The sequence below is a fragment of the Stenotrophomonas sp. LARHCG68 genome, assembly GCF_052871705.1.
Map to the genome: position 1 here is coordinate 567,739 of NZ_JBIXJV010000001.1, position 55,695 is coordinate 623,433.

Here is a 55,695-nt window from a genome sequence, read left to right on the forward strand (position 1 = left end):
TCGCCCCCGTGTTGCTGGCCCTGCTGCCCCTGACCGCGTTGGCTGCGTTGCCCACGCCGGAGATCGAGCGGCCGGCGGCCGCGGCGCAGGCGGTGGGTGCGGTGCATACCGTGCGCCAGATTCCCGAAGCCTGTACCCGCATCGAAGGCCGCTTCACCGGCACCGCGGCGCAGCCCTATGACCTGCAGCTGGTGCGTACCAGCCCACAGTGCCAGGCCCGCGCGGTGTTCCTGGATGCGGGCAAGGTCACGCCGAGCGAGGCGGCCGGCTGGAAGCTCAACGAAGTGGTGCGCGTGCCCTCGGCGGCCTGCGGCACGCAGCAGGCGTTGATCGAGGTCTGGCGCAAGCCGGCCGGGCAGCGCGTGACGCTGGATGGCCAGGGCCAGAACCGGGTCTACCTGGAGGATGCCAAGGCCCAGGCCGCAGCGGGCCGTTTGGCGGCGCTGCCGGCGTACTCGGCCAGGTTGTCGATGGAAGGCGCCGCCTGCACGCGCTGAACGCGTTGAAGGGCGCCCATCGGTTTCAACCGGCGGGACGCCCGGGCCTCAGCGCTGGTCCACGGTGACCAGCAGGGGCGAGGCGAAGATGGCCGCCGGCGAAATCACCGGTTCGCCCCGTGGGATGTTCGCGCCATAGCGTTCGCGCAGCTTGGCCTGCACGGCCGGTGCCTGCAGGTCGAAGCTGTCCAGCCGCGCCAGCGGTGCCAGGCCGATGCCGGCGGCATCGCGGTACAGCTTCCACACCAGCTCCGAGCAGTAGATGCGCTGGTCGGACCACTCGAAAGTGAGGTCGTAAGGCTTGCCGAGATAGGGCGTGGCCGCGGCATGCAGGCGAGCCTTGGCGTTGGCGTCCAGAGGCGTGGCGGGCCGCTTGATCACATAGTGGCCGTGCCTGCCACGGTCCAGCCAGGCCTGCAGTGGCGTGTAGCGCACCGGCTGCACGGCTTCCAGCACGTATGGGGCACCGCCGCGCAACAGCACGATGCCCATGTGGCTGTACGGCGAATGCGTGGCGGCCTGCACCGCCACGCTTTGGCGCGAGGCCGAGGTATGGAACACGATGTCGCCGTCCTGCGGCGTGTAGGCCGATGCCGGCTGCGCCCACCACGCCGGCAGCACCAGCAACGCCCACAGGCCCAGGCGCGGATACATCGTGATCAGCCTTCCCAGCCCGGCAGCTTCTTCGCGACGGCCACGTTCTTCAGCGTCACGTACTTGGGCAGTCCATCGCGGCCGTAAGGCGGCGGTGCTTCGCCACGGATCAGCGGCTGCAGGTAGCGGCGTGCCTTCTCGGTGATGCCGAAGCCGTCCTTGCGGATGAAGCCGGCCGGCATCTTCTTCTCGTGGTTGGCCACCTTGGACAGCGGCGCGGCCTCGATCTTCCAGCGGTACGGCGCGTCGGCGGTGCGCACGATCACCGGCATCACCGAGTTCTGTCCCTTCAGCGCGAACTGCACCGCGGCCTTGCCGACCGCCTGTGCCTGCTCCCAGTCGGTCCTGGAGGCGATGTGGCGGGCCGAACGCTGCAGGTAGTCGGGCAGGGTCCAGTGCACCTTGTAGCCGAGCTCGGCCTTGACCCGCCCCGCCAGGTACGAGGCGACGCCGCCCAGCTGGGTGTGCCCGAACGAATCCTTGGCACCGCCGGCATCGGCGACGAACTGGCCATCGGCGGTGTGGATGCCTTCGCTGGCCACCACCACGCAGTAGCCCACCTTGGCCACCACCTGCTTCACCTTGGCCAGGAAGGTGGCTTCGTCGTAGGCGCGCTCGGGCAGCAGGATGATGTGCGGCGCGTCGTCGGTGCTCTCGCCGGCCAGCCCGGCGGCTGCGGCCAGCCAGCCGGCGTGGCGGCCCATGGCTTCGTAGATGAACACGCGGGTGGAGGTCTCGGCCATCGCCGCCACGTCCAGCGCCGCCTCGCGCACCGATACCGCGGTGTACTTGGCCGCCGAGCCGAAGCCCGGGCAGGTGTCGGTCACGGCCAGGTCGTTGTCGATGGTCTTGGGTACGCCCACGCAGGTGAGCGGGTAGCCGTACTCCTTGGCCAGCTGCGACACCTTCAGCGCGGTATCGGCCGAATCATTGCCGCCGTTGTAGAGGAACCAGCGCACGTCATGCGCCTTGAACACCTCCAGCAGGCGCTCGTACCTGGCGCGGTCGGCCTCCAGCGATTTGAGCTTGTAGCGGCACGATCCAAATGCACCGCCCGGCGTATGGGCGAGCGCGGCGATGCTGGCCGCCGACTCCTTCGAGGTGTCGATCAGCTCTTCGCGCAACGCGCCCAGGATGCCGTTGCGCGCTGCCAACACCTTGATTTTCCTTGCCCTTGCTTCGCTGATGACGGCAGAGGCGGTGGCGTTGATGACGGCGGTGACGCCGCCGGACTGGGCGTACAGCAGGGTGCCTTGGGACATGGTGGATACTCTCTGGACGGGGGACATTCCGGGACATTGGCCGGATGCGGTAAGCTGCACATATTGCGGTGCAGCGTGAATCGGCCCATGGAGTCTAACGCCGCTGTCCGTCCCGTTTCCTCAAACATATGGGAGTCAGGAATGCGATTGGTTCTGTTGGGACCGCCCGGTTCGGGCAAGGGCACGCAGGCGACGAGCCTGAAGGAACAACTGCAGGTTCCGCACATTTCCACCGGTGACCTGCTGCGCGCCGAAGTGGCCGCCGGCACGGAGCTGGGCAAGCAGGCCAAGGCCGTGATGGACGCCGGCAACCTGGTGTCCGACGACATCCTGCTGGGCATGCTGGAATCGCGCCTGTCCCAGGCCGACACCGCCAAGGGCTTCATCCTCGACGGCTACCCGCGCAACGTGGCCCAGGCCAATGCGCTGGGTGAACTGCTGGCCAGGCTGAACCAGCCGCTGGACGCGATCGTGCAGCTGGACGTGCCGACCGAGCTGCTGGTCGAGCGCATCGCTGGCCGCGCCAAGGAGCAGGGCCGCGCCGACGACAACCCGGAATCGGTGCGCCAGCGCCTGCAGGTCTACAACGATTCCACCGCGCCGGTGATCGACTTCTACGCTGCCAAGGGCACCCTGGCCCGCGTCGACGGCGTGGGTGCGCTGGACGAAGTGCTGGCCCGCATCCTGGCCGCGATCAAGCGCTGACCCAGGTGGCTGCGGCGCCTGCCGCCGCAGCCGCAGGGCCCCGCCGCCGCGGTGCGCCCATACAGAAACGCCCGGATCCGTGAGGATCCGGGCGTTTCCGTTTGCAGGGGCCAGCAGATGAGCTTGCTCAGAGCCCCGCAGCATGAGCTCCCTGGGGATGGCCTCTTGGGGAGTAGGACCTGAGGGATACTGCGGCTGGCGTCATGTATTGTGCGGATGAAGCCGATGTGACGGTATCGGGGATTCCCTTACATACGCTTCGGTATCTCCTACGCAGATACCCGTTCGCAAGCGCATCGGCGACAATCGGCGGATGAGCAAGATCCATATCCTCGGCATTGCCGGCACTTTCATGGGCGGCGTGGCCGCCTTGGCACGCGAACTCGGTCATCAGGTGGAAGGCAGCGACCAGGCGGTCTACCCGCCGATGTCCACCCAGCTGGAAACGCTGGGCATCACGCTGTCGCAGGGCTATCTGCCCGGCAATATCGCAGGGGATTGCGACGAGGTCGTGGTCGGCAATGCGCTCTCGCGCGGCAACCCGGCGGTCGAAGCGGTACTGGATGCGGGCCGGCGCTACACCTCCGGGGCGCAGTGGCTGGCCGAGAACGTGCTGCCTGGCCGCGACACGCTGGCGGTGGCCGGCACCCACGGCAAGACCACCACCACCACCATCCTGTCGTTCCTGCTGCAGGCCGCCGGGCGCGCGCCGGGCTTCCTGATTGGCGGCGTAGCGGAGGATTTCGGGGTGTCGGCGCGGTTGGGGCGCGAGCTTCCCCGGGCGGGGAGTGATGCCGTACCCCCATCCGGCGCTGCGCACCACCTTCCCCCGGAGGGGGAAGGGAGCAACGCGTCGGCGCTTTCGGATCGACCGCTGTTCGTGGTGGAGGCCGACGAGTACGACACCGCCTTCTTCGACAAGCGCAGCAAGTTCGTCCACTACCGTCCGCGGGTGGCGATCCTCAACAACCTGGAGTTCGACCACGCCGACATCTTCCCGGACGTGGCGGCGATCCAGCGCCAGTTCCACCACCTGGTGCGCACCGTGCCCGGCAATGGGCGGTTGATCGTCAACGGCGAGGATGCCCGCCTGGCCGAGGTGCTGGCGATGGGCTGCTGGACGCCGGTGGAGCGGTTCGGCTTCGATCCCGCGCTGGAATGGAGCGCGCGCCTGGTCAACCAGGATGGCAGCGCATTCACGGTACTGCACCGTGGCGTGGCGGTGGCGACGGTGGAATGGCCGCTGCTGGGCCGCCACAACGTGCTCAACGGGCTTGCCGCACTGGCCGCCGCGCATGCGGTGGGCGTGGACGTGGCCGCTGTCGCGCCGGCGTTGGCGCGCTTCCACAGCGTCAAGCGACGCATGGAAGTGATCGGACAGGCGCACGGGGTCACCATCTACGATGATTTCGCCCATCACCCCACCGCGATCCACACCACGCTGGAAGGCCTGCGCGCCAAGGTTGGCGCTGCGCGCATCGTGGTGGCGATGGAACCGCGCAGCAATTCGATGCGGCTGGGCGCGCACGCGGACGCCCTGGCGCCGTCGCTGGATATCGCCGATGCGGTGGTGTTCCTGGCGCGCCCCGAGCTGCCTTGGGATGCGGCCAAGGTGATCGCCGCAGTACGCGGTGAGGCGCAGGCGGTGGCCGATACCGATGCATTGCTGGCGCAGTTGGGGCGCGTGGCAGGCGACGGCGACCACGTGGTGTTCATGTCCAACGGTGGCTTCGACGGCGCGCCGCGCCGGTTCCTGGCGCAACTGCAGAACGGCTGATATCGCGCGGTTCAATGCAGGAGCGGCGTACGCCGCGAAGCCGGTACCGGTGGATGCGGCATGAGGTTGGCAATCCTGGGATTGCGGTTGGTGCCATTGTCTGGGTATCACCAGCTTCGCGGCCAAGGCCGCTCCTACGAGGGAGCGGCTTCTTTTGTAGAAGCGGTTTCAGCTGCGATGTCGGGGCGGCATCGGTCACGCACGTGCCCAGCAATTGCAGATTTCTGTGCAGCGTTGGCCATTGTCAGCTTCGCGGCGTACGCCGCTCCTGCAACCGCCGCGCGCCTTGAAAAACAGTGGTGGGGGCTTCAGCGGGTTGGTTTGCCGTTGTAGCCCATCGCTGCCGAAATCTGCGCGGCCGCTTCCAGCAGCGCCTGCACGTGCGCCGGGTCCGGCGTGCTGGGCAGGTAGTGGATGGAGCCGACGATGGCCAGCGTGCCGAACAATTCGCCATTGGCCTGCATCAGTGGTGCGGCCAGCGCATTGATGCCGATGTACAGCTCTTCCGGCGCATCGGCCCAGCCGCGCCTGCGCACCAGCTCGATCTCGGCGGCGAGCCGGTCGGGGTCGACGATGGTGTGCCGGGTGCTGGCCGGCAGCGCCTGCGCCAGATAGGCGCGGCGCAGCTTCTCCGCACCGTAGGCCAGGGCGATCTTGCCCTGCGCCACACTGTTGTGATGGAAGCGGGTACCGGGGCGCAGGCTGATTTCCACCGGCGCGGTGCCGCGCAGCAGGTCGATCACCACCACTTCGTTGTCGGAGAACGTGGAGATCACCACGGTCTGGCCGACCTGGTCACGCAGGTGTTCCAGGATCGGCTTGGCCAGGCTCATCACGTCGAAGCGGCTGGTGCAGGCACGACCCAGCAGGAACATCTGCCAGCCGACGCGGTACTGGTTGGTGTCCGGGTCCTGGTCGACGTAGCCATGCTCGCGCAGCACGCTCAGGTGCCGGTGCACGCGCGCCTTGGGCATGCCGAGCAGCTGCGCCAGGCGGGTGACGCCCAGCCCGTTCGGGGCCGAGGCCAGGGCCTCGATCACCTTCAGCGAAACAATGGCGGTAGGCAGGCCCTGCTCGGCGGTGTCGTCCTGGGCGTCCACGCCGGGGGCGGCATGGGGCAAATCCTTGTTGTCGGGCGCGGTGTTGCGGGGCATCGGCTACCTGTTCGGCGGTGGCGGGGTGGACGCGGCCTCGGGACGCCGCACCCATGTGCCGATTATGGCAGGTCGATGTATCGCTCTGCGAAAACCTTGTACCGCTGGGTCTTCTGCGCGGCGGCGTCCTCCGGGCGCACGTAGCGGATCGAACTGCGTCCCTTGAGCTGGCGCGGCAGCAGGAAACAGCGGATGAAGCGGGTTTCCTCGTCCTCGGTGGTCGGTGCCAGCACCGGTGCATGGCCCAGCTCGAACCAGGCGTGGCCGGCCGGGTGGTCGTGGCGCTGGCCCAGCGTCTCGATGCTGATCCTGCCGTAGTCGCAGATGCGGATGCCCGGGCCCTGGTGGACGTGGGTGAGGGCAACGCCGCCCTTCGGGAAATCAACGCGATCGCAACGCATCAGCCACTCAAAGCGCGCATCCAGCGTGATCGGCGCTTCCAGCTTGAGCTCGCTGCGGGTGGCCGGGGCCGAGGGCAGGGCGCCCGCTGGCTGGCGCGCATCGGCCAGATCCCAGCGCCACAGCACGGTGTCCTGCTCGCCGCTGAGCAGGGTCAGCGGCTCCTGGCCCACCCGCGCCTGGGCCGGGTCAAGGGACTGTGCGTCCTGTGGGGACTCAACCATCAGGCCACCTTCGCGCACATACAGCGCACGGGGGCCGGCGGGCAGATAGACCGGCGGGCAGCCGGCCGGCAGGTGGTCTTCGTGGAGGCGGAGGATCAGCTCGGACATCGGAATCTCGCGTTTGTTACGACGTCGGTATCGTATATCGAGATGAAAACGTTTGTCATGTTCCATTTTCGAGAAAAGTGAGTTACTTTGTGCTCGCAGTATCGTTCACCGATACTTTCGTATCAGCCAAGATTCCGGAGGGGAAGCCAATGGCGCAGCGTGGTTCAACGATCCAAGAGGTACCGGCCGCCAGCAGCGGCCGCTGGTGGCAGGGGGCCAGCAAGCAGCAGTGGGGCACGTTCCGTTCGGCCTACCTGGGCTGGATGCTGGATGTGATGGACCTGATGCTGTTCGCGATGGTGCTCAAGCACGTCAGTGCGGACCTGGGTTTCGACAAGTCGCAGGCCGGCATGGTGATGTCGGCCACGTTGCTGGCCACCGCGTTCGGCGGGCTGGTGTTCGGCTACCTGGCCGACCGCATGGGCCGCGCCAAGTCGATGATGCTGAGCATCATCTGCTACTCGATCGGCACCGCGCTGTGCGGCCTGTCCGACACGCTCGGCCAGCTGATGCTGTTCCGGATCATCGTCGGCCTGGGCGTCGGTGGTGAGTGGTCCGCAGGTTCGGCGCTGGTGAGCGAAAGCTGGCCGGCACAGCACCGCGGCAAGATCCTGGCCTGGATCCAGAGTGCGTTCGCCTCCGGCTACGCCGCCGCGGCGATCGTCGCCGCGCTGGTGGTGCCGACGCTGGGTTGGCGCTGGGTGTTCGTGGTCGGCCTGCTGCCGGCGCTGCTGGCGTTCTACGTGCGCCGCCACGTCAAGGAGCCGGAGATCTGGGTCAACCAGGCGCAGCGGTTGAGCTTCGGCCAGACCATGGGCCAGCTGTTCGGCGCGCATGCGCGCAGCACCCTGGTCGGCCTGGCCTTCGTCACCGCGGCGATGTGCGGCTACTGGGGCTTGTTCACCTGGATCCCGACCTACCTGGCCACGCCGGTCGCCGACGGCGGCCCGGGCCTGGACATGGTCAAGTCGACGATCTGGATCGTGATCATGCAGGTGGGTGCGGCATTCGGCTTCGTCACCTTCGGCTACATCGCCGACGCGATCGGCCGCAAGAAGGCCTTCATGCTGTTCTTCGTGTGCTCGGCGCTGACGGTGCCGGTGTTCGTGATGATCAAGTCGCCGATGGCGCTGATGGCGTTCGGCATCGTCGTGGCCTACTTTGGCACCGGCTTCTACAGCGGCTTCGCGCCGACCTTCGCCGAGATGTTCCCGACCACCGTGCGCGCCACCGCGCAGGGCTTCGTCTACAACGGCGGACGGGCCATCGCCGCCATCGCACCGGCGCTGATCGGGTTCCTGGCCAACAGCTACGGCGTGGCCAGCGGACTGATGGCCACTGCCGGGTTCTTCGGGCTGGCCGCGGTGATCGTGCTGCTGTTCCTGCCCGAGACCAAGGGCGCCGAGCTGACCTGATTGCAACCGCAGGAGTAACCCCATGCCGATCATCCAGGTGACCCTGGTACAGGGTCGTGACGAAGAGAAAGTGCAGCGTTTCATCCGCGCCGTGGCGCAGGTGGCGAATGCCGAGCTGGAGGCGCCGATGAGTGCGATCCGGGTGATGGTCAACGAAGTGCCGCCGCAGCGTTTCGCGGTCGGCGACGTGCTCAAGAGCGATGCGAAGGAAGTGAAGGCATGAGTGCTGTGTCCCTGGGTGCCGACGCCATCGCGCGGCACGGTGCCGAACTGCACGCCGCGCTGCGCAGCGGCGTGGCGGTGGAGCCGCTGAGCGAGCGCATCGCCGGGTTGTCGTTGGGCGATGCCTATGCCATCTCCAACGACCTGCTGGCGCGCCGCCTTGCCGATGGCGAGCGCGTGGTCGGCAAGAAGATCGGCGCCACCTCGGTGGCGGTGCAGCGCATGCTGAAGGTGGACCAGCCGGACTTCGGCTTCCTCACCGATCGCATGCAGGTCGCCAACGGTGGCGTGTTGTCCACCGCCGGCATGATCGCGCCACGTGCCGAGGGCGAGATTGCCTTCCACCTCAAGCGTGACCTGGTCGGGCCGGGCATCACCCACCACGACGTGCTCGCCGCCACCGAGTCCTTGTCGGTGTGCTTCGAGATCGTCGATTCGCGCATCCGCGACTGGCGCATCGGCATCACCGACACCGTGGCCGACAACGCCTCGGCCGCGGCCTACGTGCTCGGCGAACTGAGGGTTCCACCGAAGAACCTGGACCTGGGCACGCTGGGTATGGTGGTGGAGAAGAACGGCGAGCTGGTGGCCACCGGCGCCGGTGCCGCCGCACTGGGCTCGCCGGTCAACTGCGTGGCGTGGCTGGCCAACACGCTCGGCCGTCTCGGCACGCCGCTGAAGGCGGGCGAGGTGATTCTGTCCGGCGCGCTGGTGCCGCTGATCCCGGTGAGCGCCGGTGACCACATGCGCGTGCGCGTCGGCGCGCTGGGCTGCGCCGAGATCCGCTTTGCATGACGCCTGCTTCCTCCCCCACCTTGAACGACAGGAGTTCTGCATGACCCTGAAAGCGGCCATCATCGGTCCCGGCAACATCGGCACCGACCTGATGATCAAGATCCTGCGCCACGGCAAGCAATTGCAGATGGCGGCACTGGTCGGCATCGACCCGGCGTCCGACGGCCTGGCGCGTGCGGCGCGCATGGGCGTGGCGACCATTTCCAGCGGCGTGGCCGGGTTGATCGAATCGGACCTGTTCGCCGACATCGACATCGTGTTCGATGCGACCTCGGCCTCGGCGCACGTGGCCAACGACGCGCAGCTGCGCGCGGCCAAGCCGGGCATCCGCGTGGTTGACCTGACGCCCGCGGCGATCGGGCCGTACTGCGTGCCGACCGTGAACCTGGAGGACAACATCGAGGCGGCCAACGTCAACATGGTCACCTGCGGTGGCCAGGCCACCATCCCGATGGTGGCGGCGGTGGCGTCGGTGGCCAAGGTCGCCTACGCCGAGATCGTGGCCAGCATCTCCAGCAAGAGTGCCGGCCCGGGCACGCGTGCCAACATCGACGAATTCACCGAGACCACCTCGCGCGCGATCGAGAGCGTGGGCGGCGCGCAGGTCGGCAAGGCCATCATCGTGCTCAACCCGGCCGAGCCGCCGCTGCTGATGCGCGACACCGTGTACGTGCTCAGCGAGGTGGTCGACACCGCCCTCATCGAAGCGGCCGTCACCGGGATGGCCGCGCGCGTGGCCGCCTACGTGCCGGGCTACCGGCTCAAGCAGCAGGTGCAGTTCGAGGTCATCGAGGAGCCGGTCAACGTGCCGGGCGTGGGCCCGAGCACCGGCCTGAAGACCTCGATCTTCCTGGAAGTGGAAGGTGCCGCGCACTACCTGCCGGCCTATGCCGGCAACCTGGACATCATGACGTCGGCCGCGCTGGCCACCGGGGAGCGCATGGCCGCCTCGGTGCTGGCCGCGCGTGCAGCGGCGTGAGGACATGAACATGACCGCCAACAAGCTCTACATCTCCGACGTCACCCTGCGTGACGGCTCGCACGCCGTGCGCCATCGCTACAGCCTGGAACAGGTGCGCGCGATCGCCACCGCGCTGGACCAGGCCCGGGTCGATTCGATCGAGGTCGCCCATGGCGACGGCCTGCAGGGGGCCTCGTTCAACTACGGCTTCGGCGCGCACAGCGACATCGAGTGGATCGAGGCCGCCGCCGAATCGGTCTCGCACGCGAAGATCGCCACGCTGCTGCTGCCGGGCATCGGCACCGTGCATGACCTGAAGAACGCCCATGCCGCCGGCGCGCGCATCGTGCGCGTTGCCACGCACTGCACCGAGGCTGACATCTCGCGCCAGCACATCGAAGCGGCCAATGCGCTTGGCATGGATGCGGTCGGCTTCCTGATGATGAGTCACATGACCACGCCGCAGGCGCTGGCCATCGAAGCGAAGAAGATGGAGAGCTACGGCGCGTCCTGCGTGTACGTGGTCGATTCCGGTGGCGCATTGAACATGAATGATGTGCGTGACCGGGTCGGCGCGCTGCGCGAGGCACTGCTGCCGGACACCCAGATCGGCATTCATGCACACCACAACCTGTCGCTGGGCGTGGCTAATTCCATTGCCGCGGTCGAAGCGGGTGCGATCCGCATCGACGCCAGCCTGGCCGGCATGGGCGCCGGCGCCGGCAATGCACCGTTGGAGGTGTTCATCGCCGCGGCCGAGCGCATGGGCTGGAACCACGGCTGCGCGCTGTACACGCTGATGGATGCGGCTGACGACATCGTGCGTCCGCTGCAGGACCGCCCGGTGCGGGTGGACCGCGAAACCCTGGCGCTGGGTTATGCCGGCGTCTATTCGAGCTTCCTGCGCCACGCGGAAATCGCATCGCAGCGCTTTGGCCTGAAGACCGCCGACATCCTGGTCGAGCTGGGCAAGCGCCGCATGGTCGGCGGCCAGGAAGACATGATCGTGGACGTCGCACTGGACATGCTGCGTGCGCGCGGCGAACAGCCGCAGGAGGCACAGGCATGACGCTGGATCGCTCCATCATCGAAAACTGCGCCCTGCAGTTGCTGGCCGCCGAGCAGGAAGTGCGCGAGGTGACCCGTATCACCGATGCGCATCCGCAGATCGACGTCAACGCGGCGTACGACATCCAGGAATGCCTGCGCGGTATCAAGCAGGCAGCTGGCATACGCATCGTCGGCATGAAGATGGGCCTGACCTCGAAGCCGAAGATGCAGCAGATGGGCGTGGACACGCCGATCTACGGCTTCCTCGGCGCTGACAATGCCGTGGACGACGGCGCGGTGGTCGACACCGCGCGCCTGATCCACCCGAAGGTGGAGGCCGAGATCGCCTTCGTCATGCGCGAGGACCTGACCGGGCCCGGGTGCGACGTCGCCCAGGTAATGGCGGCCACCGATTACGTGGTGCCGGCCATCGAGCTGATCGACTCACGCTACGAGAATTTCCGTTTCGACCTGCCCAGCGTGATCGCCGACAACACCTCGGCCGCGCGCTACGTGCTGGGCTCGCGCCCGACGGCGGTGCAGGGCCTGGACCTGGAGACGCTCGGCGTGGTGATGGAGAAGAACGGCCAGGTGGTCGAGGTCGGCGCCGGCGCCGCGGTGCTCGGCAATCCGGCCGAGGCGGTGGCGATGCTGGTCAACATGCTGGCCGAGCGCGGCCAGGCGCTGCCGGCCGGCAGCGTGGTGCTGTCCGGCGCGATCACCGCAGCGGTTGCGGTGGCTGCTGGTGACAACGTGCTGGTACGCGCCGATGGCATGGGTACGACGGCGATGCGGTTTGTGTGAGGGCCCGAAGGCCGGGCAGCCGTTGAGGCGTCAGCCACGCCTGCCTGCCCGTATCACGTCACTCCCGCGCAGGCGGGAATGACGCGCTGAACGCCGTTCGGTCTGCCCGGACGGCCATGGCAAGAAAACGACGTTCTTCATGACCGGCGGCCCACCGGGCGCCGGAACGGTGTCCTGTTGCCCTGGGAGGGGAAAACGATGATCGGTAACAAGAAACTGGCCGCCCTGGCCACCACGGCGGTACTGGCGGCGATGCCGCTGAGCGCGCTGGCGCAGGCCATGGATGCGCAGGCCATGGAGGCACGCATGGCGCAGTTGGAGCAGGAGATGCAGCAGATGCGCGACATGCTGCAGGCCTACCAGCAGCGTGATGCTGCCAATGCCAATGCCAATGCCGCTACGGCGCCGACGGCGACAACGCTCGACGCCACCCGCGTTGCCGCACCGGCGGCGCCGGCCGTCGTGATGCCCAACGCGATGCCAGGCACGAAGTTCTCCTTCGGCGGTTTCATCAAGCTCGATTCGATGTACACTCGTACCAGTGACGGTGAGATCGCCGACGGCTCGGCCGGGCGCCTGTTCTACTTCCCCGGTGCCACGCCGGTGGCGGTCGATGGCAAGGGGCGCAGCGCCAGCTATACCGACGTGCATGCACAGTTCTCGCGCTTCTGGCTCGGTGCCGATACCACCACCGAGCGCGGCGACAAGCTCAAGGCCTACATCGAGGCGGACATGTACGGCGGTGGCAGCAACGCCTTCGCCGGCAACGAGGTCATCACCAACACCTACGCGCTCACCCTGCGCCAGGCCTACGTGAGCTGGAACAACTGGCTGGCCGGCCAGACCTGGTCCAACTTCCAGGACGTGGCGGCGCTGCCGGACACGGTGGACTTCACCGGTCCGTCGGAAGGCACCATCTTCTCGCGTCAGGCACAGCTGCGTTACACCCGCGGCGCGTGGTCGTTCTCGGCGGAGAACCCGCAGACCACGATCACCCCGTTCGGCGGCAAGGGCGCGCGCATCAACAGCAGCACCGACGTGATGCCGGACCTGACCGCGCGCTGGCTCACCCGCGGTGATTGGGGCCACTTCACCGTTGCCGCGCTGCTGCGCAACTTCCGCTACGACGGGCACAACGAAAGCGGCGGTGCCCTGAGCGTGTCGGGCAAGTTCAACATGGGGGCCAATGACGACCTGCGTTACATGGTCAGCGGCGGTGCCGGCGTGGGCCGTTACCTCGGCTTCGCGCTGGGCAGCGACACCGTGCTGGATGAGGAAGGACGCCTGCACGCGATGGACGGCTACGGTGGCTTCGCCGCGTGGCGCCATGCGTTCTCGCCCAAGCTGCGCGGCAACCTGGTCTATTCGGTCGCCGTGCTCGACAACGACACGGCCTGGACCGGCTATGAAGTCACCGACAAGGCACAGTCGGTGCGCGCCAACCTGATCTACTCGCCATTCCCCAAGCTGGACCTGGGCGTGGAGCTGAGCCATGCGCAGCGTCGCCTGGAGAACGGCGAGAGGGGCGACATGAACCGCGTGCACACGCACGTGAAGTACAACTTCTGACGGCGTCCTGCCGGCGCCTGCGACGATGGCCCACGGCGGGCTGGGGTACCATCAGCCCCGGTCCGCCGTTTCTGTTGCCGATGACTGCCACGCAAAGCCTGCCGCTGTTTCCATTGCATTCGACGCTGTTGCCGGGTGCCTCGCTGGGGTTGCGCGTGTTCGAGGCGCGTTACCTGGACCTGGTACGCGAATGCGGGCGCAAGGGCGGCACGTTCGGCGTCTGTCTGATCCTGGAGGGCGAGGAGGTCGGCACGCCGGCAACGCCCGCCGCGTGGGGCGTGGAAGCCCTGGTCGAGGATTTCGACGTGGGTGCCGATGGCGTCCTGGTGCTGCGCCTGCGTGGCGGTCGCCGCTTCCACGTGCGGCAGACGCGCGTGCGTGACAACGGCCTGGTCGTGGCCGAGGTGGAATGGCGCGAGCGTGACAGCGACGATGAACTGCAGCCGGAGCATGCGCTGCTCGGCATCCTGCTCGAACGCATTCTTGAACAGGCGGGCGGCGAGTACGCCTCGGCCGGCCCGGCACAGTTCGACCAGGCGGCCTGGGTAGGCTGGCGGCTGGCCGAATTGCTGCCGTTGCAGGAGCAGCAGCGGGTGATGCTGCTGCACGAAGACGATCCGCACCGGCGCCTGGAGCGCCTGCTCGAATGGATCCCCGGCTTCGACATCCCGCAGGAACAGGATCTCTGACCTCCGCCAGGAGCTCCATCCACCGCCAGGAGCTCCATCCACGTTGCCGGATCCGGCGCCGCGGGCATCACCGCTGTTACGGCGCCGGTGTTTCCTGGCTGCGGATCATCAGCAACGGCAGGCCGGTTTCCGGCTGCACCTGCTGCTGGTTGGGCATGCCGTCGAGCGACTGCTTGAGCGTATCCAGCGCGGGATCCACGCCGCGCAGCGGGCGCCACATGCCGAACAGCTTCAGGTGGCGCTGGAAGCGCAGCGTCTGCGCGCTGCCCAGCCAGACCTGGGCTTGCCCCGGCTCCAGGCGTACGGCCGAAGGCCACAGCCGCAGCGCATAGACCTCGTCCGGTCGCGTGCCCGGGTGCAGCAACAGCAGTGCCTCGACGTTGCTGTCCAGGGTGGCCGGCAGCACCGGCACGTCCTGCGGCGAGGCTTTCTGCTCCAGCATCGCCAGCGCCTGCTGCCAGCCGGCCTGCGGCTGCACGGTCCAGCCCTTGCGCTCCAGCTGCTGCTGCAGGGGTGCCAACGGGCCGGCGACCTGCACATCCAGCGGCCAGCGCTGGTCGTCATCGAACTCGTTGCGACGGGCCGGCAGCTCGCGCCAGCCGTCCTGCCACCAATGCGTTGACACCATCGATTGCGGCGCGGCGGCCACCGGCTCGAACTTGGCCAGTTTGGCCGGCACGTTGCGCGGTGCATACCAGAAGCCGGCCAGCACGAACACGCCATAGAACAGCCAGGCCACCGGCTTGACCCAGAACGAACGGTTGAAGCGGCGGCGGTAGGCCACGCCCAGCAACAACAGCCAGAAGATGCCGAACAACATGCCGCCGATGACGTCGCTGAGCCAGTGTGCGCCCAGGTAGATGCGGGCAAAGCCAATCGCGGTGACGACCACGCCGGAGAGCAGGTACGGCCAGACGCGGGTGCGGCCGGGCAGCTCACGGCCGATCAGCACGGCGAAGAAGCCGAAGGTGATCGTGGCCATGGTCACCGCCACCGACGGGAAGCCGAAGCCACTGCTGGCCGAGGGCGGGCGGACCACGTCCACCGTGGCGCCCAGCAGCTTGGTCAGGGCCAGGCCGAAGGCCAGCGCCGCCAGCCAATGCACCACCGCCATCCAGCGCCGGCGCCAGGCCAGGTAGCCCATGGCCGCGCCGATGGCCGGCAGCAGTACCTGCCAGTCGCCCAGCGAGGCCAGCGCGGCCATCGGATAGTCGGCCAGCGGGTTGCGCAGGGCCAGCATCAGCTTGTGCACGGCCAGGTCCAGCGCCAGCGGTTCGCCATGCGCGACCACCACCATCAGCAGCACGAACCAGCCCCAGCCGAGCAGCAGCAGCATCAGGGCGAGCATCGCCAGCGGCACCGATTCACGCCGCTTGGGGTCGAACAGGTCGGTCAGCGAACGGCCCAGCAACTGCGGGTGGCGCTGCGACCAGGCCAGCACGCGCGCCAGCCAACCGTCCATGCGCGCGGCCGACCAGCGGTAGCTGTACAGCACGATGGCCCAGACCAGGCCCAGCATCGCGCCGAGCAGGGCCAGCACCAGGAACAGGCTGCCGGCGACCGCCGCCACCGCGTCGTAGGCCTGGCCCAGTGCCCAGCCGGGCAGCAGGAACAGCACCGCCCAGGACAGGCAGGCGATGCCGCTGGCCTTGAGGTAGTTGCGGAAGGGCATGTTCGCCATGCCGGCGATGGCTGGCACGAACGGGCGGATCGCGCCCACGTAGCGCGCCACCAGGATGCTCTTGAAGGCGTTGCGGCGGAACATCAGCTCGCCGCGGTCAAGCAGCTGCGGGTAGCGGCTGACCGGCCAGACGCCGCGCAACCGGTCGCCCCAGCGACGGCCGACCCAGTAGCTCAGGCCATCGGCGGCGAACGCGCCCAGCGTGGCGCAGGCGATCGCGTACGGTCCGGACAGCTCGCCCATGCCGATGAGCACGCCCACCGCGATCATCAGCGGCAACGCCGGCACGATGGTGCCGAGGATGATTACCGAGTCACAGAAGGCGATGGCGAAAATCGCGGCACCGGCCAAAACCGGATGAGCGGCGATCCACGCGAGCGTGGCGTCGATCCAGGAAGAATTCATCGGGCGATTATAGTGGCAGGGCCCGTTCAGACCGCTGCTTCCGTTGCAGGTTCCATTGGCGTGGCGGCGGGTCGTTCACCTGCCGTGTCGGTGAATGAAAGCCCGGCAGGCCACTAGAATGGGGGCATGCTGGACTCTTCGCCTGACACCTTCATTACGCTGAAAGCCGACAGTTTCGGCCGTATCCTGCTGGTCGACGGGGAGCACGGCCGCTTTGTCCGCCGTGACCTCGGGGCCACGCCGCCGTGGCTGCGCCTGCCGGCCTGGTGGCTGGCCCGGCGCGAGGCGCGGGCGTTGGCCAGGCTGGATGGCATGGAGGCCACGCCGCGCCTGCTCGGCTGGGACGGCCGCTGGCTGGACCGCAGCTACATGGAGGGGGCGGCCATGTACCAGCGCCCGCCCCGAGGTGACCTGGCCTATTTCCGCGCCGCGCGGCGCCTGCTGCAGCGCGTGCACCGCCAGGGCATCGCCCACAACGACCTGGCCAAGGAGGCCAACTGGCTGGTGCGCGAGGATGGTTCGCCGGCGTTGATCGACTTCCAGCTGGCGGTCTGCGGCAACCCGCGCTCGCGCTGGATGCGGCTGCTGGCCCGCGAGGACCTGCGCCACCTGCTCAAGCACAAGCGCATGTATTGCGGCGCGGCGTTGACGCCGGTGGAGCGGCGGCTGCTCAAGCGCCACTCCTGGGTGCGCGAACTGTGGTTCGCCACCGGCAAGCCGGTGTACCGCTTCGTCACCCGGCGCATCCTGCACTGGGAAGACAACGAAGGGCAGGGACCAAAGCCTTGAGCCGCAGCGCGGGACGGGGCACCGGCCGGCGTGGCCGGCACCGGTGCCCGGAAGGGACTCAGCGCAGCTCGACCAACTGCCTGCCCCTGAAATTCCGCTTGGCGTCGAAGTCGTAGCCGATGGTCAGCATGCCCTCGTCGGCACAGGCGTGGCAGCTGCGCAGCGGCGTGCGGTAACGCAGGCGCACGCCGCCGTCGGGCAGTGCATCGCTGCCGCTGGCGATGGCCGGCGCGAACGGGACCGCGTCCGGGTGCCCGGCGATGAACGCCTTGTATTCAGGCAGGCTGCGGGTGTTGTCGTCCAGCACGTCCCGGTCCACGTCGACGGTCCGGCCGCTGGCGTCGACCAGCCAGGTGCCTTCGTTGGTGTTGGCGCGGAACGGGAACTCCAGCGTCGCCACGCCCACGCCTTCCACGCTCTGCCAGGCGCTGACATATCCCGGATTGTCCTGCGCGGCCAGATTGCGCGCGGCGGTGAGTGCGGCGGCCGAGGCGCCGCCCTTGCGCAGGGTGTCGATCAGGCAGGTATCGCTGGCGGTTGCAGCGTTGCGGCAGGCATCAAGCGACCCATTCCACACCGCGCTGGCGTCCAGCTTGCCGCCGGTGCTGCCCAGCCCGGTGGTGTGTGCGGTGACATCGTGCACCACCGGCGGGACTTCGCCGGCCGATTGCCGGTTCTGGCAGGCGGCAAGGGCGAGCACGAGCAGCAGCGGGGTGGTGCGGTACAGCGTTTTCATCATTGGATCTCGGGGGAGAATGCCGCACCAGTATCGGCATGGTGCATGAACGCAAAGTGTCGAACCGCAGGCGTGATGCACCGGCATAATGCGGGAGGTTTCCTACCCGTTGGAGTGCGCATGAGCAGCCTGCAAGGCAAGACCCTTTTCATCACCGGCGCCTCGCGGGGCATCGGCTTGGCCATTGCACTGCGTGCTGCGCGCGACGGTGCCAACGTGGCCATCGCCGCCAAGTCGGCGGTGCCCAACCCCAAGCTGCCGGGCACCATCCACAGCGCCGCCGAGGCGGTGACTGCCGCCGGTGGCCAGGGGCTGGCGCTGAAGTGCGACATCCGCGAGGAGGACCAGGTCAACGCGGCGGTGGCCGCCACCGTGGATGCCTTTGGTGGCATCGACATCCTCGTCAACAACGCCTCGGCGATCTGGCTGCGCGGTGCGCTGGACACGCCGATGAAGCGCTTCGATCTGATGCAGCAGGTCAACGCACGCGGCAGTTTCCTGTGCGCGCAGGCCTGCTTGCCGCACCTGCTCAAGGCCCCGAACCCGCATATCCTGACGCTTGCGCCGCCGCCGAGCCTGGACCCGAAGTGGTGGGCGCCGCATACCGCCTACACGCTGGCCAAGATGGGCATGAGCTTCGTCACCCTGGGCCTGGCCGGTGAGTTCGGCCCGCAGGGCGTGGCGGTCAACGCGCTGTGGCCGCGCACCATCATCGCCACCGACGCGATCAACATGATTCCCGGCGTGGACCCGGCCGGCTGCCGCCGCCCGGAGATCCTGGCCGATGCCGCGCACGCAGTGCTGACCCGCCCGGCGGCGGGCTTGAGCGGGAAGTTCCTGATCGATGATGAAGTGCTGGGCGAGGCCGGTGTCACCGACCTGTCCGGCTATGCGGTGGACCCGTCCAGGCCGCTGTTGCCGGACCTGTTCCTCGACTGAGCAACCCGCAGGCGCGGCCTCGGCCGTGAAGCCGACGGGCTGTCCACGCACATGGAAAGCGGTGCGTGGGAGGGAGCGTCGGCTTCGCGCCTGAAGGCGCTCCTACCAACGGTTTCAGGATCCCCTCGCAGGGGTGGCCTCGGCCGCGAAGCATGGTAGGCGCTCAGGGCTCCAGCGGCTCGGGCAGCTCATGCCCGCAGCGGTTGCAGTAGTGGGCCTTGGCCTCGTGGCCCTCATGGCCGCAGACCACGCAGCCGCGGGTGTCCTGGCGACGCTCGCGCAGCATGGTGCCGGCCAGTTCGGCGGTGTAGATGCCGGTCGGCACGGCCAGGATGCTGTAACCGACCAGGATCAACGCCGAGGTGATGAAGCGGCCGAGCGTGGTGTGCGGGACGATGTCGCCGAAACCCACCGTCGCCATCGTCACCACCGCCCAGTACATGCTGGTCGGGATGTTGCTGAAGCCGTAGGCCGGCCCCTCGATCACGTACATCAGGGCGCCGGCGATGATCGCGATGGTGACCACCATCGACAGGAACAGCAGGATCTTGCGCCGGCTGCGCCACAACGCCAGCATCAGCACGCCGCTTTCCTCGATGTAGCGGGTCAGCTTGAGGATGCGGAACACCCGCAGCAGGCGCAGCACGCGCACCACCAGCAGGCTCTGCGCGCCGGGCACGAAGAAGGAGATGTACGAGGGCAGGATCGCCAGCAGGTCGATGATCCCCCAGATGCTGAACGCATAGCGCAGCGGCCGCCGCACCACCAGCAGGCGCAGCACGTATTCGGCGGTGAACAGCAGGGTGAACCCCCACTCGACCACGTAGAACCAGCTGGCCCAGGCAACGTGGATGCGTTGCACGCTGTCGACCATCACCACCAGCACGCTGGCCAGGATGGCCCAGACCAGCAGCAGGTCGAACCGGCGCGAAGGCGGGGTGTCGGTGCGGTGGATGATGTCGAACCAGCGGCGGCGCCAGCCGGACTCGCTGGCGGGGTTCAGTTGGGGGGCAGAAAACAGGCGCATCCGTACATTGTGCCGCAGCCCGTGGAATGGGGGACAATGCGGCTTTCACACCCACCCCTCCGGAACGCCATGACTGCCGCCGCTGAACCGCTGTTGTCCCTGTCCAACTACTACCTTCCGGTCTACCGTCCGCGCCAGCTGGTGCTGGAGCGTGGCCAGGGCGCGCGGGTCTGGGATACGCAGGGGCGGGAGTTCATCGACCTGGCGGCCGGCATCGCGGTGTGCAGCCTGGGCCACAACGACGCCGACCTGAAGGCGGCCCTGTTCGCGCAGGCCGACAAGCTCTGGCACACCAGCAACATGTTCTACAGCGAGCCGCCGCTGCACCTGGCGCAGGAGCTGGTGGAGGCCTCGCGTTTTGCCAAGCGCGTGTTCCTGTGCAATTCCGGCGCCGAGGCCAACGAAGTGGCGATCAAGCTGGTGCGCAAGTGGGCCACCGCGCAGGGCCGTGCGCCGGACAAGCGCTTCATCGTCACTTTCCGTGGCAGCTTCCATGGCCGCACCCTGGCCACGGTGACCGCCACCGCCCAGCCCAAGTACCAGGAAGGCTATGAGCCGCTGCCCGGCGGCTTCCGTTACGTGGACTTCAACGACGTGGCCGCGCTGGAAGCGGCGATGGCCGGCGGCGACGTGGCCGCGGTGATGTTCGAGCCGGTGCAGGGCGAAGGCGGCGTGATGCCGGCCAGCGCCGAGTTCATGCGCCGCGCCCGCGAGCTGTGCGACCAGCACGACGCACTGCTGGTGCTGGACGAGATCCAGGTCGGCATGGGCCGCACCGGTGAACTGTTCGCGCATTGGAACTGGGGCGTCACCCCGGACATCGTCACCCTGGCCAAGGCGCTGGGCTGTGGCTTCCCGGTCGGCGCGATGCTGGCCGGCCCGAAGGTGGCCGAGGTGATGGGCGTGGGCGCGCACGGCAGCACCTTCGGCGGCAACCCGCTGGCCGCGGCGGTCGCCCGTGTGGCGCTGCGCAAGCTGTCCTCCGACGAGATCAAGGCCAACGTGGTGCGCCAGTCGGCCGCGCTGAAGGCCGGGCTGGAAGCCATCGGCGAAGAATTCGGCGTGTTCGAGCAGGTGCGCGGCATGGGCCTGATGATCGGTGCGGTGCTCAAGCCCGAGTACGTGGCCGACATCGGCGCGCTGCTGGACCTGGCCGCCGAGAAGCAGGTGCTGATCCTGCAGGCCGGCACCAGCGTGCTGCGCTTCGTGCCGGCGTTGAACATCACCGACGAGGAAGTCGCCGAAGGCCTCAAGCGCGTGCGTGAGGCGATTGCGGCCTACATGGCGGGGCGCTGAGGGCGACCGGGCGACCGGGTGCAGCCACGTTGAGTGAGGGCAGGGTGCGATGCACCCTGCCTTTTTCTTGCCCACTTACGAGCGGGGGGGGCTCGGTTGGGCAGGCAATGGCGAGAACCCGGATGCACTACAGTGCGGCCGGGTCAGGCCGATGTATTGGCTGGCTTGGCGGATTCGAGCCGATGGGGCATGCCGCTGGCAGCTTCCGCTCCCCCGGGAGGAGCGTGATTGGATTTCCCCGGTTTCTACGGTTGATTGGATAAGAGCGTTCTCATGGTCGGGCACCCGCTGGGTGGGCCGTCTTCGGGTGTGGTTGTCAACAGGGGGAAATTGTATGCATCAGGCGAGTCGGCTCTTGGCAGGGAGCGGAACGGTTGCGCGTTGGTTGGCGGCATGGCAGCCGGAATCGGCCCGCCATGCATATGGCCGCGCGCATGGGCTGACGGGAGGGTGCGTCGCGCTGGTATTGGCGCTGCTGCTGTGCGTCCCGCAGCTGGCCCATGCCGTGCCCACCGACATCCAGCTCAGCAACCAGTCCGTGGGCGTCGGAGGCGGCTTCAATGCGACGGTGGGAACGTTCTCCACCAGTGATGCGGGGGTGGGCGAGACCTTCACGTACACGCTGGTGGCGGGGGCGGGTGACACCGACAACCCGGCTTTCCAGATCTCCGGCAACAGCCTGCTGGCCAACAGTCCATCGACGTTCACCCCAGGGACGCAGAAGAGCGTCCGCGTCCGCAGCACCAATTCGCAGAACGCCACTCACGAGAAGGCGTTCACCATTTCGGTGATGTCGCTGCCGGTGATCCAGTCGGTGGCGCCCAATGCGGGGCCGACGGGGGGCGGCATGACGGTGAGCATCGTGGGCAGCGGCTTCGCTGCTGCCAACCTGACCGGGGCGGTGAAATTCGGGGCCAGCACGGCCGGCTATGTCATCAACAGCGACACGTCGATCAACGCCACCTCCCCGGCGAACGCAGCGGGCACCTACGACATCACCGTCACCACGCCCAACGGCACCAGCACGACCCACTTCGGGGACCAGTACACGTATGTGCCCGCGCCGACCGTGACCGCGGTGTCCTCCACCGCCGGTCCGACCGTTGGCGGTGACACGGTGATCCTCACCGGTACCGGTTTCTCTGCCGCGCCGGCAACGGGCGCGGTGCAGTTTGGTGGTGCCACTGCCATCTACATCATCAACAGCAACACGCAGATCACCGCCATCGCGCCAGCCAATGCGCCCGGTACCTACAACATCAGGGTGAGCACGCCGGGTGGCGCCAGCGCGCCCGCTACCGCGAACATGTACACGTATGTCGCCGCGCCCACGGTGACCACGGTGTCGCCCGCCTCCGGGCCAAGCGTCGGCGGCACCACGGTGACCATCATCGGCAGCGGTTTCGCTGCCGCTCCGGGAACCGGTGCGGTGTGGTTTGGTGGGGCCGCTGCCAGCTACACCATCAACAGCAACACACAGATCACCGCCACCGCGCCGGCCAACCTGGTCGGCAACTATCACGTCACGGTGACCACACCGGGCGGTACCAGTGCGACCAGTGGCGCGAACCAGTACAGCTACCTGGACGTACCGGTCGCAAGTTCGTTCACGTCCGCGGCGGTGACCTACAACGCCAGCGGCGTGCCGCTCAGCCTGGCCGGCCATGCCACCCACGCGCCGACAAACTATGCCGTCGGCTCCACCACCACCGCGCAGGGGGGCTCGGTGGCGGTCGATCCGGCGGGGCTGGTGATGTACTTCGCGCCGATCGGCTTCCGCGGCAATGACAGCTTCACCTTCACCGCGACCAACTCGAGTGGTACCTCCGCTCCGGCCACGGTCACCGTGCCGGTCAGCAACCCGGTGCTGTCCTCGACGTTGATCGGCAACGGGACACGGGGCGTCGCGCTGTCGGGCGTGCAGATCAGCACGTCCGGTGGCAGGGCGCCCTACAACTGCTCGAACCTGTTGGCCACGGGCGCGCTGCCCGCGGGCACCCAGCTCAACACCGACTGCACGATCAGTGGCACGCCGGCGGCCAGCGGTACCTTCAACTTCACCGCCACGGTGACCGACAGCACGCTCGGCATCGGGCCCTTCTCGCAGACCACCGGCGCGCTGTCGCTGACGATCGCCGCGCCGGTGCTGAGCCTGTCGCCGGCGTCCGGCGCGTTGCCGGGTGGCGCTGCCGGTGTCGCCTATTCGCAGACCTTCACCGCCAACGGCGGCACCACGCCCTACGTGTATGCGCGCACGTCCGGCGCGGTTCCGCCGGGCCTGACCCTGGCGGACGGCACGCTGTCGGGTACGCCGACCGTCGCCGGAACCTACAACTTCGACATCACCGTGACCGATGGCTCCTCCGCCGGCAGTGGCGGCCCTTACAGCCGGGTGCAGTCCTACAGCATCAGCGTGGCCCAGGGCAGCCAGACGATCACGTTCAATGCGCTGCCCAACGCCTCGCTCAGTGCCGCCTCGCTGGTCCTGTCGGCCACCGCATCCTCGGGCCTTACGGTTGGCTTCACCTCGACCACGCCGGGGGTCTGCTCGGTCGGCGGCAGCTCGGTGACCCTGCTGCAGGTGGGCACCTGTTCGATCACCGCCAGCCAGGGCGGTGATGCCAGCTGGGCCCCTGCGGCTGACGTCGTGCGGAGCTTCACGGTGACGCCGGCGAACCTGCTGCTCAACTCCGGCGCGGCGCCTGTGACCCGCGTAGGGGAAAGCTACAGCCAGAACAACGTGGCAACCGGCGGTGTCGCGCCCTATACCCATGCGCTGAACGCCGGCGCATTGGTGCCGGGCACCTCGCTCAACATGTCGACCGGACTGGTGTCGGGCACGCCGACCGTCGCCGGCAGCTTCGCCTATCAGCTCCGGGTCACCGACAGCCAGGCTCCGTCCGTCATCGCGGTCGGCGCGATCGTCAGCGTGACGATCACCAAGGGCAACCAGACGGTCGGCTTCATGCCATCGCTGCCCAGTCTGGCGCAGGTGGGCGGGGCGCCCGTCAGCGTGACCGCGGTGGCAAGTTCGGGATTGACGCCGACGGTGTCGCTGGCTGCAGGCAGCAGTGGCTGCGTGCTTTCGGGCGGCACGCTGACCTTCACCGCTGTCGGCACCTGCGTGATCAACGCCAACCAGGCGGGCGACAGCAACTGGAACGCGGCCGTGCAGGCCCAGCACAGCATCAACATCGGTGCGGCCGGCGGCATCGCCGCAGCGGTCGATTTCTCACCCGGTCAGATCGGCGTCGGCGCGGCCGGACAGGTCACGATCACCCTCACCAATCCGAACGCATCGAGCAGCCCCGCCTTCAGCGTGCTGCTTACGTCGCCGGTGCTCGTCTCGCGGATTCCGGCGATGCCGGGGGGGAGCTGCACGGTCGGCGCCGCATCGGTGCCGAGCATGAACACCGTGCAGCTCACCAACGTGGTGGTGCCGGCGGGCAGCTGCACCGTCACCTTCGGTTACAACGGGGCCACGGCGGGTTCCGCCATGGGGTTCGTGCTGGGCGCGTTCACGCCCAGCGGCTATCCGACCACGCAGTCGACGATCGGCAACAGCTTCGCCGTCGTGCCGACGGTCAGCACCATCTCGCCCAATGCCGGTCCGGTCAGCCAGGTGGTCACGATCAGTGGCACCGGTTTCAGCACGACGCCGGGCAACAACCTGGTCAGTTTCGGCGGCGCCGGCAACGGCACCGTCACGGCAGCGTCGGCCACCTCGCTGACGGTTACCGCGCCGGCGGTCGGCAGCGGCCCGGTTGCGGTGACCGTCGCGGTGAACGGCCAGGCCAGTACCAGCAACGCCACCTACACCTTCATCGACAAGCCGGTGGCCGCGGACACGACCGGCGTCACGGTGCCGTACAACAGCACCGGCACGGCGATCGACCTCTCCGGCGCGATCACCGGCACGCACCACAGCATCGCGATCGGCAGCGCGGCGGCACATGGCACCACCAGCGTCGCTGGCGATGTGGTGACCTACACGCCCACGGCCGGCTACTTCGGCACGGACAGCTTCACCTTTACGGCCACCGGGACCGGTGGCACGTCCAACATCGCCACGGTAAGCCTGACCGTCGCCACCCCCGCCGCGCCGGTTGCTGTGGACAGGGCGGTGATGGTGCCGTATCAGAGCCCGGGTACACCGATCGATCTGGCGTCCTCGATCACCGGCGTGCACGCCGCGATCGCCATCGCCACCGCACCGCAGCACGGCACCGCCAGCATCGCCGGCGATGTGGTCAGCTACGTGCCGGCACCCGGTTATTCGGGCCCGGACACCTTCACCTATGTCGCCACCGGCCCCGGCGGGACCTCCGCGCCGGCGCGGGTCAGCCTGACCGTGAGCGTGCCGCCCCTGGAACTGGGCCCGACCAGCCTGGCAGCGGCCACCGCGTCCAACGCCTACACGCAGCGCGTGACCGCCAGTGGCGGTACAGCGCCGTACACCTATGCGGCCAGCACATTGCCTACCGGCCTGGTCCTGTCGGCCGATGGTGAGTTGTCCGGCGTGCCGACCGGCGCGGGCAGCTTTGGCTTTGACATCACCGTCACCGACAGCAGCACCGGCGCCGGACCGTTCTCCGTGACCCGCCACTACACGCTGGTGGTGGCAGCGCCCAGCCTGCAGCTGGACCCGGCACTGCCGCCGGCCACCGCCGACGTGGGCTACCAGCAGCAGCTCGGTGCCAGCGGGGGGACCCCCCCGTACCGCTTCAGTCTGTCCAGCGGCGCGTTGCCGCCGGGCCTGACGCTGCTCGAGTCCGGCCGCATCGAAGGTGAGCCCAGCGCGGCCGGAAACTACGACTTCAGCGTGCAGGTCACCGACGCGAACGGCTTCACCGGTGTGCAGGCCTATCACTTCCAGGTGCAGGCCGGCGTGCAGGTGATCTCCGCCTTCGTCGCCACGCCGGCCGAACCGGTCTACGTGCAGGGCGGCAGCTTCACCCTGGGCGCCAACGGGGGCGGTTCGGGCAACCCGGTCAGCTTCGCCTCCAGCACGCCGGCGGTGTGCACGGTCAGCGGGACGACGGTGACGATGCTCGCTGCCGGCACCTGCGGGCTGACCGCCGACCAGGCCGGCAACGCGATGTACCAGGCGGCCAAGCAGGTCCGGCTGGACGTGAACATCGCGGTGGGGACGCCGCAGCTGTCCTGGCTGGGCGACCTGACCCGGACCCAGGGCGAGGATGCCTTCGAACTGCCGGCACCGCACAGCAGCAGCCCCGGCGCCTTCAGCTATGCCAGCAGCAACCCGGCGGTGGCCACGATCAGCGGGCGTACCGTCACCCTGGTCGGTGAGGGCACCACCGTGCTGGTGGCGACCCAGGCGGCGACCAGCAACTTCGCCGCGGCCACGGTGCAGCTGCAGCTGACCGTCAATGCTCGCCCCGATCCGACCCATGACGGGCAGGTCAGTGGTGGCTTGCAGGCGCAGGTCGATGCCAGCGTGCGCTTTGCCCAGGTGCAGGGAGACAACATCCGCGCGCGCCTGCGCCAGGTACGCAGCGGTACCAACGCCAGCAACTTCAACTTCGCGCTGGCCTATGCGGGCAGCCAGCAGTCCTCGGGCCTGACCCTGCCGGTCGGCCAGGCGGCGGAGGCGGCGCTGCCGGCCCTGCCGCAGGGCTGGGGATTGTGGCTGGCGGGCACTGCCACGTTCGGCAAGGTTGGCCGCAACGGGCGTGCCAGCGGTGGCTTCGACTTCGATACCGGCGGCATCACGCTGGGTGCGGATCGCGCCGTGGGTGAGAACCTGCTGCTCGGCATGGCCGGCAGCTGGGGCAGGCAGGGCACCGACTTCGACGGCACGCCATCCAAGGTCGATGCCGACCAGCGTTCGCTGGCGGCCTACGGTCTGTGGCGGCTGGGCGAGCACCTGTTCGTGGATGGCCTGCTGGCCAATGGCCAGCTGGACTTCGACCTGACCCGCTGGAGCGAGCCGGTCAACGCCAGCGCGCAGGCGTCGCGCAAGGGCGACCAGTGGTTTGGTTCGTTGACGGTTGGTTATGAGCACCGCAACACGGCCGGCATGACCCTGACCGGCTATGGCCGCTATGACGGCCATCGCGCCACGCTGGACGGCTACCGCGAGCACGGGCTGGGTGTCTACGACCTGGCTTACGGCCGCCAGCGCGTGGACAACAGTGCCTTGGCGGTGGGCCTGGAAGGCAGCCTGAGCTTCAAGCGCGAGCGGCTGAACTGGCGTCCGTACTGGAGCATCGAGTACCGCAGCGCATTGGAGAACCGCGGTGATGTCGCGATGAACTACGTGCAGCGGCCGCAGGGCACCGATTACGTGCTGGCGATGCGCAGCTACAACGACGACATGCTGGCGCTGGGGGCGGGGATGGACCTGCAGCTGGACAGCGGCTGGATGTTCTCGCTGCTGCTCGGGCACGAGCAGGGCCGCAATGCGATGCGCAGCAATAGCATTGGCCTGCAGGTGCGGTTCGGCCAGCAGGGTGCCAGCGTGCCGATGTTCGGCGAAGGCGATGAGCTCGGCGTCGGCGATGGCGCACGTCGTCGCTGCCATGGCGACGCGGCGACGTGTACGGCGTCCGGTAGCGGTAGCGGGACGCCCTTGCCGTGATGCGCAGGATCGCGCCGGCGGTGGCCGGCGCGATCAGCCAGCGATGCCGTTCAGAGCAGGCGGTGGCGCCGCAACAGCCGCCGCAACGACTGCGCGTGATAGGCGGTATCGGCCAGCAGGCCTGCCGCACGCGCGCCCTGCACGTTGCGGAACAGGTGATCCACGAACAACGTGCGCGACGGCGGGCAGCCGAGCACGTCGCAGGCGGCTTGATAGGCGGCGGGATCAGGCTTGCGCATACCTAGCTGGGCGCTGCCCAGCACCTGGATGTCCGGCAGCAGTTGCGCGATGAGCGGCAACGTCAGCGCGCCATTGTTGGTCAGGACCGCAACGCGCACGTGGCCTGGAATGCGACCGAGCAGGGCAATGCAGTCACGCCGCGGCGTGCTCGCCGCTCGGCGTGCGGCCAGCCAGTCCTTGGCCTGCAGCGTGCTGCCCAGTGCATCGTTCAGCGCCTCCAGCAATGCCCCGCCGGCCAATGCACCGCGGGCATGGGCAAGTTCCAACGATTGTCCGCGCAGCACGGCATCCAGTTGCGGTGATTCGACGCCCGCGGCGGTTGCCAGCACCTGCAGGAACCGACGGTGGTCGTAGTCGGCCAGCAGGCCATCGAAGTCGAGCAGCAGTGCATGGGGAGCAGACATCAAGGCGGGGGCAGGCAGGATGGAGGGGAAGTATCGACGCGCGCGCCGGTTCCTGCATCCCTGCGACATCCCGTCGCAGGTGCCATCCGCGCAGCTTGCCTAGAATCACCGCAATCCACGTATTCACGGAGTTGTGCTTGAAGCGATTTTCCCTGCTGTTGGCCCTTGCGGTCCTGTTGCCCGCCGCACCCGCCATGGCCCGCACCTGTGCGGTGACCATCGAGGGCAATGACCGCATGCAGTTCTCGTTGCCGGAAATCCGTGTTGCCGCCGATTGCACCCAGGTCGACCTGACCCTGCGCCACACCGGCAAGCTGGGCGCCACGGCGATGGGCCACAACTGGGTGCTGACCCGTACGCCGGACTTCCAGCCGGTGGCCACGGCCGGCATGCGCGCGACGTTGGCCGACAGCTACCTGCCGAAGAACGATGCGCGGGTGATCGCGTTCACGCCGGTGATCGGTGGTGGCCAGACCACCCGGGTGCGCTTTGCGACCAGCAAATTGACGCGCGGGGAGGACTACACCTTCTTCTGCTCGTTCCCGGGGCATTGGGGACTGATGAAGGGCAAGCTCGTTTTCGTCTGAGCGGGCTGTGGTAGCAGCACACGTGGAGGGGCCCTCATCCGCCCTGCGGGCACCTTCTCCCGTAGACGGGAGAAGGGATGGGGTCAGCGTGAGCGCCAGGGATGCTGCACGATTTCAGTTCGCGATAGACCAAGCCCTTCTCCCGCACGCGGGAGAAGGTGCCCGAAGGGCGGATGAGGGAGGGCTTTCGCCTTTCCATCTGCAGATCGTGCCGCAGGCTCAGCCCGCCGCCACCACCTTGAACGCCTCGCGCGCTGCAACCAGCGTGGCTTCGATCACCGCATCATCGTGCGCGCTGGACAGGAAGCCGGCTTCGTACGCCGACGGTGCCAGGAATACACCACGCTCCAGCATCGCGTGGAAGAAGCGGTTGAACGCCGGGATGTCGCAGGCAGTGGCCTGCGCATACGTTTCCACCTTCTCATCGGTGAAGAACAGGCCGAACATCGCGCCGACGCGATTGGTGGTGACCGAAACACCGGCATCGCGCGCAGCCGCTTCCAGCCCATCGCACAGCTTGGCGGTGGCCGCAGTGAGACGGTCATGGAAACCGGGTTCCTGGATCAGCTGCAACATCGCCAAACCAGCCGCCATCGCCACCGGATTGCCGCTGAGCGTGCCGGCCTGGTAGATCGGGCCGGCCGGGGCGATCTGCGACAACAATTCGCGACGGCCGCCATACGCGCCCACCGGCATGCCGCCGCCGATGATCTTGCCGAAGGTGGTCAGGTCCGGGGTGATGCCGTAATGCGCCTGCGCACCGCCCAGGGCGACGCGGAAGCCGGTCATCACTTCGTCGAAGATCAGCAGCGCGCCGTACTGCGTACACAGTGCGCGCAGGTGCTGCAGGTAGCCATCGCGCGGTGGGATGCAGTTGGCGTTGCCGACCACCGGTTCGATGATCAGGCCGGCGATGTCCGTGCCCTGCTGTTCGAACAGCGTGGTGGCCGCCTCGAAATCGTTGTAGGGCAGGGTGAGGGTGAGTTCGCTCAGCCCGGCCGGCACGCCCGGTGAGGTCGGCACGCCCAGGGTCAGCATGCCGCTGCCGGCCTTGACCAGGAACGAATCGCCATGGCCGTGGTAGCAGCCCTCGAACTTCACGATCTTGTTGCGGCCGGTGGCGCCACGCGCCAGTCGAATGGCCGACAAGGTGGCTTCGGTGCCGGAGTTGACCATGCGCACCATCTCGCACGACGGCACCAGCGCGGTGATGGTCTCGGCCATGGTCACTTCGGCCGCACACGGCGCGCCGAACGACAGCCCGTTGTCGATCGCCTTCTTCACCGCCTGGCGCACGGCCGGGTGGTTGTGGCCGACGATCATCGGGCCCCACGAGCCGACGTAGTCGATGTAGCGGTTGCCATCGACGTCATGCAGGTACGCACCATCGGCACGCTCCACGAAGAATGGCTCACCGCCGACCGACTTGAACGCGCGCACCGGCGAGTTGACGCCACCTGGCAGCAGCGTCTGGGCGCGCGCGAACAGGGCGTGGGATTGGGCGTGGTTCATGGGTAACTCCTCTGTAAGGTTCCAACAGCGTTGAAGCGCGCGGATTCAAAGCCCCTCTCCCGCTTGCGGGAGAGGGGGGGGGGTGAGGGGGGCTTCCAGCGAACAAACGCAAAAAACTCCCCTCATCCGCCCCTTCGGGGCACCTTCTCCCGCCGACGGGAGAAGGGAAAAGCCGTGCCTTTCAGCTGTCAGGTGAATTCAATCAGTGTGGAAACAGCGCCGGTACGCCTGCAACGCAGCCACCGGATCGTCCTCGGCGAACACGCCGCTGATGATCGCGAGCAGGTCCGCACCGGCTTCGACAACGGGCCTTGCATTGTCCGGGGTCAGCCCACCGATCGCCACCCGCGGCACGCCCAGTGCGGCGCTTTGTCGCAGCAGGTCGGTGCTGGCGCGGCGGGGAGTGACCTTGCTGCGGCTGGGGAAGAATGCGCCGAAGGCGACGTAGCTGGCCCCGGCCTGCACGGCACGTTCGGCCAGGGCCAGTTCGTCGTAGCAGGAGGCGCCGATGATGGCCTGCGGCCCGAGCAGGGCGCGGGCCGCGGCGATGTCGCCATCGTCCTCGCCCAGGTGCACGCCGGCGGCACCGACCTGCTGCGCCAGCGCCGCATCGTCGTTGATGATCAGCGGCACCCCGGCCGCGCTGCACAGCGCCTGCAATGCCGTGGCCTGGGCCAGCCGGGTCGGGCCATCCACCGCCTTGTTGCGGTACTGCAGCCAGGTGGTGCCGGCCAGCAGTGGCTGCACGCGCGCGAGCAGGCGCGCGCTGTCGGTTTCGTCGGGGGTGATCAGGTACACGCCGCGGGCGGCGGGAGAAGCAGGGGACATGATGGCTACCGGTACGGCGGCGGGAGTGTGACAATCAACGCCGTTTCTCATTGCAGCGATTATCCCCGATGTCTGATGCCACGGCCTCCACCTTCCGCAACTGGATGTGCGTCGTCTGCGGTTTCATCTACCGCGAGGCCGATGGGCTGCCGGAAGAGGGCATCGCCCCGGGCACGCGCTGGGAGGACGTGCCCGACACCTGGACCTGCCCGGACTGCGGCGTGACCAAGGACGACTTCGAGATGGTCGAGCTGGACTGAGCCCCGGCAGGAGCGGCCTTGGCCGCGGAGCCGGCGGTGGCTCCGGTGACGGCAGGCGCGGGCCTGCCGGTCGCAGGTAACCTCCTCGGGAGGGTTGGCGTTGCTTGCAGCTCCGGGGCGGTACCGGCTTCGCGGCCGAGGCCGCTCCTGCGGGATCAATGCAGTTTGGGGCGCTCGCCACCCAGCTCGACCAGGCGGTCGCGGATGCTGGCCGCGTCACTGGCCTCCGGTTCCATCTTCAGGTAGCGCGCCAGGTCGGCGCGGGCGCCGGCCAGGTGTTCCAGCTGCAGGTAGGCCAGGCCACGGTCGCGTACCGCATCGGCCTGTTCGGGGGCCAGCTTGAGGACGCGGTCGGCACTGCGCGCGGCGCGGTCCCATTCCCCGCGCTCGGCGTACACGCCGTACAGGTTGCGCAGCATGCGCATCAGGATCGCGCGGTGCGGGGCCGGGTCCAGGATCTGCGCCAGCACGCTGTCGTCCGGTGCCTGCCCGCCCAGGTTGGTGCGTGCCCGCTCGCGCAGTTCATCCACGCCGAGCGGGCGACCGCCGTTGAACGGGTCCATGATCAGCACGCCGTCATCCACCGGCAGCCGCACCAGGAAATGGCCGGGGAAGGAAATGCCTTCCAGCGGCAGGCCCAGCCGGCGCGCGACCTCGATCTGCACCATCGCCAAGGAGATCGGGTTGCCCAGGCGCCGCTCGAACACCTCGTTGAGGTAGCTGTTGCGCGGGTCGTAGTACTCGTCGTTGTTGCCGCTGTAGCCCACCTCGTTGAACAGGTGGTGGTTGATGGCGGCGATCTTCAGCGGCCACTCGCGGGTGGCGTCCACCTCCACGCGCAGGTGGTCGGCATGGGCCTGCAGCAGGCGCTCGTAGGCGGCCGGATCCAGCTCGGGATACTCGTCGCGGGCAATCAGCAGCGCGGTCGGCAGCAGTGGCAGGGCGTCGTCGGCCAAGGTGGCCAGCTCGTCCCAGTGCGGAAGGGTGATGCGTGTATCAGACATGCCCCAAGACTGCGGGCAAAGCCCGGCCGGTTCAAGGCCGGGCGCCGGGACGGTTCAATCCGCCTTGGGGATGCCCGGGCCGAAGGTCAGCTCGGCGCCATCCTCCAGCTTCAACCGGGCAGCCTGGCCTGCATTCAGCTCCAGCACGTAGCGGGCCGGCTTGAAGCTGGGGTAGGGCGGGCACATGTCGCCGGCCGAGCACGGCGGCACGTCGCGCTGCTGGCTGACCAGGCGGCGCTGGCTGTCGAAGTACAGGATGTCCAGCGGGATGCGGGTGTTCTTCATCCAGTACGCCTGTGGTTCCTCGAAGTCATGGATGAACAGCATGCCGCTGCCGGTATCCATCTGGTCGCGGAACATCAGGCCGCGGGCGCGGGTTTCATCGTTCTGGGCCAGTTCCACCTGGTAACGGGTACCGGCCAGTTCCACCCAATGCTTGCCATCGGCGCTGGCGCAGCCGGCGAGGGTCAGCAGGGAGAGCAGCAACAGGGAGCGCAATAGGGACATGGAAGGCTCTGTCGGGAAGAAGTGAGGGGCGGTGCGGGGCGAGGGACGGCCGTGGCCTGTCCCCGGGCCCCGCATCAGGTCAAAGCACCTGCGGCGGTTCGCCGCCGACGATCACCACGTCGGCCGGCCGGCGCGCGAACAGGCCCACGGTGACCACGCCCGGGATCTGGTTGAGCTGCTGTTCCAGCTTGACCGGATCGGTGATGGACAGGTTGTGGATGTCCAGGATCAGGTTGCCGTTGTCGGTGACCACGCCGTCGCGCCACACCGGCTGGCCGCCGGTCAGGGCCATGATCTCGCGGGCGACCAGGCTGCGTGCCATCGGGATCACTTCCACCGGCAGCGGGAACTTGCCCAGCACCTTGACCTGCTTGCTCGGGTCGACGATGCAGACGAACTGCTTGCTGGCCTCGGCGATGATCTTCTCGCGGGTCAGCGCGGCGCCGCCGCCCTTGATCAGGTTCTTGTTGCCGTCGCACTCGTCGGCGCCGTCCACGTACAGCGACAGGCCGCCGGTGTGGTTCAGGTCCAGCACCTCGATGCCGTGGCCCTTGAGCAGGGCGGTGCTCTGGTCCGAGCTGGATACCGCGCCTTCGATCTGGTCCTTGATGCGGGCCAGTGCCTCGATGAAGTAGGCGACGGTGGAGCCGGTACCGACACCGACGATCATTCCCTTCTGGACGTACTCGATGGCTTTTTCGGCGGCCAGGCGCTTGGCTTCGGACATGGTGGGACTCGATGGAGTTGGAGGAATGCGTGGAGCGGGTAGGAGCGGGCTTGCCCGCGAAGCCGGTGTCGCCAACGCTTGCATGCATACCCGCAGCGGGAACAGCGCATGCTTCGCGGCCGAGGCCGCTCCTACGGGGTCAGCTTGATTTCTTTTCCAGCGACAGCAGGCGCTTCCACTGCGCGGCGGTGACCGGGAACACCGACAGCCTGTTGCCCTTGGCGGTCAGCGGAAAGCCTTCGCCCAGTTCGTCGGCATGCAGCTTGATCTCGTCCAGCGCGATCACCTGCGCCAGCTTGCGCTCGAAGGCCACGTCCACCAGCATCCAGCGCGGTTCCTCGCGCGTGCTCTTGGGGTCGTGGTAATCGGATTTGGGGTCGAACTGGGTGTCGTCCGGGTAGGCCTCGCTGGCCACCGTGGCCAGGCCGACGATACCCGGCACCTTGGTATTGGAGTGGTAGAACAGGATGCCGTCGCCGACCTTCATCCCATCGCGCATGAAATTGCGCGCCTGGTAGTTGCGCACGCCATTCCACGGTTCGGTGCCCACGCGCTGCAGGTCATCGATGGAAAAGGCGTCCGGTTCGGACTTCATCAGCCAGTAGCGCTTGCGGGCGGTCATGCGTTCAACGGTTCCGGGTAGAGAGTGGCCTGCTCGGTACAGATCGCATCGACCGCCACGTCCCAGTCCTCGACCGGCAGCGACGGCACCTGCTGGGCGGAAAAACCAACCCCGACCAACCACGGCGGCGCGGCCTGGCGCTGCCGGAATGCGAAGCTGCGATCATACCAGCCGCCCCCCATCCCCAGCCGCCGTCCATGCGGATCAAAGCCCACCAGCGGCGCAACGACCAGCGCCATTTCCTCCGGGTGCAACGCCGTGGAAGGGTCCACGGCGGGCTCGGGAATGCCATAGCGGTTGCTGACCAGTGGCTGCCCGGGCCGCCACGGCGCGAAGCGCAGCCGTTTGCCGTGCAGTACCGGCAGGCAGTAGGTCTGCTGCGGCGGCAACTGCATCTGCCAGCGGTGCAGCGCGATTTCCCCATCCATCGCCCAGTAGCCGGCGACATGGCCGCTGGCGTGGGCAAAGGGCAGGGCAAGCAGGTGCGCGGCCAGGGCTTCGGCGGCGGCGATGCGGTCGGCGGCGGGAATATCACGGCGGCGCTGGCGCAGCTGTTGGCGCAGCCGTTGGCGAGGATCGTCAGTCATCGACACAGGGTATCGGAATCCGGCCGCAAAGCCCCTCTCCCGCAGGCGGGAGAGGGGTTGGGGAGAGGGCAATGGCGCAGCCTCATGCAGCTGGTCTCACCGGGCTTTGCCGCCCCCTCATCCGCCCTCCGGGCACCTTCTCCCGCAGGGGGAAGGACAAAAAAGAACGGCGCCCATTGGGCGCCGTTCTGGAATATTGCATTCTCCGCGGTGACGATGCGTGCGAAACGACCTTGAACCCGGGGTTCAAGTGGGAGCGTTGGGGGGCCATCGGGCTTCCCGCTACAAGGCGGACTTGCACACCCGGCTCCGTCGCGCCCCCGTGGTCGTCATTAAGGGACAAGGCGAATGTTTGCACACGCCGTCGTTCACAGCAGAGAACGCGGGGCCAGTATAGCGGGGTTGCGTGCGCGGGGGCAGTCTTTTTGCCCGTCCGGCGAGTTCATCTGGCTTAGCCGCTCAGACTGTTCAACGGGCGTTGTCGATGGCGATGTCCAGGCGCCGGTTCAGATCGTTCAGCGCGCTTTGGAAACGCTGCTGCTGGGCGGCCTGCTCGTCGCGCACCTGCTGCAGTTCATGGGCCAGGTTGAGCGCGGCCAGCACCGCCACGCGGTCGACCGCCGCCATGCGGTTGCTGCCGCGGATCTCGCGCATCTTCTGGTCGAGCATGCGCGCGGCGGCGGCAAGGCTGTCGCGTTCGTCCGGCTCCACGCCGACGGTGTATTCACGGTCAAGGAGGCGGACGCTGACCGGCTCGTTCTGGCTCACGTGTGCTGCTCCAGCGACTTGAGGCGGGTGATCATGGCTTCCACCCGCGAGCGGGCCTGTTCGTTCTTGGTCAGCAACTGCGAGCGCTCGGCGATCAGCTGCTCCTGCTGCTGGCGCAGGCTGCGGTTCTCGTCGGCCAGCCGCTGGTTGCGCTCGAGCAGCAGCTCGAGGCGGGCGGCGAGGGCGACCAGTTGGCCGGCGGGATCGAAGGCATCCATGGTCGGCACGATAGGCATGCAGGCAGGGGCCGGTCAAGGAGGGCAACACCGCGTGGTTGCTACACTGTGCAGCAGCTGCCGCGCACGGCGTGGTGGCGATCCTTTTCCCGCTTTACAGACCCGTGACATGACCGATCTTCCTGTCGTCAACGACATCCTCCAGGCCAGCCAGTCGCTGGGCCTGGGTGCTTCCCCGGCCGAACTCCACGGCGCGCTGGCCGGCTGGCTTGCCGCCGGCGGTGATGACCTGCCGGACTGGCCGGCCAAGGTGCTGGCCGACGACAACCTGCCGGCACCGGAGCCGGGCAGCGTGCTGGACCGGTTGCGACAGGCCACCGTGGCGCAGCTGGAAGACCGCGACTTCGCCTTCGAGCTGGTCCTGGCCGACGCCTCGGCCCCGCTGCAGGTGCGCACCGATGCCCTGTTCGAATGGTGCCGCGCGTTCCTGGGCGGTTTTGGCCTGGCCTCGGGCAAGCGCCCGGCGCTGAGCGAGGAAGGTGAAGAGGCCCTGCAGGACCTCGCGCGCCTTGCGCAGTCCTCCAGTGACCAGTTCGACAGCGCCGACGAGGACGAGGACGCGCTGGCCGAGATCGAGGAGTTCGTGCGCGTGGCGGCGCTGCTGCTGCACGGCGACTGCGTGATGGGCTCGCGGCACCGCCAGCGCCTGAACTGAGGAGCGGCATGAAGCGCCTGTCCGGGATCACCCCCGCCGAGTATGCCCGCCGCCGTCGCCAGCTGATGGAAGCGGCCGGCGATGACGCCATCCTGGTGCTGCCCGCCGCCCCCGAGCGCGTGCGCAGCCACGATACGTTCTATCCGTACCGGCAGGATTCGGACTTCTGGTACCTGAGCGGGTTCCAGGAGCCGGAGGCGGTGCTGGTGCTGATCCCGGGGCGTCGCCACGGCGAGAGCATCCTGTTCTGCCGCGAGCGCGATCCGGACCGCGAAGCGTGGGACGGCCCGCGTGCCGGCCAGGACGGCGCGGTATCGCGCTACGGGATGGACGACGCCTATCCCATCGAGGACCTGGACGAAATCCTGCCGGGCCTGCTGGAAGGCCGCTCGCGGGTGTACTACCACTTTGGCCGCGACGCGGACTTCGACCTGAAGCTGATCGGTTGGGTGAACCGGGTGCGCTCGCAGGTGCGGCACGGCGCGCAGCCGCCGCACGAATTCCTGGAACTGGGCCACCTGTTGCACGAGCAACGCCTGTACAAGTCCGACGACGAGATCGCGTTGATGCAGACCGCGGCGGACATCAGCGTGCGGGCCCACCGTGCCGCGATGCGCGTCGCCCGCCCGGGCATCCACGAGTACGAACTGCAGGCCGAGCTGGAACGCGAGTTCCGCGCCAGTGATGCGTGGCCGGCGTACAGCAGCATCGTCGGTGCCGGTGCCAACGGCTGCGTGCTGCACTACCGCGACAACAACGGCGGCAGCCGCGAGGGCGACCTGGTGCTGATCGACGCCGGCGCCGAGTTCCGCGGTTACGCCAGCGACATCACCCGCACGTTCCCGGTCAACGGCCGCTTCAGCACGGAGCAGCGCCTGCTGCACGAGCTGGTGCTGTCCGCGCAGGCGGCGGCGCTGGAGCAGGCGCGGCCGGGCGTCGCCTACGAGGAAGGCCACCTGGCCGCGGTGGAGGTGCTGACCGAGGGGCTGCTGCGGCTGGGGCTGCTCAAGGGCGACCTGGAAGAGAACATCATCGAGCGCCATTACCAGCGCTTCTACCGGCACAAGACCGGGCACTGGCTGGGGCTGGACGTGCACGACGTGGGCGACTACCGGGTGGCCGGCGAGTCGCGCCTGCTGGAACCGGGCATGGTGTTCACGATCGAGCCGGGCCTGTACATCTCGCCGGACGATCGCGACGTGGAGCCGCGCTGGCGCGGCATCGGCATCCGCATCGAGGACGATGTGCTGATCACCGCAGCGGGGCACCACGTGCTGACCGGTGCGCTGGAGCGCAGCGCCGAGGAGATCGAAGCGTTCATGGCGCGACGGTGAGGCCGCGCCAGGGCCATGGGGAGCATGGCCCTGCGAAGTTGCGGAAGCCGTCGCTGCCGCCTGCGTGGTCGAACGCTTAGACTCCCCGGTTCGATCCACGGGGGACAACCGATGAGTGCCACCACACACCTGCGCCGGCTGCTGGCCGCGGCATTGATCCTTGCACTTTCCGGGCCAGCCGTTGCGGCACCGCCGGTGGCCGATGCCGCCGTCGATGTGCTGGACATGCATGGCACGCCGGCCAGTGCGGCCGACCGCGGCTTCAACATCTTCTTCGATGCCGGCGCCTGGCATGGCTACAGCCTGCCGCTTGCCAGCGACGCCGGCAGTGGTTTCTCCGGGCCCTTCGTCCACAGCATCGGTGCCGGGCGCTGGGCGGGACGGCGGCTCGCGCAGGTGACGCTGGCCCCGCCCGGAGGCGGCGCGGTGATCACGCTGCGCGAAGTCGGCAGTCATGCCGGGCCGGGCTACCTGCAGCGCCATTTCCAGGGCCAGGGCCTGCAACTGCGGCAGACCCTGTTCTTCGCCGATGCGCAGCGCGCGCTGGTGCGCATCGAGCTGGAATCGTCGACCTCGCGCGCGTTGGACGTGGCGGTGGAGAACGAAGCGATGCTGGCGCCGGGGGATCGGCTCGTGCTGCATTCCGGTGCGGTGACGCAGACGTTCGCCGGCAGCGCCGATACCGTGCTGACCCGCCTGCACCAGGACGTGGTGCAGCTGCTGCCACGGCAGGCGCGCAACCAGGTCGTCTTCGCGTCGAGCCAGCCGGTGCAGCTGGAGGCGGCGAAGCCACTGGTGCTGGTGCTGGAACAGCAGTTGTCGGCAGGGCCGGGACCGGCCGTCGAGGTCGACGCCGATGCCGCCTGGTCACGCAACCGCGCGCGCTGGAACGGCTACCTGCAGGCGATCAAGCCCAGCCGCGTGCCGGGCGTGCCGGATGCGACCGCGCAGCGCATCGCGCTGAAGGCCGTGCAGACCCTGATCGGCAACTGGCGCGCGGCGCGCGGCGACCTGCGCCACGACGGGGTGATTCCCTCCTACTCGGCCGATTACTTCAACGGTTTCTGGGCATGGGATTCGTGGAAGCACGCGATCGCGCTGGCCCATTTCGCGCCGGACCTGGCGCGCGACCAGATGCGCGCGATGTTCGACTACCAGGCCGCCAACGGCATGGTCGCCGACAGCGTCTACCTCGATGCGAAGGAGAACAACTGGCGCAACACCAAGCCGCCGCTGGCTGCCTGGGCGACGCTGGAAATCCACCGCGCCACCGGCGATGCCGGTTTCGTCGCCGAGATGTACGACAAGCTGGTGCGCTATCACCATTGGTGGTTCGCCGAGCGCGACCACGACCACAACGGCCTGGCCGAATTCGGTGCCACCGATGGCACCCGCCTGGCCGCCGCGTGGGAAAGCGGCATGGACAACGCGGTGCGCTTCGATGACGCGAAGATGCTGCGCAACGGCGAGAACGCCTGGTCGCTGGACCAGGAGTCGGTCGACCTCAACGCCTATCTCTATCGCGAGAAGCTGGACCTGGCGGCATTGGCCGGCGTGCTGGGCAAGCCGGACGAACGCGATGCCTGGCTGCGTGATGCCGAGGCGATGAAGCAGCGCATCGGTGCGCGCTTCCACGATGCCGAGGCGGGCTGGTTCTTCGATGCGCGGCTGGGCAGTGGTGCGCATATCCGGGTGTTCGGCTCGGAGGGCTGGACGCCGTTGTGGGCGGGGCTGGCCAGTGATGCACAGGCGCGTGGGGTGATCGCCACGATGCTGGATCCGAAGCGTTTCGCCACGCCGATGCCGCTGCCCACGCTGGCGGCCGATGATCCGCGCTTCTCGCCGATCAAGGGCTACTGGCGCGGGCCGCTGTGGCTGGACCAGGCGCGATTCGGAGTCGAAGCCCTGCGCCGCCATGGCCACGTGCGCGAGGCCGACCAGCTGACCGCACGCCTGCTGTTGAATGCCGAGGGGCTGGATGCGCAGGCGCCGATGTACGAGAACTACGACCCGACCACCGGCAAGGGCTACCAGGCGCGCAACTTCAGCTGGTCGGCGGCCAGTTACCTGTGGCTGCTGGGCGTGGGACGCGAGTGAGGGTGGGCGGCGGGCCTGCCTGGCGCGCCCCGTCGTCGAAGATGAGGGCAGACGTCGGCGCCTCGTTCAGGTGAAAAAGGAAGCGCCGCGATCGCGGCGCTTCCTGTCCCTGCGGTGGACGGCATCGCTGCCGTGACCGATCAGGCGGCGGCGAACACCGGGCGGGTCAGGTTGTCGGCCTCGCCCTCGGTGCACAGCACCTCGTCCTCGATGCGGATGCCACCGTAGGGGCGGAAGAAGTCCACGCGCTCCCAGTTCACGCTGGCTGCGTTGCCGGCCTGCTTCACCTCGTCCAGCAGCATGTCGATGAAGTACAGCCCCGGCTCGATGGTCACCACCATGCCCGGCGCCAGCACACGGGTCATGCGCAGGTAAGGGTGGCCGGCCGGACGCTCGACGCGGCCGCCGTGGTCGCCGGCGGCGAAACCGGCCACGTCATGTACCTGGGCGCCGATCAGGTGGCCGATGCCATGCGGGAAGAACGCGGCGCTGACGCCGGTGGCCAGTGCGGCTTCCGGTGAGACGTTGATGACGCCGAAGTCCTTCAGGATGCCCATCAGCGACAGGTGTGCATCCACATGCAGTTGCTTGTAGTCGAAGCCGTTGCGCACGGCCGCGCACATCTTCCGCTGCGCGGCGTCGACGGCATCGATCAAGGCCTGGAATTCGTCATGGCCGGCGGCGGCGTAGGTGCGTGTGATGTCACTGGCGTAGCCATGCGCGGAGGCACCGGCATCGATCAGGAAGCTGCGCAGCGGCTGCGGGGCGACGCGGCCCAGCTCGGTGTAGTGCAACACCGCGGCATGCTCATTGAGCGCGACGATGTTGCCGTAGGGCAGTTCGTTGCTGTCCTGGCCGACCGCACTGCAGTAGGCCATGTGGATGCCGAATTCGCTGGCGCCGGCGCGGAACGCGGCCTCGGCGGCCTTGTGGCCGCGCACGGCAAGTACCTGGGCCTGGCGCATCAGCGCGGCTTCGTAGGGGGTCTTGTAGGCGCGGTACCAGTCCAGGTAATGGATCACCGCTTCCGGGTTGTTCGGCACGAAGCCGCCCAGCGCGCTCTGCGCTTCGCCGATGATCGCGCAGCGGGCCGGGTCCCTGGGCAGCAGCGGCAGCGCGTCCTCCGGCTTGCGGATGATGTGGATGTCGAAGTGCTCGACCCACCAGCCGCTGGGGGCGTCCGGGACCACGTGCCAATAGTCGAAGGGCTGGTAGAACACCAGCGTCGGCCGCTTGCCGGGGGTGTACACCAGCCAGCTGCAGGGCAGCCGGGTCTGCGGCAGCCAGGTCTTGAACAACGGGTTCACCGCGTACGGGTAGTCGCGGTCGTCGAAGGCCTGGTAGTGCAGGGTGCCGCTGGGGACGACCAGGTGATCGAAGCCGCCGCGCGCCAGTGCCTCATCGGCGCGGCGCATGAGCACGCCCAGATGGTCGGAATACAGGGCGGCGGGATCGTGCTGGTTCATCGCGGTGGCTCGCTTGGATGACGTGATGCGGGGCCACGATTCTGCCGCAATCGGCCCACGGCTGCTGTGCCGTTTTCGTCACTCAGGCCTTCGGCAGGTTGCTTTCGATCCAGTGCACCAGCTGTTCGCGCTGGGCCTTGTCCATGGTCAGGAAGCGGAATCCGGCCCAGGATTGTTCCGGGGCGTGCGCCGGCTCGCGCCAGAGCAGGTGCACGCCGGCATCGATCTGGTGCTGGCCGCCGCGCCCGTCGGGAATGGTGAACTGCAGCTGGTAGAGCGCGTCGTCCTGCAGCGGGCCGGAGGCGATCAGCAGCATGCCGCTTTCGGAGATGTTGCTGAGTCGGCCGATCACGCCGTCGGTCATCATGTCGCGGACCGGCACCAGTTCCGGCACCGGCATGCGGGGAGCGCGGCGGGTTTCGGTGATCATGCGTTTTCCTCCGCAGCGGCAGGGGCCTTGCCGGCCAGCGAACGCAGGGTACGCAGGGTGGCCTGCCAGGCGCGGTCGATCAGGCGGCCGCGGTCCTCGGTGACCATGCGCAACTGGCCCTTGGCCATCAGCCGGGCCATCGCATCGAGCGAGAGCTCGGCGATCTTCTGGCCGCGCTGGTTCACGAACAGGGCGTTGTCGGTGATCAGGCTGTACCAGGACAGGCGCTGGCGGCGGCTGTCACCCTGCTGGTTGACCACGAACTCGAACCAGGTGCCGAAGGGCAGGGTGCGCAGCTGCCGGTAATGGGTTTCCTCGGCCGGGGTGCGCTCGGGCTGTTCCTTGCGGCGGCGCTCCTCGTCCTCGTCACGGTCGCCGGCCTCGCCCAGGCGCGAGCGCGCCTTGAGCTTGGCGGTCAGCTCGGTCTTGGAGGTGATGTCGTCCTCGCCGCCGGGCGAGGACAGGCGGCGGGCAATCGCGCCGGCCTCGTCGCGGTGGTAGCCGACCTGCTGCAGCGACTGCTCGATCTCGTCGCCGAAGGTGATGTCCGGGGTGCCGGATTTCAGCGCAGTGATCTCGCTGATGCGGCGCGTGGACTGCTCGCGCTGCTTCCATTCCTCCGACTGCTCGCCCTGGCGCAGCAGGGTGAGGGTCAATACGTCCGACCATGCCTTGCGCAACAGGGTCTGCACGAACTTGGGCGGGTTGCTGTTGGCGCAGACGTCCTCGATGGTGCGGCTGGCCAGCTGCTTGGCGGCCTCCAGCCGCTCCTTGCCGCGCGCGGCCTCGACCTGGCGGCGCTCGGTGACCTCGGCGCGCCGGGCGGCGGCGCGAAGATGGGTCTGGATGCGCTCGTTGGCCTCGGTGAAGACGGTTTCGTCGCCCTGGTAGTCATTGACCACCGTGGCGACCGATTCGTTGAGCTTCTGCAGCAGTACCGGGTCGCTGTCGTCGTCGCTGAGCCACACCGCGCCGGACTCGGCCACGGCATTGAGCAGCTCGCGCGCGGGGTGCTGGTCGCGCTGGAAGAAGCTGGCGTCGCTGATGGCCGCGCGCAGCAGCGGCACCTGCAGCTGGGTGAGCAGGCCGGTGGCCGGGCCGTCGCTGCGCACCTCGCGCTGGATCTGGGTGAACAGCATGCCCAGCAGGTCCAGCGTGTCGGTGTCCTGCGAGGACAGTGCCGCGGTCGGGCCGTGTTCGGCCTTGATCTGTGACAGCAGCGCGCCGTGGATGTCGCCGATGCTGCGGCGGTTGCCGGCCGCGGCGCTCTGCAGCTTGCCAAGCAGGTCCATCACGGCGCTGCTCGGCACGGCCACGGCATGGGAGCCCTCGGTGCTGCCGCCGGTCGCCAGGGCCGATGGCGCCGCGCTGGCGGAACCGGCCGCGCCGCCGGCCACGCCATGGCGAGCGGCATCCAGCAGGTTGTGCAGGCCCGACAGCACCGGGTTGCCGGCCGGAGCGGCGGCATCGGAGCCGCCACCAGTGCCCGCACCGGACACCGCAGGCGCCGAGGCAGCGCCGGCGGCGGCACCGGCGAGGCCGCCCGGCAGCTGCAGTTCCTGCGACAGGCTGCTGGCCCAGGAGGCCGCCGGGGCCTGGCCCTGCCAGCTGGTCAGCGGGCCCTGTCCGGCCGAACGGCTGCCCGGGCCCAGGCCGTTGCCGGTGTCCCTGCCGGCGGGGGCGTTGCCGCGCGGCGCGGAGGGGCGGACCAGGTACGGGCGGTAGACCAGCCCGGGCAGCACGCCTTCGCGCGCGAACAGGATGTTGAGGCGGTCGGCCAGCTCGGTATGGCGGTCCATGACCTGGCGTTCGAACACCTGGTACAGCGCCAGCTGGCTTTCCAGGTTGAGCTGCAGCCGCTCGCCGGCCTCGCGCAGGGCGCGGCACAGCGCATACGGGCCGGTGGGTAGCCGCTCGATGTCGAAGGCCGGTTGCGCGGCGAGCACCGCGAAGCGCTGCCCGAGCAGCTGCAGGGCGGTGATGCCGCGGGTCCCTTCGCGGCGGGCCATCTCGTGCAGCACGATGTCGCGGTCGATGTCGGTGTCCTCGACCAGGGTCATGGTCTTGAACGCCGTGGCCTGGGTGTTGCCGATCGGTTGCGGGGCATCCCTGAAGCTGGCCAGCTGCCCGGCCAGGGCATCCAGGAACAGGCCCGGGAACTGCGGGGCCTGCTCGCGCAGCGTGCGCATCTGGGCGTAGATGTCCGACTGGATCTGGCTGTTGCGGGCCTTCTCGGCATGCTGGAACAGCGCACGTTCCAGCTCCACCATGCACAGCTGCAGGGGCGTGCGCAGGACGTCGTCGGCGGCCTGCCAGACGGCTTCGAGCAACTGGCGGACGCGGGCGGGGACCGGCGCGTCTGCGATCCGGGCAGGCGCCTGACTGGACGAACTGGATGCGGTCCCTGACATCGTGGTGTGTTCTGCCCCCGTTAGACCGCGCTTTCTATCATTTTGGTGACAGCTTCGCCACTTTGGTTCTTACGATCAGGGCAGGAACAGCTCCACCACGTCGTTGGTGAAACGCCGGCCCAGCTCGGTCGGGAGCAGGCGGTCGCCCTCCATCGCCAGCCAGCCGCGGTCGCCGGCGATTGCCAGCGCAGGTTGCAGCGCGGCGGCGGGCAGCCCGGTGCGGGACGTGAAATCGCGCAGGGTGAAGCCTTCGTGCAGGCGCAGCAGGTTGAGCATGTACTCGAACGGCAGCCGCTCGGGGCTGATCATGTCGTCACCGCCGATGCTGGCCGGGGTGCCGGCGCTGTCCATGAAGGCCTGTGGATGCTTGTGCTTCCAGCGGCGCAGCACGTGCTGCCCGGCGCCGGAGCTGATCTTGCCGTGGGCACCGGCACCGATGCCCAGGTAGTCGCCAAAGCGCCAGTAGTTGAGGTTGTGCGCGCACTGGTAGCCGGGCCGGGCATAGGCGCTGACCTCGTACTGGCCGTAGCCGGCCTGGGCCAGCAGTGCCTGGCAGTGCTCCTGGATGTCCCAGGCACTGTCCTCGTCGGGGATGCCCTGCGGCGGCCGGGCGAAGAACACCGTGTTCGGCTCCAGCGTCAGCTGGTAATGCGAGATGTGCGTGGGGTCCAGCGCGAAGGCGCGCTCCAGGTCATGCTCGGCCTGGGCCAGGGTCTGCTCCGGCAGCGCGTACATCAGGTCGATGTTGAAGTTGGTGTACCCGGCATCCTGGGCCAGCTTCACCGCGCGCTCGGCCTCGTTGCTGTCGTGGATGCGGCCCAGGCGTTTGAGCGCGTCATCGTTGAAGGTCTGGATGCCGAAGCTGATGCGGTTCACGCCGGCCGCGCGGTAGCGGTCGAAGCGGCCGTGCTCGGCGGTGCCGGGGTTGGTCTCCAGCGTCACTTCCAGGTTCGGCGCGAAACGCAGCCGTGCGCTGGCCTCCTGCAGGAAACGATCGATCGCTTCGGGCGGGAACAGGCTGGGCGTGCCGCCGCCGAAGAACACGCTGCTGACCACCCGGCCCCAGACCAGTGGCAGGTCCTGGTCCAGGTCGCGGATCAGCGCGTCGATGTAGGCATCGAACGGCAGCGCGCCCTTGCCCGCGTGCGAGTTGAAATCGCAGTACGGGCACTTGCGCACGCACCAGGGAAGGTGCACGTACAGCGACAACGGTGGTGGCACCAGCTGCGGGCCGGCAGCGTGGCCGTGGTCGCCCGAACAGGATTCACCGGGCGCGTGGTGGCAATGGGCGTGGGAGTGCGACATGGACGGCTTTGTGAAGATCGGAAGTGCAAGGGAGGAGGGCGCTATCGCTGAGTGATCAGGATCGAATCAACCAGCGAGCGCGGTTGTGCACGGAGCACGGTAGCGGCGATATCACGGAACATCGCCGAAGGACCTTGATAGCTGCCCATCTCATTGTCCATGAGGCGATGACGTGCCGGTCGGCTGCCGTTGCGCATGTAAAGGTAAAGGCCGGAAACCATGCCTTTGTGCTTGTCCGCAAAGTTGTCGTAGCGTACTTCGAGCACGTCGAATAGCGGCACCTCGCGCCACCGATGTGCGGTTGCAATGTTGTGATAGCGCAGTTGACCTGCATTCTCATCAAGCACAACGCGTTGCCACATGATTGGTGCCGAGATCAGTATGGTCGTCACCACTCCGGCCATTGACCATAGTGGGAGTGTCAGCCAGGAATAATCACCGTCATAGGCCTGCAGGCCACCGGCGATGGCTCCGCTGACGCCACCCAAGATGGCGACCGCCTGTACAAGTATCAAGCGGGTCCGATAGCAGCGTGGCGTCATTCCCTGATCTCTGTGGTTAATCGAACGTAAGTTGCGATATACGCTGCAACAACAGTTGCAGCGCCTTGGCACGGTGGCTGCGGCCGTTCTTCTGCTCCGGCTGCATTTCCGCGGCGGTCAGGCCCAGTTCCTCATCCAGGAACACCGGGTTGTAGCCGAAGCCGTGGGTGCCACGCAGTTCATCGATGATGCGGCCTTCCCAGCTGCCTTCGCAGATCAGCGGCTGCGGGTCGTTGGCGTGGCGCAACAGCACGATCACCGCGTAGAAGCGGGCGCTGCGGCGTTCGGCCGGGACATCACGCAGGGCGTCGAGCAGCTTGGCATTGTTGGCGGCATCGTCGGTCGGGCTGCCGGCATAGCGCGCGCTGTACAGGCCGGGGGCGCCGTCCAGTGCATCGACGATCAGGCCGGAGTCGTCGGCCAACGCCGGCAGTCCGGTCACCGCGCAGGCGTGACGCGCCTTGATCAGCGCGTTCTCGACGAAGGTCAGGCCGGTCTCCGGCACATCATCCACGCCCAGCTCGCGCTGCGGCACGATCTGCAGCGGCAGCGCGGCGAGCATGGCCTGCAGTTCCTTCAGTTTGCCGGCGTTGCCGCTGGCCAGTACCAGTTTCATTGTTTGGGCTCCAACAAGTCCCAGGTGTTGCCGTACAGGTCGCGGAACACCGCGACGGTGGCATAGGGCTCCTCGCGCGGGGCCTCGAGGAATTGCACGCCGCGCTCGGTCATGGCGGCGTGATCGCGCCGGAAGTCGTCGGTGTTCAGGAAAAAGCCGACCCGGCCACCGGTCTGGTTGCCGATGCGGCTGCGCTGTTCGGCGTCACTGGCGCGGGCCAGCAACAGCGCGGCGGAGCTACCGTCAGCCGGCCCGACCACCACCCAGCGCTTGCGGCCCTGGTCGATGTCCTCCAGCAGCTGGAAGCCCAGCTTGCCGGTGTACCAGGCGATGGCCTCGTCGTAGTCGGCCACCACCAGCGTGACCAGGGCGATGCGCCGGCTCATGCCTGGGCCAGTGCCGCCTGCTGGGCCTCGAACAATTCGCGGATGCCCTTTTCGGCCAGCACCAGCAGCGCGTCCAGCTCGTCACGGCGGAAGGCATGGCCCTCGGCGGTGCCCTGCAGCTCGATGAAGCCGCCGCCGTCGTTCATCACGACATTCATGTCGGTATCGCAGTCGCTGTCCTCGGCGTAGTCCAGGTCCAGTACTGGTTGGCCCTTGTAGACGCCGACCGAGACCGCGGCCACCGCGCCGAACAGCGGGTTGCGCTTGATGTCACCGCGCTTGAGCAGCAGGTTGACCGCGTCCACCAGTGCCACGTAGGCGCCGGTGATGGCCGCCGTGCGGGTGCCGCCATCGGCCTGCAGCACGTCGCAGTCCAGGGTGATGGTGCGTTCGCCCAGCGCATTGCGGTCGATGCAGGCGCGCAGCGTGCGGCCGATCAGGCGCTGGATTTCCAGGGTGCGGCCGCCCTGCTTGCCACGTGCCGCTTCGCGGTCGGAGCGGGTATGGGTGGAGCGGGGCAGCATGCCGTACTCGGCGGTCACCCAGCCTTCGCCCTTGCCACGCAGGAAGCCGGGCACGCGGTTCTCGACGCTGGCGGTGCACAGCACGCGGGTGTCGCCGAAGCTCACCAGCACCGAACCTTCGGCATGGCGGGTGAAGGCGCGTTCGATGGTGACGGTGCGCAGCTGATCGGCCTGGCGGCCGCTGGGACGGGAAAAGGTCATGAAAGGTCCGGATGACAGGGGTATTCAATGGGGCGTCCGGGCGGCCGACGGGCCGGCGTCCGGGGGCGCCTAGGGTACCATTCGCCCTTTGCAACGCACCGGAATTCCACATGATTCGAAGCATGACCGCCTATGCCGGCGGCGAACGCGTCACGCCCTGGGGCACGCTGGGCTGCGAGCTGCGCTCGGTCAACCACCGTTTCCTCGAAGTCGGGGTACGGTTGCCCGAGGAACTGCGCGCGCTGGAGCCGCAGCTGCGCGAGCGCGTTTCCGGCCGCATCAGCCGCGGCAAGCTGGACCTGGTCATGCGCCTGCGCAGCCCGGAGGCGGCGACCTCGCTGACGGTCAACGAGGTGCTGGTGAAGCAGCTGGGGGACCTGGCGGTCCGGCTGCATTCGGGCTTCCCGAACCTGCGGGTCGAGTTCACCGAGCTGCTGCAGTACCCGGGCGTGCTGCGTACCGAGGCCACCGACACCACCGCGCTGCAGGCCGAGGCCATGGCGCTGCTGGACGAGGTGATCAATGGCTTCGTGCAGGCCCGGGAGCGTGAAGGCGACAAGCTGGCCACGGCGATCAGCGAGCGCGTGGACAGCATCGAGCGCATCGCCGCCGAGGTGCGCGAGCTGATCCCGGTGATCCGTGAAGGCCAGCGCGCCAAGCTGGCCGCACGCCTGGCCGACCTGCCGCACCCGATGGACCCGGGCCGCGCCGAGCAGGAACTGGTGCTGTGGCTGCAGAAGCTGGACGTGGACGAGGAGCTGGACCGGCTGGGCAGCCACATCGCCGAGATCCGCCGCATCCTGCGCCAGCGCGAGCCGGTCGGCCGTCGCCTGGACTTCCTGCTGCAGGAGTTCAACCGCGAGTCCAACACGATGGGCTCCAAGTCGGTGGACAGCCGCACCTCCAACGCCTCGGTCGAGCTGAAGGTGTTGATCGACCAGATCCGCGAGCAGGTCCAGAACATCGAGTGACATGCCGGTCCAGCCGTGCCGGGCCCTGCTCGGCACGGCAGCCGGTATCGGCGTCCCCGGCAAGGCGCCGGCGCGGCATGGCGGGGCTCCACGGCAGGGCGCGTTCGGCACGAAACGGCCCGTCCCGTTACAATGCCGGGCCATTCCGACGCTGGCCCACCCTTCCATGCGTGGCACCCTCTATATCGTCGCCGCCCCGTCCGGGGCCGGCAAAAGCAGCATCGTCAACGCCACCCTGGCGCGCGACCCGCAGATCTCCCTGTCCATCTCCTTCACCTCGCGGGCCATGCGCCCGGGCGAGGAGAACGGCAAGCACTACCACTTCGTCAGCGCCGCCGAGTTCGAGCGGATGATCGGTGAAGGGGACTTCTTCGAGCACGCCCTGGTGCACGGCGACTGGAAGGGCACTGCCCGGCAGTCGGTCGAGCCGCAGCTGGCCGCGGGCAAGGACGTGCTGCTGGAAATCGACTGGCAGGGTGCCCGCCAGGTGCGCGACAAGGTGCCGGGGGCAGTGAGCGTGTTCATCCTGCCGCCGTCGCGGCAGGCGCTGGACGAGCGCATGCGCAAGCGCGGCCAGGACAGCGAGGCGGTGATGGCCCAGCGTCTGGCCGCCGCCCGCGAGGAGATGCTGCATTACGACGAGTTCGACTACGTCATCGTCAACGAGGATTTCGACACCGCCGTGGGCGAGATGTGCGCGATCTTCGCCGCCAGCCGGTTGCGGCTGGAGCCCCAGCAGCGGCGAAATGCCGACCTGATCGCCTCCCTGCTGGCCCCCGAAAACTGAGCAAGCGATTGATTCACAAGGGGCTGTTCAGCCGTCGGCTTGATTTCCGGGCGGCCGGGCCTCTACAATCGCTCCCCTTTCCCTCATTCGTTCGAGCGGCCGTGCAGGTCGCCGGGAGCCCGCATGGCCCGCATCACCGTAGAAGATTGCCTGGAAGTCGTTAACAACCGTTTCGAGCTGGTCATCATGGCGTCCAAGCGCGCCCGTCAGCTGGCCAATGGTGTCCAGGCGACGATCGACAACAGCGAGACCGAGGACAAGCCGACCGTGCTGGCGCTGCGCGAAATCGCCGCCCGCCGTATCGACAACGAGCTGATCGAGGAAGTCGAGAAGGCCGAGCGTGAGCGCGTCGAGCGCGAAGCGCTGGAGTGGGCCGCCGCCGAAGTGGTCGCCGACGAAGACATGTCCAAGAACGACGATTGATCGGCTCGATCAAGCGCATCGCTGCAGTACATCGGACAGCCCGCCCCGTGCGGGCTGTTCTGCATTCCGGGTTTGCCGAAGATCGCCTGCTGGCATAGTCTTCCGCCATGAACCCAGGCCCTTCCGCCCAGGTAGCCACGCCCGCGGGCGGGGCGGTACCTGACTACGTACTCCAACTCGAACGCGCAGCCAGCTACCTGCCCGCCGAGCAGCTGCCGTTGCTGCGTCGCGCCTGGGAAGTGGGCGCGACCGCGCACGCGGGCCAGACCCGCAAGTCCGGCGAGCCCTACATCACCCATCCGGTCGCCGTCGCGCGCATCCTGGCCGAGCTCGGCCTGGACGTGGAAACGCTGATCGCCGCGATCCTGCACGACACCATCGAGGACACTCCGCTCACCGCCGCGGAACTGGCCGGTGAGTTCGGGCAGGCCGTGGCCGACCTGGTGGACGGCGTCACCAAGCTGGACAAGCTCAAGTTCCGCGACCGCCAGGAAGCGGCTGCCGAGAGCTTCCGCAAGATGCTGCTGGCGATGTCGCGCGACCTGCGCGTGATCATGATCAAGCTGGCCGACCGCCTGCACAACATGCGCACCCTGGGCGCGCAGAGTGCCGAGGCGCGCCGCCGCATCGCCACCGAGACGCTGGACATCTACGCGCCCATCGCCCAGCGCCTGGGCATGAACCTGATCAAGTCCGAGCTGCAGAACCTGGGCTTCCGCGCGCTGTACCCGTGGCGTCACGCCATCATCGAAAAGCACATCCGCAGCCAGCCGGTGGTCCGCCGCGAGGCGATGGCGCAGGTGGAGGTGCAGCTGTCGCAGCGGCTGGCGCGCGAAGGGCTGGAGCACCGCCTGATCAGCCGCATCAAGACGCCCTGGAGCATCTACACCAAGATGCGCGAGGAGAACAAAACCTTCGACCAGGTGATGGACGTGTTCGGCTTCCGCCTGGTCGTGCGCAACGTGCCCAACTGTTACCACGCGCTGGGCGCGGTGCATGCCGCGTTCAAGCCGCTGGACGGGCGCTTCCGCGACTTCATCGCCATCCCCAAGGCCAACGGCTACCAATCGCTGCACACCGTGCTGTTCGGGCCGTACGGCTCGCCGATCGAGGTACAGATCCGCACCGAGGAGATGGACCTGATCGCCGAGCGCGGCGTGGCCGCGCACTGGACCTACAAGTTCGGTGGCGACAGCCCCAACAGCGCGCAGAGCCGCGCGCACGCGTGGATCGTGGAGCTGATCGACTCCCAGCGCACCGCCGGTTCGTCGCTGGAGTTCCTGGACAACGTCAAGGTCGACCTGTTCCCGGACGAGGTCTACCTGTTCACGCCCAAGGGCAAGATCCTGGCGCTGCCGCGCAACTCCACCGCGCTGGACTTCGCCTATGCGGTGCATACCGACGTGGGCAACCGCGCGGTGGCTTCGCGCGTGGACAAGAAACTGGTGCCACTGCGCACGCGCCTGGTCAGCGGGCAGACGGTGGAGATCATCACCGCGCGCTCGGCCTCGCCCAAGCCGCAATGGCTGGAATTCGTGGTCAGCAGCAAGGCACGCACCGCCATCCGCCACCAGCTCAAGCAGCTCGAGCACGAGGACGCGGTGCAGCTGGGGCACAGCATGCTCGACCGCGCGCTGGAAGCGATGGACAGCTCGATCGAGCGCCTGCCCAAGGGCCGCCTGGATGCGTTCCTGGCAGAACAGCGTTATCCGCGCCTGGAGGCTTTCCTGGCCGACGTGGCGCTGGGCAACTGGATGCCCACCCAGGCCGCGCAGGCACTGATGTCCTACGCCGAGCTGCGCGGTGGCAATGCGCCGAGCCGCCGCCAGGAGAAGATCCTGATCAACGGCAGCGAGCGTGGCGTGGTCAGCTTTGCCGGCTGCTGCCAGCCGATCCCGGGCGACGACATCATGGGTTACCACACCGCCGGCAAGGGCATCGTGGTGCACCGGCTGGACTGTCCGAACCTGGCCGAGCTGCGCAAGTCGCCCGAGCGCTGGGTGCCGATCGGCTGGGACACCAACGTGGTGGGCGACTACGACACCGCGCTGGTGGTGGAAGTGGAGAACGGCACCGGCGTGCTGGCGCAGCTGGCCGCAGCCATCGCGCAGAGCCACTCCAACATCGAGCGCGTGGATTACCTGGACCGCGACTTCAACGCGGCGGTGCTGTGCTTCAACATCCAGGTCCGTGACCGCAACCACCTGGCCGAAGTGATGCGTCGCCTGCGTCGGTTGCAGGTGGTGCAGGCGGTGCGCCGGCAGTAGTCGGCGCTTGGCCTGGGCAAGCGTGGCGGGGAGCGCATCCCTTCCATGCAGCCCTCATGTGCCGGTAGCGCCGGGTCATGCATTGGCGAATGCAGGCCGGAAGCGCTTTTCCACAACCGGTGTGCGGCACTGCACGGAGAACTTGTGGATAAGGGCGCGCAGCCCTTGTGCCCCAACGCTTCGCAACGTGTGGTGAAGATTTGTCCAGCCTGGCCTGCGTGGTCACCATGCGCCGGTAGCGCCAAGCCGTGCGTGGCGAATGCAGGCCCGAACCGCTTTTCCACAACCGGTGTGCGGCACTGCACGGAGAACTTGTGGATAAGGGTGCGCAGCCCTTGTGTCCCAAGGCTTCGCAACGTGTGGTGAAAATTTGTCCAGCCAGGCGACGCCATAGGCAGGGACGCAATCCCGGTGTCCTCAGCATCGCGCGTCAAATTGGTTTGGCCAGGGGGCTCCACCCCCGCCTGCGCGGCATCCCACCCACCGGTAGCACCGTGCCACGCGCGGCGGATGCGGGCCGGAGCGGCTTTTTTCCACAACGCGTGTGCGGCACCCCGGGTGGAACCTGTGGATAAGCGTGCACGGCCCTTGCGCTGCAAGGCTCTGCAACGTGTGGTGAAGAATTGTCCATGTGCATGAACCGGCCATTGCGCGGGTGATGACTGGGCCGTCATGGGCCGACGGTACAATGGCCGACCTTTTTCCCATGTGGAGCTGCCCATGTCCCGCCAGATCATCAACACCGCCAACGCCCCGGCCGCCATCGGCCCGTACTCGCAGGCCGTGCGTGCCGGCAACACCGTCTACTTCTCCGGCCAGATCCCGCTGGACCCGGCCACCGGTGACATCGTCGCCGGCGACGTGACCGCACAGGCCCGTCGTGCGTTCGACAACCTCAAGGCCGTGGCCGAGGAAGCCGGCGGTTCGCTGGACAAGATGGTGCGCCTGGGCCTGTACCTGACCGACCTGGGCGAGTTCGCCAAGGTCAACGCGGTGATGCAGGAGTACTTCCAGGCGCCGTTCCCGGCCCGTTCGACCATCGAAGTGTCGGGCCTGCCGAAGGGCGCCGCGTTCGAAGTCGACGCCATCATGGTGCTGGAGTAATCCAGCGGCCAGCGGGGGCCTGCCTGCAGGCCCTCAGGCCAGGGGACGCCGGGTCTGGCTCGGCGTCTGCCCGGTCCAACGCTTGAAGGCGCGACGGAACTCACGCGCGTCGTTGAAGCCGAGCTGGTTGCCGATCGCGGCGATGCCCAGTTCGGGATCCTGCAGCAGTTCCAGGGCCCGTTCGGTGCGGATGCGGTCGTGTACCTCGCTGAAGGAGGTTTCCTCCTCGGCCAACTGCCGGCGCAACGTGCGTTCGCTCAGGTGCAGGGCCAGGGCCACATCGCTCATCTGCGGGTTGTCCCGCAACTGCGGGCGCAGCAGCCGCTCCACCGCCGCAGTGGTCTCGCCGCGCATCGACAGGCTGGCGAGCTGGCCATGGCACAACGCCAGGGCCTGCTGCGAGGTCACCGGGTTGTAGCTGGCGAAAGGCAGGTCCATCCAGCGCCGGTCGAGCAACACCGCATGCCGCGCCTGCTCGAAGCGGACCTCGCAGCGGAACAGCGTTGCGTACTGGGCCGCGTAGCCGGGCGCGGGATAACCCAGCTCCATCCAGAGCGGACTGAAGCGCTCGCCGGCCAGTTCACGGCCCAGCATCAGCACGCTGGAGAACAACTCCTCGCACAGGAATGGCAACAGGTCATGTGATTCCTCCGGCGCGGTGGCCACCAGTGCCAGGGTCTGGGCATCGTGCTCATGCAGGCTCAATGTCATCAATGGGCCCAGGTTGCGCTGGTAGTCCAGGCCGATGCGCACCGCATCGCCGAAAGTGCGCGCGGTCTTCATCGCCAGCCCGAGCAGGCCGAAGTTGCCGCCGTTCTGGCTGCTGCCCATCGCCAGGCCAACGCCGTCGATGGGGAGCGTGGGCAGGGCGCGGCGGATGACCTCGATCGCCTGCCGGTAGGAAATGCGCGTGCGCGGGTCGTCCAGCTGCGTGACGCTCAGGCGCAGGCCGGCCAGCCAGCTCTCGCTGTTGACGCCCAGTTCGCGGCCCATCAGCAACAGGCCACACAGCATGTTGGTGGGGACATCGGCGATGGCCAGCCGGTCCCCGGATCTGCGATGCATCGAAGCTCCCTCCAGCTTGTCCGCTTTGCCCCCCCAAGTATGCCGCTCCTGCCCTTCGCGTGAACACTGGCTGAAAGCCAGACTGCGGCAACATCTGGCGGCGTATGGGAGGCCGAATCATGCAGCGCAGCAATAAATGGGCGGTGGCAGCCGCAGTGGCGGTGCTGGCGTCCGGTTGCCAGAAGCAGGCCGAGCCGGGTCCGGCCGTGGCCGCCGCCGATGGGGCATTTGCGGCCAGCCTGCAGGAACGCCTGCTCGACGCCAAGCCCGGGGACGTGATCGAGATCCCGGCCGGCCGGCACCAGTTCGAGCGCAGCCTGACCCTGCGCGCCGATGGGGTGACCCTGCGCGGCGCCGGCATGGACAAGACCGTGCTCAGCTTCAAGGGGCAGAAGGCCGGTGCCGAAGGGCTGCTGGTCAATGGTGACAACTTCACCATCGAGAACCTCACCATCGAGGACTCCAGGGGCGACGGCCTGAAGATCAGCGAGTCCGAGCACATCACCATCCGCGGCATCAAGGTGCAGTGGACCGGCGGGCCGAGCACCAAGAACGGTGCCTACGGCATCTACCCGGTGCTGACCAAGGACGTGCTGATCGAGAACACCATCTCCATCGGTGCATCCGATGCGGGCATCTACGTCGGCCAGTCCGACGGGGTGATCGTGCGCGACAGCCGCGCCGAGCAGAACGTGGCCGGCATCGAGGTGGAGAACACCCGCAACGCCGATGTCTACAACAACGTGGCCACCGGCAACACCGGCGGCATCCTGGTGTTCAACATGCCCGGGCTGTCGCAGCAGGGCGCCAACATCCGCGTGTTCAACAACAAGGTCATCGCCAACAACCACGCCAACTTCGGTGCCAAGGGCACGCCGGTGGCCAGCGTGCCGGCCGGTTCGGGGGTGGTCATCAATTCCAACGATGACATCGAGGTGTTCGACAACGAGATACGCGACAACGCCACCGCCAACATCATCGTCTCCAGCGTCTATTCCACCGGCTACAAGGACAGCAGCGCGTCGGCCAGCTTCGACCCCTACCCCGAGCGCATCTACATCCACAACAAC

The 55,695-nt window shown here is 68.1% G+C and carries 51 protein-coding genes, 1 other RNA gene and 1 pseudogene (2 of these 53 cut by a window edge); 26 read left to right on the plus strand and 27 right to left on the minus strand.

Annotated elements, in window-relative coordinates; translation table 11 throughout:
* Window positions 1-497 carry the 3' portion of a hypothetical protein gene (locus tag ACIPR8_RS02450; protein ID WP_446540054.1) on the plus strand. 10 nt of this gene lie to the left of the window's left edge, so 497 of the gene's 507 nt are visible here — the last part of the coding sequence; its start codon lies off the left edge, out of view; it ends in the stop codon at window positions 495-497.
* A 48-nt stretch (window positions 498-545) separates the two neighbouring features.
* On the opposite strand, the gene ACIPR8_RS02455 is transcribed toward ACIPR8_RS02450, so the two are convergent.
* Both ACIPR8_RS02455 and ACIPR8_RS02460 read right to left on the minus strand, forming a co-directional pair.
* Window positions 546-1,151, minus strand: coding sequence for a YiiX family permuted papain-like enzyme (locus ACIPR8_RS02455; protein ID WP_446540055.1), 606 nt, complete (start codon window positions 1,149-1,151; stop codon window positions 546-548).
* Window positions 1,152-1,156: 5 nt separating this feature from the next.
* Window positions 1,157-2,413, minus strand: coding sequence for a 6-phosphofructokinase (locus ACIPR8_RS02460; protein ID WP_446540056.1), 1,257 nt, complete (start codon window positions 2,411-2,413; stop codon window positions 1,157-1,159).
* Between the two features lie 141 nt (window positions 2,414-2,554).
* Here ACIPR8_RS02460 and ACIPR8_RS02465 point away from each other — a divergent pair, with 141 nt between their 5' ends.
* Together ACIPR8_RS02465 and mpl are read left to right on the plus strand one after the other, a co-directional pair.
* Entirely contained in the window at window positions 2,555-3,118 is a 564-nt protein-coding gene (locus ACIPR8_RS02465) for an adenylate kinase (RefSeq protein WP_132865509.1), read from the plus strand.
* A gap of 313 nt (window positions 3,119-3,431) precedes the next feature.
* The gene (gene mpl / locus ACIPR8_RS02470; protein WP_446540057.1) at window positions 3,432-4,895 is read left to right on the plus strand and encodes a UDP-N-acetylmuramate:L-alanyl-gamma-D-glutamyl-meso-diaminopimelate ligase; all 1,464 of its coding nucleotides are present in this window, start codon (window positions 3,432-3,434) and stop codon (window positions 4,893-4,895) included.
* A gap of 308 nt (window positions 4,896-5,203) precedes the next feature.
* Here mpl and ACIPR8_RS02475 read toward each other — a convergent pair whose 3' ends face one another.
* Window positions 5,204-6,049, minus strand: coding sequence for an IclR family transcriptional regulator (locus ACIPR8_RS02475; RefSeq protein WP_313252057.1), 846 nt, complete (start codon window positions 6,047-6,049; stop codon window positions 5,204-5,206).
* A 62-nt stretch (window positions 6,050-6,111) separates the two neighbouring features.
* Window positions 6,112-6,780 carry a hypothetical protein gene (locus ACIPR8_RS02480; protein ID WP_446540058.1) on the minus strand — a complete coding sequence of 223 codons (669 nt, stop codon included), beginning with the start codon at window positions 6,778-6,780 and terminating at the stop codon, window positions 6,112-6,114.
* 149 nt (window positions 6,781-6,929) lie between these two features.
* Between ACIPR8_RS02480 and ACIPR8_RS02485 the strand changes: the two genes are divergently transcribed.
* The 8 genes and pseudogenes from ACIPR8_RS02485 to ACIPR8_RS02520 all read left to right on the plus strand — a co-directional run bounded on the left by ACIPR8_RS02485 (window position 6,930) and on the right by ACIPR8_RS02520 (window position 14,285).
* Entirely contained in the window at window positions 6,930-8,195 is a 1,266-nt protein-coding gene (locus tag ACIPR8_RS02485) for an MFS transporter (RefSeq protein ID WP_192287554.1), read from the plus strand.
* A gap of 19 nt (window positions 8,196-8,214) precedes the next feature.
* Window positions 8,215-8,418: pseudogene (locus ACIPR8_RS02490) on the plus strand (tautomerase family protein); the annotation flags it as partial.
* Entirely contained in the window at window positions 8,415-9,212 is a 798-nt protein-coding gene (locus tag ACIPR8_RS02495; RefSeq protein ID WP_446540059.1) for a fumarylacetoacetate hydrolase family protein, read from the plus strand. The pseudogene ACIPR8_RS02490 and the gene ACIPR8_RS02495, both read left to right, overlap by 4 nt.
* 40 nt (window positions 9,213-9,252) lie before the next feature.
* Complete coding sequence (locus tag ACIPR8_RS02500; protein WP_446540060.1) at window positions 9,253-10,191, plus strand: acetaldehyde dehydrogenase (acetylating); 939 nt, start codon at window positions 9,253-9,255, stop codon at window positions 10,189-10,191.
* Window positions 10,192-10,201: 10 nt separating this feature from the next.
* Window positions 10,202-11,242, plus strand: a complete 1,041-nt coding sequence (gene dmpG / locus ACIPR8_RS02505) for a 4-hydroxy-2-oxovalerate aldolase (RefSeq protein WP_446540061.1) — start codon at window positions 10,202-10,204, stop codon at window positions 11,240-11,242.
* Entirely contained in the window at window positions 11,239-12,027 is a 789-nt protein-coding gene (gene dmpH, locus ACIPR8_RS02510; RefSeq protein ID WP_446540062.1) for a 2-oxo-3-hexenedioate decarboxylase, read from the plus strand. The genes dmpG and dmpH overlap by 4 nt, the downstream gene beginning before the upstream one ends.
* A 198-nt stretch (window positions 12,028-12,225) precedes the next feature.
* Complete coding sequence (locus ACIPR8_RS02515) at window positions 12,226-13,596, plus strand: DcaP family trimeric outer membrane transporter (protein ID WP_446540063.1); 1,371 nt, start codon at window positions 12,226-12,228, stop codon at window positions 13,594-13,596.
* Between the two features lie 80 nt (window positions 13,597-13,676).
* Window positions 13,677-14,285, plus strand: a complete 609-nt coding sequence (locus tag ACIPR8_RS02520) for an LON peptidase substrate-binding domain-containing protein (RefSeq protein ID WP_132865498.1) — start codon at window positions 13,677-13,679, stop codon at window positions 14,283-14,285.
* A 76-nt stretch (window positions 14,286-14,361) separates the two neighbouring features.
* On the opposite strand, the gene ACIPR8_RS02525 is transcribed toward ACIPR8_RS02520, so the two are convergent.
* Window positions 14,362-16,371, minus strand: coding sequence for a bifunctional DedA family/phosphatase PAP2 family protein (locus ACIPR8_RS02525; protein WP_313252046.1), 2,010 nt, complete (start codon window positions 16,369-16,371; stop codon window positions 14,362-14,364).
* A gap of 126 nt (window positions 16,372-16,497) precedes the next feature.
* Here ACIPR8_RS02525 and ACIPR8_RS02530 point away from each other — a divergent pair, with 126 nt between their 5' ends.
* On the plus strand, window positions 16,498-17,160 hold the full coding sequence (locus tag ACIPR8_RS02530; RefSeq protein WP_132865496.1) for a phosphotransferase: 663 nt from the start codon (window positions 16,498-16,500) through the stop codon (window positions 17,158-17,160).
* 58 nt (window positions 17,161-17,218) lie between these two features.
* Here ACIPR8_RS02530 and ACIPR8_RS02535 read toward each other — a convergent pair whose 3' ends face one another.
* Entirely contained in the window at window positions 17,219-17,896 is a 678-nt protein-coding gene (locus ACIPR8_RS02535; RefSeq protein WP_446540064.1) for a hypothetical protein, read from the minus strand.
* A gap of 120 nt (window positions 17,897-18,016) precedes the next feature.
* On the opposite strand from ACIPR8_RS02535, the gene ACIPR8_RS02540 reads away from it, so the two are divergent.
* On the plus strand, window positions 18,017-18,835 hold the full coding sequence (locus ACIPR8_RS02540) for an SDR family oxidoreductase (protein WP_446540065.1): 819 nt from the start codon (window positions 18,017-18,019) through the stop codon (window positions 18,833-18,835).
* Between the two features lie 163 nt (window positions 18,836-18,998).
* Here ACIPR8_RS02540 and ACIPR8_RS02545 read toward each other — a convergent pair whose 3' ends face one another.
* Complete coding sequence (locus ACIPR8_RS02545) at window positions 18,999-19,862, minus strand: ion transporter (protein ID WP_192287544.1); 864 nt, start codon at window positions 19,860-19,862, stop codon at window positions 18,999-19,001.
* A gap of 69 nt (window positions 19,863-19,931) precedes the next feature.
* Here ACIPR8_RS02545 and ACIPR8_RS02550 point away from each other — a divergent pair, with 69 nt between their 5' ends.
* A complete protein-coding gene (locus ACIPR8_RS02550) occupies window positions 19,932-21,158 on the plus strand; it encodes an acetylornithine transaminase (protein WP_192287543.1) in 1,227 nt (408 codons plus the stop codon).
* A 355-nt stretch (window positions 21,159-21,513) separates the two neighbouring features.
* Window positions 21,514-27,759 carry an autotransporter domain-containing protein gene (locus tag ACIPR8_RS02555; protein ID WP_446540066.1) on the plus strand — a complete coding sequence of 2,082 codons (6,246 nt, stop codon included), beginning with the start codon at window positions 21,514-21,516 and terminating at the stop codon, window positions 27,757-27,759.
* A gap of 50 nt (window positions 27,760-27,809) precedes the next feature.
* On the opposite strand, the gene ACIPR8_RS02560 is transcribed toward ACIPR8_RS02555, so the two are convergent.
* Window positions 27,810-28,403 (minus strand): HAD-IA family hydrolase, encoded by a 594-nt coding sequence (locus ACIPR8_RS02560; RefSeq protein ID WP_446540067.1) that lies wholly within the window; start codon window positions 28,401-28,403, stop codon window positions 27,810-27,812.
* Window positions 28,404-28,540: 137 nt separating this feature from the next.
* Here ACIPR8_RS02560 and azu point away from each other — a divergent pair, with 137 nt between their 5' ends.
* Complete coding sequence (azu, locus tag ACIPR8_RS02565) at window positions 28,541-28,990, plus strand: azurin (protein WP_446540068.1); 450 nt, start codon at window positions 28,541-28,543, stop codon at window positions 28,988-28,990.
* A gap of 219 nt (window positions 28,991-29,209) precedes the next feature.
* Here azu and hemL read toward each other — a convergent pair whose 3' ends face one another.
* Together hemL and thiE are read right to left on the minus strand one after the other, a co-directional pair.
* Window positions 29,210-30,502: a glutamate-1-semialdehyde 2,1-aminomutase gene (hemL, locus tag ACIPR8_RS02570; RefSeq protein ID WP_446540069.1), complete on the minus strand. Its 1,293-nt coding sequence runs from the start codon at window positions 30,500-30,502 to the stop codon at window positions 29,210-29,212.
* A 198-nt stretch (window positions 30,503-30,700) separates the two neighbouring features.
* Window positions 30,701-31,330, minus strand: coding sequence for a thiamine phosphate synthase (gene thiE / locus ACIPR8_RS02575; protein WP_446540070.1), 630 nt, complete (start codon window positions 31,328-31,330; stop codon window positions 30,701-30,703).
* A gap of 68 nt (window positions 31,331-31,398) precedes the next feature.
* Here thiE and ACIPR8_RS02580 point away from each other — a divergent pair, with 68 nt between their 5' ends.
* Window positions 31,399-31,590: a rubredoxin gene (locus ACIPR8_RS02580; RefSeq protein ID WP_132865487.1), complete on the plus strand. Its 192-nt coding sequence runs from the start codon at window positions 31,399-31,401 to the stop codon at window positions 31,588-31,590.
* A gap of 155 nt (window positions 31,591-31,745) precedes the next feature.
* On the opposite strand, the gene ACIPR8_RS02585 is transcribed toward ACIPR8_RS02580, so the two are convergent.
* The 8 genes from ACIPR8_RS02585 to ACIPR8_RS02620 all read right to left on the minus strand — a co-directional run bounded on the left by ACIPR8_RS02585 (window position 31,746) and on the right by ACIPR8_RS02620 (window position 36,023).
* Window positions 31,746-32,594: a SirB1 family protein gene (locus ACIPR8_RS02585; protein ID WP_192287537.1), complete on the minus strand. Its 849-nt coding sequence runs from the start codon at window positions 32,592-32,594 to the stop codon at window positions 31,746-31,748.
* Between the two features lie 54 nt (window positions 32,595-32,648).
* A complete protein-coding gene (locus ACIPR8_RS02590) occupies window positions 32,649-33,101 on the minus strand; it encodes a DUF192 domain-containing protein (RefSeq protein ID WP_132865485.1) in 453 nt (150 codons plus the stop codon).
* A 79-nt stretch (window positions 33,102-33,180) separates the two neighbouring features.
* Complete coding sequence (gene rpiA, locus ACIPR8_RS02595; RefSeq protein ID WP_132865484.1) at window positions 33,181-33,828, minus strand: ribose-5-phosphate isomerase RpiA; 648 nt, start codon at window positions 33,826-33,828, stop codon at window positions 33,181-33,183.
* Between the two features lie 139 nt (window positions 33,829-33,967).
* A complete protein-coding gene (locus ACIPR8_RS02600; RefSeq protein ID WP_132865483.1) occupies window positions 33,968-34,450 on the minus strand; it encodes an EVE domain-containing protein in 483 nt (160 codons plus the stop codon).
* Window positions 34,447-35,037, minus strand: a complete 591-nt coding sequence (locus tag ACIPR8_RS02605) for a 5-formyltetrahydrofolate cyclo-ligase (protein WP_132865482.1) — start codon at window positions 35,035-35,037, stop codon at window positions 34,447-34,449. Before ACIPR8_RS02605 ends, ACIPR8_RS02600 begins: the two co-directional genes overlap by 4 nt.
* Before the next feature lie 198 nt (window positions 35,038-35,235).
* A non-coding RNA gene (ssrS, locus tag ACIPR8_RS02610) (6S RNA) lies at window positions 35,236-35,420 on the minus strand.
* A gap of 85 nt (window positions 35,421-35,505) precedes the next feature.
* Entirely contained in the window at window positions 35,506-35,805 is a 300-nt protein-coding gene (locus ACIPR8_RS02615; RefSeq protein ID WP_132865481.1) for a cell division protein ZapA, read from the minus strand.
* Window positions 35,802-36,023: a TIGR02449 family protein gene (locus tag ACIPR8_RS02620; protein ID WP_132866209.1), complete on the minus strand. Its 222-nt coding sequence runs from the start codon at window positions 36,021-36,023 to the stop codon at window positions 35,802-35,804. Before ACIPR8_RS02620 ends, ACIPR8_RS02615 begins: the two co-directional genes overlap by 4 nt.
* Before the next feature lie 127 nt (window positions 36,024-36,150).
* On the opposite strand from ACIPR8_RS02620, the gene ACIPR8_RS02625 reads away from it, so the two are divergent.
* The 3 genes from ACIPR8_RS02625 (at window position 36,151) to ACIPR8_RS02635 (ending at window position 40,127) form a co-directional block, all read left to right on the plus strand.
* Entirely contained in the window at window positions 36,151-36,696 is a 546-nt protein-coding gene (locus ACIPR8_RS02625; RefSeq protein ID WP_323439158.1) for a YecA/YgfB family protein, read from the plus strand.
* An 8-nt stretch (window positions 36,697-36,704) separates the two neighbouring features.
* The gene (gene pepP, locus ACIPR8_RS02630; protein ID WP_446540071.1) at window positions 36,705-38,030 is read left to right on the plus strand and encodes a Xaa-Pro aminopeptidase; all 1,326 of its coding nucleotides are present in this window, start codon (window positions 36,705-36,707) and stop codon (window positions 38,028-38,030) included.
* Between the two features lie 111 nt (window positions 38,031-38,141).
* The gene (locus ACIPR8_RS02635) at window positions 38,142-40,127 is read left to right on the plus strand and encodes an MGH1-like glycoside hydrolase domain-containing protein (protein ID WP_446540072.1); all 1,986 of its coding nucleotides are present in this window, start codon (window positions 38,142-38,144) and stop codon (window positions 40,125-40,127) included.
* 140 nt (window positions 40,128-40,267) lie between these two features.
* Here the strand turns inward: ACIPR8_RS02635 and pepQ are convergent, their stop codons facing one another.
* The 8 genes from pepQ to rph form a co-directional block, all read right to left on the minus strand.
* The gene (gene pepQ / locus ACIPR8_RS02640; protein ID WP_446540073.1) at window positions 40,268-41,593 is read right to left on the minus strand and encodes a Xaa-Pro dipeptidase; all 1,326 of its coding nucleotides are present in this window, start codon (window positions 41,591-41,593) and stop codon (window positions 40,268-40,270) included.
* Window positions 41,594-41,675: 82 nt separating this feature from the next.
* Window positions 41,676-42,023: a PilZ domain-containing protein gene (locus ACIPR8_RS02645; protein WP_192287532.1), complete on the minus strand. Its 348-nt coding sequence runs from the start codon at window positions 42,021-42,023 to the stop codon at window positions 41,676-41,678.
* Window positions 42,020-44,434, minus strand: coding sequence for a DUF1631 domain-containing protein (locus tag ACIPR8_RS02650; protein WP_446540074.1), 2,415 nt, complete (start codon window positions 44,432-44,434; stop codon window positions 42,020-42,022). The genes ACIPR8_RS02645 and ACIPR8_RS02650 overlap by 4 nt, the downstream gene beginning before the upstream one ends.
* Before the next feature lie 75 nt (window positions 44,435-44,509).
* Window positions 44,510-45,739, minus strand: coding sequence for a radical SAM family heme chaperone HemW (hemW, locus tag ACIPR8_RS02655; RefSeq protein WP_446540075.1), 1,230 nt, complete (start codon window positions 45,737-45,739; stop codon window positions 44,510-44,512).
* 41 nt (window positions 45,740-45,780) lie between these two features.
* Window positions 45,781-46,281 carry a hypothetical protein gene (locus tag ACIPR8_RS02660; protein WP_446540076.1) on the minus strand — a complete coding sequence of 167 codons (501 nt, stop codon included), beginning with the start codon at window positions 46,279-46,281 and terminating at the stop codon, window positions 45,781-45,783.
* A 16-nt stretch (window positions 46,282-46,297) separates the two neighbouring features.
* Entirely contained in the window at window positions 46,298-46,897 is a 600-nt protein-coding gene (gene rdgB / locus ACIPR8_RS02665; protein ID WP_446540077.1) for an RdgB/HAM1 family non-canonical purine NTP pyrophosphatase, read from the minus strand.
* Complete coding sequence (locus ACIPR8_RS02670) at window positions 46,894-47,283, minus strand: VOC family protein (RefSeq protein ID WP_313252012.1); 390 nt, start codon at window positions 47,281-47,283, stop codon at window positions 46,894-46,896. The genes rdgB and ACIPR8_RS02670 overlap by 4 nt, the downstream gene beginning before the upstream one ends.
* Window positions 47,280-48,008 (minus strand): ribonuclease PH, encoded by a 729-nt coding sequence (gene rph / locus ACIPR8_RS02675; protein WP_192287526.1) that lies wholly within the window; start codon window positions 48,006-48,008, stop codon window positions 47,280-47,282. The genes ACIPR8_RS02670 and rph overlap by 4 nt, the downstream gene beginning before the upstream one ends.
* Before the next feature lie 110 nt (window positions 48,009-48,118).
* Here rph and ACIPR8_RS02680 point away from each other — a divergent pair, with 110 nt between their 5' ends.
* From ACIPR8_RS02680 to ACIPR8_RS02700, 5 genes are all read left to right on the plus strand, one after another.
* Complete coding sequence (locus tag ACIPR8_RS02680; RefSeq protein WP_192287525.1) at window positions 48,119-48,979, plus strand: YicC/YloC family endoribonuclease; 861 nt, start codon at window positions 48,119-48,121, stop codon at window positions 48,977-48,979.
* A gap of 166 nt (window positions 48,980-49,145) precedes the next feature.
* The gene (gene gmk / locus ACIPR8_RS02685) at window positions 49,146-49,766 is read left to right on the plus strand and encodes a guanylate kinase (protein ID WP_192287524.1); all 621 of its coding nucleotides are present in this window, start codon (window positions 49,146-49,148) and stop codon (window positions 49,764-49,766) included.
* A 123-nt stretch (window positions 49,767-49,889) separates the two neighbouring features.
* The gene (rpoZ, locus tag ACIPR8_RS02690; protein ID WP_132865467.1) at window positions 49,890-50,189 is read left to right on the plus strand and encodes a DNA-directed RNA polymerase subunit omega; all 300 of its coding nucleotides are present in this window, start codon (window positions 49,890-49,892) and stop codon (window positions 50,187-50,189) included.
* A gap of 107 nt (window positions 50,190-50,296) precedes the next feature.
* Complete coding sequence (locus ACIPR8_RS02695) at window positions 50,297-52,456, plus strand: RelA/SpoT family protein (RefSeq protein ID WP_132865466.1); 2,160 nt, start codon at window positions 50,297-50,299, stop codon at window positions 52,454-52,456.
* 720 nt (window positions 52,457-53,176) lie between these two features.
* On the plus strand, window positions 53,177-53,560 hold the full coding sequence (locus ACIPR8_RS02700; protein WP_132865465.1) for a RidA family protein: 384 nt from the start codon (window positions 53,177-53,179) through the stop codon (window positions 53,558-53,560).
* A gap of 33 nt (window positions 53,561-53,593) precedes the next feature.
* On the opposite strand, the gene ACIPR8_RS02705 is transcribed toward ACIPR8_RS02700, so the two are convergent.
* On the minus strand, window positions 53,594-54,625 hold the full coding sequence (locus ACIPR8_RS02705) for an AraC family transcriptional regulator (RefSeq protein WP_313252005.1): 1,032 nt from the start codon (window positions 54,623-54,625) through the stop codon (window positions 53,594-53,596).
* Between the two features lie 119 nt (window positions 54,626-54,744).
* Between ACIPR8_RS02705 and ACIPR8_RS02710 the strand changes: the two genes are divergently transcribed.
* Window positions 54,745-55,695 carry the 5' portion of a parallel beta-helix domain-containing protein gene (locus ACIPR8_RS02710; RefSeq protein WP_313252003.1) on the plus strand. The gene runs 285 nt beyond the window's last position, so 951 of the gene's 1,236 nt are visible here — the first part of the coding sequence; the start codon lies at window positions 54,745-54,747; its stop codon lies beyond the right edge, outside the window.

What these genes read in the sequence shown, in the direction of transcription:
- ACIPR8_RS02455 (WP_446540055.1), bottom strand. Translation starts at nt 1,151, where the DNA reads ATGTATCCGCGCCTGGGCCTGTGGGCGTTGCTGGTGCTGCCGGCGTGG.
- ACIPR8_RS02460 (WP_446540056.1), bottom strand. Translation starts at nt 2,413, where the DNA reads ATGTCCCAAGGCACCCTGCTGTACGCCCAGTCCGGCGGCGTCACCGCC.
- ACIPR8_RS02465 (WP_132865509.1), top strand. Translation starts at nt 2,555, where the DNA reads ATGCGATTGGTTCTGTTGGGACCGCCCGGTTCGGGCAAGGGCACGCAG.
- mpl (WP_446540057.1), top strand. Translation starts at nt 3,432, where the DNA reads ATGAGCAAGATCCATATCCTCGGCATTGCCGGCACTTTCATGGGCGGC.
- ACIPR8_RS02475 (WP_313252057.1), bottom strand. Translation starts at nt 6,049, where the DNA reads ATGCCCCGCAACACCGCGCCCGACAACAAGGATTTGCCCCATGCCGCC.
- ACIPR8_RS02480 (WP_446540058.1), bottom strand. Translation starts at nt 6,780, where the DNA reads ATGTCCGAGCTGATCCTCCGCCTCCACGAAGACCACCTGCCGGCCGGC.
- ACIPR8_RS02485 (WP_192287554.1), top strand. Translation starts at nt 6,930, where the DNA reads ATGGCGCAGCGTGGTTCAACGATCCAAGAGGTACCGGCCGCCAGCAGC.
- ACIPR8_RS02495 (WP_446540059.1), top strand. Translation starts at nt 8,415, where the DNA reads ATGAGTGCTGTGTCCCTGGGTGCCGACGCCATCGCGCGGCACGGTGCC.
- ACIPR8_RS02500 (WP_446540060.1), top strand. Translation starts at nt 9,253, where the DNA reads ATGACCCTGAAAGCGGCCATCATCGGTCCCGGCAACATCGGCACCGAC.
- dmpG (WP_446540061.1), top strand. Translation starts at nt 10,202, where the DNA reads ATGACCGCCAACAAGCTCTACATCTCCGACGTCACCCTGCGTGACGGC.
- dmpH (WP_446540062.1), top strand. Translation starts at nt 11,239, where the DNA reads ATGACGCTGGATCGCTCCATCATCGAAAACTGCGCCCTGCAGTTGCTG.
- ACIPR8_RS02515 (WP_446540063.1), top strand. Translation starts at nt 12,226, where the DNA reads ATGATCGGTAACAAGAAACTGGCCGCCCTGGCCACCACGGCGGTACTG.
- ACIPR8_RS02520 (WP_132865498.1), top strand. Translation starts at nt 13,677, where the DNA reads ATGACTGCCACGCAAAGCCTGCCGCTGTTTCCATTGCATTCGACGCTG.
- ACIPR8_RS02525 (WP_313252046.1), bottom strand. Translation starts at nt 16,371, where the DNA reads ATGAATTCTTCCTGGATCGACGCCACGCTCGCGTGGATCGCCGCTCAT.
- ACIPR8_RS02530 (WP_132865496.1), top strand. Translation starts at nt 16,498, where the DNA reads ATGCTGGACTCTTCGCCTGACACCTTCATTACGCTGAAAGCCGACAGT.
- ACIPR8_RS02535 (WP_446540064.1), bottom strand. Translation starts at nt 17,896, where the DNA reads ATGAAAACGCTGTACCGCACCACCCCGCTGCTGCTCGTGCTCGCCCTT.
- ACIPR8_RS02540 (WP_446540065.1), top strand. Translation starts at nt 18,017, where the DNA reads ATGAGCAGCCTGCAAGGCAAGACCCTTTTCATCACCGGCGCCTCGCGG.
- ACIPR8_RS02545 (WP_192287544.1), bottom strand. Translation starts at nt 19,862, where the DNA reads ATGCGCCTGTTTTCTGCCCCCCAACTGAACCCCGCCAGCGAGTCCGGC.
- ACIPR8_RS02550 (WP_192287543.1), top strand. Translation starts at nt 19,932, where the DNA reads ATGACTGCCGCCGCTGAACCGCTGTTGTCCCTGTCCAACTACTACCTT.
- ACIPR8_RS02560 (WP_446540067.1), bottom strand. Translation starts at nt 28,403, where the DNA reads ATGTCTGCTCCCCATGCACTGCTGCTCGACTTCGATGGCCTGCTGGCC.
- hemL (WP_446540069.1), bottom strand. Translation starts at nt 30,502, where the DNA reads ATGAACCACGCCCAATCCCACGCCCTGTTCGCGCGCGCCCAGACGCTG.
- thiE (WP_446540070.1), bottom strand. Translation starts at nt 31,330, where the DNA reads ATGTCCCCTGCTTCTCCCGCCGCCCGCGGCGTGTACCTGATCACCCCC.
- ACIPR8_RS02580 (WP_132865487.1), top strand. Translation starts at nt 31,399, where the DNA reads ATGTCTGATGCCACGGCCTCCACCTTCCGCAACTGGATGTGCGTCGTC.
- ACIPR8_RS02585 (WP_192287537.1), bottom strand. Translation starts at nt 32,594, where the DNA reads ATGTCTGATACACGCATCACCCTTCCGCACTGGGACGAGCTGGCCACC.
- ACIPR8_RS02590 (WP_132865485.1), bottom strand. Translation starts at nt 33,101, where the DNA reads ATGTCCCTATTGCGCTCCCTGTTGCTGCTCTCCCTGCTGACCCTCGCC.
- rpiA (WP_132865484.1), bottom strand. Translation starts at nt 33,828, where the DNA reads ATGTCCGAAGCCAAGCGCCTGGCCGCCGAAAAAGCCATCGAGTACGTC.
- ACIPR8_RS02600 (WP_132865483.1), bottom strand. Translation starts at nt 34,450, where the DNA reads ATGACCGCCCGCAAGCGCTACTGGCTGATGAAGTCCGAACCGGACGCC.
- ACIPR8_RS02605 (WP_132865482.1), bottom strand. Translation starts at nt 35,037, where the DNA reads ATGACTGACGATCCTCGCCAACGGCTGCGCCAACAGCTGCGCCAGCGC.
- ACIPR8_RS02620 (WP_132866209.1), bottom strand. Translation starts at nt 36,023, where the DNA reads ATGGATGCCTTCGATCCCGCCGGCCAACTGGTCGCCCTCGCCGCCCGC.
- ACIPR8_RS02625 (WP_323439158.1), top strand. Translation starts at nt 36,151, where the DNA reads ATGACCGATCTTCCTGTCGTCAACGACATCCTCCAGGCCAGCCAGTCG.
- pepP (WP_446540071.1), top strand. Translation starts at nt 36,705, where the DNA reads ATGAAGCGCCTGTCCGGGATCACCCCCGCCGAGTATGCCCGCCGCCGT.
- ACIPR8_RS02635 (WP_446540072.1), top strand. Translation starts at nt 38,142, where the DNA reads ATGAGTGCCACCACACACCTGCGCCGGCTGCTGGCCGCGGCATTGATC.
- pepQ (WP_446540073.1), bottom strand. Translation starts at nt 41,593, where the DNA reads ATGAACCAGCACGATCCCGCCGCCCTGTATTCCGACCATCTGGGCGTG.
- ACIPR8_RS02645 (WP_192287532.1), bottom strand. Translation starts at nt 42,023, where the DNA reads ATGATCACCGAAACCCGCCGCGCTCCCCGCATGCCGGTGCCGGAACTG.
- ACIPR8_RS02650 (WP_446540074.1), bottom strand. Translation starts at nt 44,434, where the DNA reads ATGTCAGGGACCGCATCCAGTTCGTCCAGTCAGGCGCCTGCCCGGATC.
- hemW (WP_446540075.1), bottom strand. Translation starts at nt 45,739, where the DNA reads ATGTCGCACTCCCACGCCCATTGCCACCACGCGCCCGGTGAATCCTGT.
- ACIPR8_RS02660 (WP_446540076.1), bottom strand. Translation starts at nt 46,281, where the DNA reads ATGACGCCACGCTGCTATCGGACCCGCTTGATACTTGTACAGGCGGTC.
- rdgB (WP_446540077.1), bottom strand. Translation starts at nt 46,897, where the DNA reads ATGAAACTGGTACTGGCCAGCGGCAACGCCGGCAAACTGAAGGAACTG.
- ACIPR8_RS02670 (WP_313252012.1), bottom strand. Translation starts at nt 47,283, where the DNA reads ATGAGCCGGCGCATCGCCCTGGTCACGCTGGTGGTGGCCGACTACGAC.
- rph (WP_192287526.1), bottom strand. Translation starts at nt 48,008, where the DNA reads ATGACCTTTTCCCGTCCCAGCGGCCGCCAGGCCGATCAGCTGCGCACC.
- ACIPR8_RS02680 (WP_192287525.1), top strand. Translation starts at nt 48,119, where the DNA reads ATGATTCGAAGCATGACCGCCTATGCCGGCGGCGAACGCGTCACGCCC.
- gmk (WP_192287524.1), top strand. Translation starts at nt 49,146, where the DNA reads ATGCGTGGCACCCTCTATATCGTCGCCGCCCCGTCCGGGGCCGGCAAA.
- rpoZ (WP_132865467.1), top strand. Translation starts at nt 49,890, where the DNA reads ATGGCCCGCATCACCGTAGAAGATTGCCTGGAAGTCGTTAACAACCGT.
- ACIPR8_RS02695 (WP_132865466.1), top strand. Translation starts at nt 50,297, where the DNA reads ATGAACCCAGGCCCTTCCGCCCAGGTAGCCACGCCCGCGGGCGGGGCG.
- ACIPR8_RS02700 (WP_132865465.1), top strand. Translation starts at nt 53,177, where the DNA reads ATGTCCCGCCAGATCATCAACACCGCCAACGCCCCGGCCGCCATCGGC.
- ACIPR8_RS02705 (WP_313252005.1), bottom strand. Translation starts at nt 54,625, where the DNA reads ATGCATCGCAGATCCGGGGACCGGCTGGCCATCGCCGATGTCCCCACC.